Raw genomic sequence first — 55,549 nt, 5'->3', positions numbered from 1 at the left:
CGCCGCTAACATCAGGGAGCAAGCTCCCATCTGTCCGCTCGACTTGCATGTATTAGGCACGCCGCCAGCGTTCGTCCTGAGCCAGGATCAAACTCTCCGATAAAGTAGTTTGACTGACTACGCACATCACTGTGCGATTTATTAAAAATGAATTAACAGGTACGTTTTGTCTTGTTTAGTTTTCAAAGATCATTCAATAATGGAGCGGGTGATGAGAATCGAACTCACGACATCAGCTTGGAAGGCTGAGGTTTTACCACTAAACTACACCCGCGTGGTATCGCGTGGTATTTTTATTGGCGCGCCCGAGAGGAGTCGAACCCCTAACCTTTTGATCCGTAGTCAAACGCTCTATCCAATTGAGCTACGGGCGCTTATCAAGCGACTTAACTATCATACTATCATTTGATGTTGAAGTCAAGAAGTTTTTTTAAAATGTTTTTTGAAGTTCGAAACTTTTTAATTCGACCTTACTTATTATACACATTTTTAAAAACTTGTAAACACCTTAGAAAAACTTTTTTGTTTTTCGTGTTGTTGTGTGCTGTTCATCAGCGACGTTTAATAATATACCATGTGTAATTTCTGCGGTCAACACTTTTTCTATATTTTTTATTGAATTCTTTTACGGGCTTAGATATGCGTATATTTCACTTCCCTTTACAAAGAATATAAGAAATCAGTCACTAGAAAAGAAATGAGGCGTGTTATGTATTACTACAAAGAAGAACTGATAAATATCATTAAGCCGGACAAACCAGACCCTGCAGCCGCTAAGGTGCTGCAGGAAATATTAGGCGGACATTACGGTGAAATGCGTACGATGATGCAGTATTTTTTCCAAAGCTCTAATTTCAGAGGAAAACAGAAACAGTACCGCGATCTGCTCCGTGGCATTTTTTTAGAGGAGATTGCCCACGTTGAACTGGTGCAAAACACAATTAATGCTTTATTAGATGAATCAGGCGGTGCAGGTGTCGGCAGTCAAGGTGCAGATCAGGCACCACTTGATGAAGCGATTAAACATGCTAATCCTCATCATTATATTATTGGGGCGCAAAGTTCCCTTCCTGTTGATGCAGGGGGCAATCCGTGGAATGGGTCGTGGGTATATAACCACGGAAACTTAATCACCGACCTGTTGGATAACTTGCTTCTTGAGTCAACAGGAGTGCTGCAAAAAACAAGGATTTATGAAATGAGTTCTAATCAGACGTTTCGGGAGACACTTGCTTTTCTGATTGTACGCGACAATGCTCACCAGAATGCATTTGCCAAAGCGCTCGAGACATTGGGCGTTGAATGGGCTAAGCTCTTGCCTGTGCCGAATTACGACATTAATAAATATCCTGAGTGCAGAAAATATGTCGAATTAGGCTATCACAATGCACAATTTAATTTCAGATTGGATGAGACAAGAATCGGCGAAATCTATCAAGGAACATCTCCGAGCAGAAATGGCGGAGAGTTACAAGTAATAGAGCCTCCGGCAGGGTTCCCTGTACCAATGCTTCCGGAAATACCAAATGAACACAGTCCTGGGTTAGGCGATATGAATGCCTGATTAGGGTATGAAGGTGCTCAAGAAACTTCTTGGGCACCTTCTTAAAGTGTGACAATGCATCTTATTTATTCAACGATAGGCGTTAAATAATCACCGTTCCATATCTCTCCCTTATTGAGTGTCCAGCGATCATTATATAAAGCTGAAGCACCCTTGTTTGCAGCTGGGCTCCACCCATCATTCCAAGCCAGAAAGTAAATCGTTTTAGGATATTTTTGTTTTATTGCATTGATCAACAGGCTGTAATCGAAGCTGCCGTTTGCTGTTTGCGGGCCAACTTCTGTAAAGGCAAATGGTTTATTAAGCGCTGTTAGCTGATCGTAACCGTCAATAGAATATGCATCTTGAAAATAAGCATCTAATCCGACAATATCCACGTAAGATGCACCCGGGTAAAAATTGATTTTTAAATCTCGGTTGGCGTCGGGAGAGTAGACCCAAAGCAAATGATCAAGTCCTCTTGTATCGGTCATATAATGATAGATTTTCTTGTAGAGCTGTTTATATAGGGAGATTCTTTCATTGTCCTTTTGATTATATGATGTAAGTCCCCACCAAAACCATTCACCGTTCATTTCATGCAGCGGCCTGAACAGAACAGGCACACCTTGGTTCTCTAATTCTTGAAGTCCGTCAGCAATTTTGCTGAGCATGGCATTCAGCCGCTTCCCTTCTGCTGTTGAAGAATCTAGTATGTTTTTATACTGCTCATTAGTAATCGGAGTTTTAAAATTCCCTGACTGAAAAGCCGGATTTGCCAGATGCATACTGATTTGCGGGATTCCTCCGCTTTTCCAATACGAAAGTAAATCGCTGTTGCAGCTTACATCTATTGAATCTTCAATATTTGTCGTTTCAAGCCACCCTCTGGCATAATCACAGCCGTAAATAGCAGGTGATTGTCCGGCAGCGCCTCTGATTCTTTCAGCCTCAGTCATAGAGAATGTGTCATGACTGTACCCTCCAAACGCTCCAGAAAGGACTTTGTTTTCTGTTCGATTCGGCAGATGAGCCAGCCAATTCATCACTGATTTTGTTGTCTGCTGTGCATTAGGATTTACAGGCGACACAGTGTGCGCTTCAATTGGGTTTGCCAAAACAGCAGACGCTAGTAAAAAGAAAATGAGCAAAGAGATCGTATGTTTCTTAAACAAATGTCATTCCCCCGTTCATTAAGGATGAGATATCATCAACTCACATGTTCCTTCTATTGAAAACTCGCCAAAATGCGCAGGCAAAATAAAGTGTGAGCCTTCATTACACTCATACTGAATACCATTATTTACGATTCGTCCTGATCCGTTCAGAACACTCCCCAGCAAATAGGTTGGATGAGAAGGAAAATCAGCTCGGCCGCTAATCTTCCATTTATACACTGAGAAATAATCCGATTGTACATAAACAGTGATCACCGCGTTATCAACTTCTTTCACTTCCGGTGTATGCACTTTATCGTTATGCGGTATCGTTATGACTTCCATGGCTTTTTCTATATGAAGAGTTCTTTTTTGGCCCTGGTCATTACAGCGGTCGTAATCGTATACACGATACGTTGTATCAGAGTTTTGCTGGATTTCAAGGACAAGGGTTCCCTCACATAAAGCATGGAGCGTACCACTTGGCACATAAAAGAAATCTCCGGGCTTGATTTTGATGCGCCTCAGCAGACCGTTCCAATCGTCGCTTTCCATTTGCCGTTTAAAATCTTCCTTTGTGTTTGCGTGATGGCCCAAAATCAGTTCTGCGTCTTCTTTGCAATCAATAATATACCAGCACTCCGTTTTCCCAAGACCGTTTTCGTGCAGCATCGCATAATCATCATCAGGGTGTACTTGCACGGAGAGATCCATATTAGCGTCCAGCAGCTTCACCAGCAGCGGAAACACCTTTCCATCTGGAAAACCGAAAACCTCCGGATGATCCTGCCATACTTGGTCTAGTGTCTTTCCTGCCAGCGGGCCGTTTTGAACAGCCGACGAACCATTGGCATGTGCAGAAACAGCCCAGCACTCACCTGTTTTTTCTGAAGGTATCGCATAGCCGAAGGTATCACGAAGCGCTGTTCCACCCCATATCCTTTCTTTAAAGACAGGCTCCAAAAATAAAGGGTGCTTCATGACCGTACCTCCCCAGATGCTGTTTCTGCTTGTAAGGCCTGATCCGCTAAAACAAGCGTGCCGATGATTCCGGCATTCCTGCCTAAACGGGGAGGAACGATATACGAACTTATCGATTCTGATAATTCAGAAAAATTCAAGTAGCTGTTCATTATTTTCGGTACGTATTGATAAATATAAGGAAACATTTGTTTCTGATTCATGACGCCGCCGCCAAGAATGATTTTTTTAGGTGCAAGGATCAAAATATACTGAGCCAGCGCTTGGGCAATATAGTACCCTTCCAGTTCCCAAACTTGATTGATATGTGCTAAATCAGCAGCTTTTTTTCCCCAGCGCGCTTCTATGGCAGGACCGGAAGCCAAGCCTTCAAAGCAGTCCTTATGATATGGGCACTTCCCTTGGTATACGTCATCCGGGTGCCGGCGGATATAAATATGGCCCATCTCTGGATGTGACAGCCCCTGAAGAAGCCGGCCCTCTACAATTGCCCCTGCACCAATGCCAGTGCCAATCGTCATATACAGGCAGCTGTCGAGGTCCTTCGCTTCACCGAAAAGGAATTCCCCCAGCGCCGCAGCATTGACATCCGTATTAAATCCGACTGGGATTTTCATTTCATTTTTGACGGTTTGCAAAAAGGGATAATGTCTCCAGCCCGCTTTCGGCGTAGCCGTAATGGTTCCGTATGTTTTATTGGTTTTATCGGTATCCACAGGACCAAAGGAGCCGATGCCGATGGCCTGCAATGAGAATTGGCGAAAATATTGAATCACTTTTTCTATCGTTTCATCCGGGATCGTTGTAGGAATCTCTACTCGGTCAATGATCGTTCCATCTTCTTTACCGACGGCACAAACAAATTTTGTGCCGCCTGCTTCAATACCGCCAAGCATGCAGATGGCCTCCTTGTTATCTCCGCGATCAGCGCCGAATGTTTACAGAGGTGACGACAAATTTGTCATGCCGATGACGTGAAAAGGAATATTCAAATGGAATGCCGTTATCTAAAAATCCCACATGTTCGACTTCCAGAATTGGATCATCCTGTTTGCAGCCCAGATGCTGCTGGTCAATATGATCAGATTTGCAGGCCCTGATTTTCCGATGCGTTCCGGCGATTTTGAGCTGCAGCTCGTTTGTGATGTGGTTGTAGATCGAATCATGAAGGACATCATCATTAATGCCCGGTATTAAATGAGTCGGCATATAAGTTTTTTCCAATACATATGGTTCTCCCTCTACAATCCGCAGCCGAACGACATAATAAACGGGTGTTTTCTGATCAATAGACAAATGGGCAGCCACTTCCTCTGTGGGAAATTGCACTTCAAACTGAATGACCTTGCTTTTGATTTCCTTATCTTTCAGCAAGTTGGTCAATCCGAGGATTTCATTACTCACCACATGGACATGGTCATCCTGTATCGCTGACTGAATAATAAACGTGCCGTGGCCTCGTTTTCTGAACAGCAGCCCTTCGGCAACTAAATTATCCAAGGCTCTTTTCATCGTCATGCGGCTTGAGTTGAACTCTTTGGCAAGAGAAACTTCATCGGGAATCGGCTGATCGATCGGATAGACGTTATTTTTGATTCTATTTCTCATTTCATTTGCGATGATTTCGTATTTATTCATTGGTATCCTCCGGCAGCTGTTAAAGTTTGATATCACATAAGCTTCTTTACGGATATCATAAGTCCTTTTCCCTATTTCATCAATGTTGCGGCTGTTCGTGATCTCTATTCATCATGATGATTGCCGGAAGACCTGTACATCTAGAAACCGTGTTGCTCAGCAACCTTTTTGAACCAATTTCCGCTCTTTTTGACGGTCCTTTCTCCGTCTTTCTCGAGATTGACTGATACAAACCCATAGCGGTTTTTATAGGCATTTGTCCAAGACCAGTTGTCCATAAACGTCCATAAATGATAGCCTTTTACGTTCGAGCCTTCCTGTATGGCGCGGTGAATCCATTTGAGGTGCTCTTTTATAAATTCAATCCGGTAATCATCTTGAATAATGCCTTGTTCATCCCTGAAGCGTTCTTCGCCTTCGACTCCCATGCCGTTTTCGGAAATAAAGCACTCGATGTTCCCGTAGTTTTCTTTTAAATTGATCAAAATATCATAAACGCCTTTTTCATAGATCTCCCAGCCGCGATGCGGATTCATTTTGCGGCCCGGCATGACGTAAGGATCAAAATACCTGTCCGGCAAAAAAGGAGCGTCGGGATTTGGAAGATGTTCTTTTGCTTTTACACGTCTCGGCTGGTAATAATTCACACCCAACAGGTCAACTGTATTGTGTTTAATGACCTCAAGATCTTCTTTCTTATAGTCAGGCACAAAGCCTTCGTTCTTCAAAATGTCAACCAGCTCTTTTGGAAATTCACCTTTGACAGATGGGTCTAAAAAGGATCTGTTAAAAAACGCGTCAGCTATTTCCCCTGCTTTCACATCTGCCGGATGGCTGCTTCTCGGGTATGAAGGCGTCAAATTTAAGATGATGCCGACTTTTCCGTCCTGCTTCATCTCCCTGTAAGCCTGAATCGCACGGGCACTTGACAGCATCGTATGAAAACCGACCTGGACGGCCTCTTTAAAATCCACCTTGTTTGGATAATGAAAATCATATAAGTATCCGCCTTCTACAGGCACGATCGGTTCATTATGCGTGAACCATTTTTTCACCCGGTCACCAAACAAACGGAAGCACGTTCTTGCATAGTTTTCATATGCGTCAACCGTTTCTCTGTTTACCCAGCCGCCGATTTTTTGAAGCTCCATCGGCATATCAAAATGAAACAAATTGACAAAAGGCTCTATTCCGTTAACGATCAACTCATCAATGACGCTATGATAAAACTCCGCGGCTTTGGCATTGATTTCGCCTGTTCCGTCCGGTATTAAGCGCGACCAGGAAATCGACATCCGGAACGAATTGTGGCCAAGCTCCTTCATCAGCCTGATATCTTCTTTATAGTTGTCGTAAAATTGAGATGTGGCTGCGGGTCCGACATGATCAAAAAAACGATGCGGCTCTTTTTCAAACCAATAATCCCATATATTCTGCCCTTTCCCGTCTCTATCGGCGGCACCCTCCGTTTGTGTTGCTGAAGCGGATGATCCCCACCAAAAATCTTTCGGAAACCGATATTGTTCTGTTTGTGTCAAAGTCTCTCTCCCCTTATGTCACATTTTAATACTGTTATCATTTTGCTGAGCTGTTTCCTGAACAGCCTGTTCTTTTTCTTTTGCCAGATTTAATTTATCCATTGCTTTCAGGAACGGAAACCATATCACGAAGACAATCAGCAGATTGACAAGCTGCATCACGCCCCCCATGATCGAGTTCGTCGCCATGATGCCATTAATAAATAATGGAACTGTCCATGGCACCGTCACACCAGTCGGAGGCGGAACGAGCCCCGCTGACATGGCCAGATAGGTGACGAGCGTAACAACCATCGGCGCCAACACCCAAGGCACAATAATGATTGGATTCATGACAATTGGGAGTCCGAAGATAATCGGTTCGTTTACGTTAAAAATACCGGGAGCGAGGCCAAGCTTGGATACTTGCTTCATCTGCCTGCTTTTCATGAATATGAGAATTGTAAACACAATCGCTAGCGTCATCCCGGTTCCGCCCATCCCTACTGTATAAATCTCCATAAACGGTTTTGAAATAATATGAGGAACTTCTTTTCCCGCTGTGTAAGCAGCAAGGTTTTCTACCTGCAGTGTATTCCAAATCGGGTCCATCACGGAATTGATAATGATCTGTCCGTGCAGCCCAAAAAACCAAAGGATTTGAATGAAAAACACGGCAATCAGCGTCGGGATGATACCGCTTCCAAGTCCGACAAGCGGAGCCTGAATCGCATGATAAATGACATCGTGCATATTTGTTTTAAAAAGCAGAGTCACCAGAACGTTAATCAGCAAAAATACAGTCAATGTAATAAATGCCGGAATAAGTGCGGCGAATGATTTTGCTACAGCAGGCGGAACACCTGCAGGCATTTTGATCGTCAGGTTTTTTTGAACGATTCTTCTGTAGATTTCACCAGAAAGAAATGCCGTAATCATGCCAAGAAACATCCCTTTTGCACCGAGACGGTCGACCGGGATAACGCCTGTAATGGCATCTCCTGTTTCCGGCTGAACGACAAATGGCGTTAAGAGCAAAAAGGAAACCAAAGCGATTGCGCCGCCAAATACAGCTTCGACCTGATAGCTTTTTGACAGGTAATAGCCTATCCCGAAGACAACAAAGACAGACATAATGCCCATAGTCGCCGTGGACGCTATGCCAAAATGAGACTGAAACGACGTAAGCATTGAGGCATTCATGATTTTGTTTAAGAACGGAAGGTTCGTCAACACCACAAAAATAGATCCGAATATCGTAAGCGGGAAAGCCAGCATAAATGCATCACGCAGCACTTGCAAATAGCGGTTATTGTTTAACCTCCCTGCAATTGGAACAAGGAATTGGCTGATTTTCTCGAACACCCTATCCACCCCGATTTTTTTATAGATTCTTTGTTTTAAAGAGATCAAGCAGTTCTTTGACTAATTCTTTCATGGTCAATGTTGACATCAGGTGATCCTCCGCATGCATAAGTAGCAAGGAGAAAGTCGCCTCTTCCCCGCCGGATTCTTTCTGTATCATTTGAAAGTGAATATCATGGGCTGCGGATAAATCATGCTCAGCATTCGCAATGAGAGCATCTGCCTCCTCCTTGTTCCCTTCCTTGTAGGCGCGCAGTGATTGTATAATGCAGCTGCGGGCATTGCCGCTGTGCAGGATAAGCTGAAAACTGATTTGTTCGTCTGTTAAATCCGTGATTTTCATCTGTTCCATTATTGATTCTCCATTAATGACAATGCCTGCTCATACGCTTTTTTGCCATCTGCCATTCCATAGGCCATCATGTCAATGACTTCAACCCGAATGTTGTATTGATCCGCTTCTTTTTGCAGTTCGCTTTTCAGAAAGCTCATTTGCGGGCCGATCAAAACGGCTTCCGCTTTTTTCAAGTCTTCTTTCGCCTTATCCTGGCCGACAGCCCAAATCTCTGCTTCCTCTCCAATGGATTGTGCGTATTCCTTCATTTTTGTCACCAATAAACTGGTGGACATTCCCGAACTGCACGCAAGTAATATTTTTTTCAACTGCTATCCCCCCCCTTATGATTAAAACGCTTACAATTGTTATTATAGTCATTTATTTTTAAATGTCTATACTTTTAAAAAAATAAATATAATCATATCCTCGTCCGGTTCACCGCTTTGTAAAATTTTCTATGGAAGATTCATTCATAATGTGGTACACTCATCACGGAAACGAATCAATTAAATAGCTATTATCACTTGTATAACCTCAATAATATGGTTTGAGGGTGTCTACCAGGAACCGTAAAATCCTGATTACAAAAATTGTTTATGACATTTTTTGTAATCAGGATTTTTTTTATTTATCAAAACATTTATGTAAAGGAGTTTGTTATGAATTTTAAAGTTTTCCTGCTTGCAGCTTCTACGATTGCAGTCGGATTGGTTGAGTTAATTGTGGGAGGAATTCTTCCTCAGATCGCAAATGATTTAGACATTTCCATTGTCTCAGCCGGGCAGCTGATCAGTGTGTTTGCGCTGGGATATGCAGTGTCAGGGCCGCTGCTTTTGGCATTGACTGCGAAGATTGAGCGAAAGCGTTTATATTTAATTGCGTTATTTGTTTTCTTCCTAAGCAATCTTGTGGCCTATTTCAGCCCTAATTTTGCGACGCTGATGGTGTCAAGGGTATTGGCTGCGATGAGTACGGGGCTGATTGTTGTGCTTTCCTTAACGATCGCCCCGAAAATTGTAGCGCCTGAATACAGAGCGCGCGCAATCGGAATTATTTTTATGGGATTCAGTTCTGCTATCGCATTGGGCGTGCCGCTCGGAATCTTAATCAGCGATTCCTTCGGATGGCGCATTTTGTTCCTTGGCATCGGACTTTTGGCGCTAGTCTCCATGCTGATTATTTCAATCTTCTTTGAAAAGATACCGACGGAGAAAATGATTCCTTTCCGGGATCAGCTCAAGACGATTGGCAATCTGAAAATCGCGAGTTCACACCTCGTCACGATGTTTACATTAGCGGGGCACTACACGCTATACGCTTACTTTGCGCCGTTTTTAGAAGAAACTCTTCACCTGAGCTCTTTCTGGGTCAGCATTTGTTATTTCCTTTTCGGGATATCTGCTGTATGCGGAGGCCCTTTCGGAGGAGCGCTTTCTGACCGGCTTGGTTCCTTTAAGAGCATTTTGCTGGTGACCGGTTCCTTTGCCATCATTATGTTCTTACTGCCGCTGTCAACATCGTCTATGATTTTCTTTTTGCCTGTCATGGTGATTTGGGGACTTCTGAGCTGGAGCCTCGCCCCCGCTCAGCAAAGCTATTTAATTGAAATTGCACCAGATTCGTCTGACATTCAGCAAAGCTTTAACACGTCTGCCCTCCAAGTCGGGATTGCCCTTGGCTCAGCGATTGGCGGTGTTGTTTTGGATCAGACGGGTACTGTTGTCTCAACGGCATGGTGCGGCGGTTCAATTGTCATTATTGCTGTCCTGTTTGCCTTAATTTCTTTAACAAGACCTGTTCAGACAGCAAAAAAATCCTCCTTGTAAAAGGAGGATTTTTTTATGATGTAGCTGAAAGCTCGTCTTCTGTGACCCATTTGTGGTTTTTCACTTTTTCACCGCTAGTTGTCGATGTATAGTCAACCATGTATACGGTTGTTTTTTCGGCGGAGTCGATCTCGGCTGTTGCTCCCTTCATGCCTTTCATATGAGAAGCCTCTAAGATCACCTGATCTCCGGGGTTTAATGTTTTATCTCCCGCATCTTTGATCTCTTCCTGGATCACCCATTTGTGATGATCCACGCGCTGTCCTCCGTTTGTCGGAGTGTAAGAGACAACATACGCCGTTGTATCATAGGCGCCTGTCACTGTAGCTTCGGCACCTTTCATGCCTTTCATATGAGATGTATTGATGATCACTTGGCTGCCTACTTTATATTTCGGATTTTTAGATTCCTGTAATCCCTCTGGAACATCAGCTGATCCGGAATGCTCCATTTCTTCATGTGATGAGGAATTTGAATGATTTTCATGAGTGTTTTCTTTCGTGCTATTGTTATTGCCGCATGCTGATAAAACAAAAACAAGAGATAACATCAGAATTCCCAGTGCTTTTTTAGAGACTTTCATGTTCATTCTCCTTTGCTTCATTATTTACTGTAATTTTCCCGCAGACCATAAAACCGCATATCTGCAAGCAAACATGCCCTCTCGATAATACTATACCCCCGAACGGTATGTAAATACGCTGATATTCTCATAAAATGTTCCCGCAGTTTGTCCTATTCCCCTTGCTTTGCATGGCCAAACATGGAAAAAGCCGCTGTTACGCGGCAATTAGTGATGTAACACTTTTATATACACACCTTTTTTCGCTTTTTGATAAGCGGCCTCTCCCATTTTTCTGACGTTTTCCGATACAGCTGAGGCTTTGACCCATTCGTCATGATGAAAAATGGATGGATCGATGAGGCGCATTTTCTTCTTTTGATGGAAATCGTACTGGATGTCATCTTCTTTTACTTGAACGCGGGGATGAATAGGTTTAAGCAAGCTCAGTACTTCTTCATTTTTTGAGGCATGCAGGATGTTGAGTACCTCTTGATCCGTTTTCAGCAAGTCTTCTGCGGATATGACATTGTGCCGCAACGCAGCCTTCAATGTTCGTGCTAAATATTCATATCCAAATACATTCACGGGATGCAAAAAGAAATCAATCACTTCCTTGTAATACACCCCGACAAACCATTCGGCGGCTTCGATACCGTCCGGAAACATCCTACCGTTTCTCACAATAAGATGATCCAAAAAGGTTTGCGCTTCGTGCAGACTAATGTGGCCATATCGGTACATGTCGCGCAGCGTATAGTCTATCCGATCGGCACAGAGCTCCGGTGCGGGCTGTTCGAGCAATGTCCATCTCGTATCGTCTGATAGAAATTCTTCGGCATCATAACCATGTTTTTTAAAAATTCCCGGAATCTCAGAGTGAACAATGACTTGTTGAAAGATGTTTTCATGATAGTCCTCCGCTTCATTTTCAAACACAACATCAACCACATGGGAAAAAGCCGTGTGTGACACATCGTGGAGCAGGCCTGCTATCTGTTCCTCTATTGTTCCTCCCAGCTGTTTGATGAGGAGCATCACGCCGATGGAGTGCTCATACCGGGTCACATCCCACTTTCGATTGACTAAAAAACTTGCTCCGCCTTGATAGATTCCTTTTAATCTTTGCACAGGAGCGCTCTTGATAAGCTCTTCAAGCACTCCGTCTATATCGTGCTGTCCGTAAATGTCATCGTTGATTTTCATGCCTTCACCTCTAAATCTATTTTTTATTGTATCACATGCAATATTTCAATAGAGGAGTGTTACGATGATCATCATCCCAAACAATGAATGACCGAAACAGATGATGGCCGATTTTTTTGCCAAGCATTGGGGTACACCCGAGATGGTGATTTCCAGCGGCATTTTTCGATGTAATGAATTAGATGGTTATGCCGCTGTAGATGAGAGCGGCGAAATCATCGGTTGTATTACATACGTGATAGACGGGAAAGATTGTGAAATTATTTCATTAGATAGTATCATTGAAAAGAAAGGGTTTGGCACTGCTTTACTGCAGCAGGAAGTGGAAGCAAGGTGATCATTATTCCGCAAGTCAGTTTACGCTTAATGAAAAAACCTTGTTTGACTAAAAGCAGCAATATAATTAAAAGGCATAACATATTTCATATAACTAATAGGTTATGCCTTTCTTCTTTACAATGACATATCATTCGTTCCTAAAGCTATTTTATTTTTTCATTTCCGCCAAAAAGTGGAGCAGTTAGCCTTGTCACGAATATTAAATTCAATCATTTTTTCAAGTAGCGGGTAATCAACTGGGCCATTCCAAGGGATACGTATCAGCTGCTTGGTATAGTCATATCCGGCCTTTACAATATCATCCTGTACATGCCTTATCGTCACACTTTCAGGGGCGACAGCTAAATGCTTTTTAGATACACTAAAGCCAATAATAAATGTACCATGATCCGTAAACATTGGTTGATTCCATTTTATTTCTGTATGTAAATGTGGATATTTATTTTTTATCCAAGTCAACACTTCTTCCGTTCTTTCTCGGTGGAACGGGTCATCAATCCCCGCTACATATTCAGAAAAAACATCCATGTTGTTCCCTCCTCAAATAAAATGATACCGTTCAGAGAAGTTCATTAAAACTCCAAACGGAACCGACCAGACACGTACTTAAACAATCCTATTTCCAAATGTAATACTTAAAAGAATCCTGATTGTTCAAGAAGTAAGCGGGTTGTTTCTATGTGACTATAGCAGTTATCAGTCCGCCTCCCCACAGCCAGTATCTATTCCTTTAATTTATTTCTTTAGTACTATTGCTCTTTCCTTCTAAAACTTCTCATAAAAGAATAACCATTATTTAAGGGTGTCCGTTAATTATTCTTGTAAATCCAATCTTTAAAATCGATTAATACTAGCTTAACACTTGAAAAATATAATGAGGTTGTCTTTCAGATTTATATATTTCTAGGAGGTTATCCAGTTGAAAAAATTCCCGAAGAAATTACTGCCTATTGCGGTTTTATCATCTATTGCGTTCAGCAGCTTAGCCAGCGGCAGTGTGCCTGAAGCCAGCGCCCAGGAAAAGAAAAAGGGGAATCAAAACGAAATTAAAAATGTGATCGTTCTGATTGGTGATGGTATGGGTGTGTCCTATACGTCTGCTCATCGTTATTTAAAAGATAATAAAAAGACAAAGTTTGTAGAGCCTACCGCTTTTGATCAATACCTTGTCGGCCAGCAAACGACTTACCCTGAAGATCCAGAACAAAACGTAACAGATTCTGCATCTGCAGCAACGGCTATGTCTGCAGGGATCAAAACATATAACAATGCGATTGCGGTGGATAACGACGGTTCAGAGGCCAAAACGGTACTTGAAGCGGCAAAAGAAAAAGGAAAATCAACAGGACTTGTGGCCACTTCAGAAATTACACATGCCACTCCGGCTTCTTTCGGTTCACATGACCACAGCCGAAAAAATATGAACTCGATTGCCGATGATTATTTTGATGAAATGGTCAACGGCAAGCACAAAATTGATGTCCTTCTAGGCGGAGGAAAAAGCAATTTTGACCGCAAGGACCGCAATTTGATCAAGGAATTCAAAAAAGCGGGTTACAGCTATGTGGATAACCGCAAGGACATGCTGAAGAATAAAGACAGCCAAGTTCTCGGACTATTCGCGGACGGCGGCCTGCCTAAAAAAATTGACCGCACGAAGGATATTCCTTCATTAAAAGACATGACAAACACAGCAATTAAAAAATTAAGCAAGGATAAAGACGGTTTCTTCCTCATGGTGGAAGGCAGCCAGATTGACTGGGCGGGCCATGACAATGATATCGTCGGCGCCATGAGCGAGATGGAAGACTTCGAACAAGCTTATAAGGCGGCTCTTGATTTCGCCAAAAAAGACAAGCATACATTGGTTGTCGCAACGGCTGACCATTCAACCGGCGGATATTCCATTGGTGCTGACGGCATCTACAACTGGTTCAGTGAACCCATTAAAGCCGCAAAGCGCACACCTGACTTTATGGCAGAAAAAATCGCTGACGGCGCAAATGTTGAAAAAACATTAAAAACGTATATTGATCAAAAGAAATTAGCTTTAACTGAATCAGAAATTCAATCTGTTGAAAAAGCCGCAAAAACGAAAGAAGTGCTTGAAATCGATAATGCGATCGAGGAAATTTTCAATAAACGCTCCCACACCGGCTGGACGACAGGCGGACATACTGGTGAAGATGTTCCGGTCTATGCGTACGGACCGTCTAGCGAGGACTTTGCAGGCCAAATTGATAATACTGAAATTGCCAAAAATGTTTTCAACGCTTTACAATACAACATTAAGATTAAAGATAAGTAAAAGAATACAAGGTGTCCCGTTGCTTGTATGAAGTAACGGGCTCTCTTATTAATGGGGGAATCATCATGAGAGGAATTCTTTCGATCTTCGTTTTTATCATCGTGCTCGCGGGCTGCTCATCGAACGCCAATACAGAAAAACAAAGTGCGGGCGGAGAGCAAGCGGTAAAAGCCACACCGCAAAGCACATCATCTCAAAAAGACAGCATAGATGAATATCAGCCTAATTCCCAAGTAACCGATGACCGGTCATTGCTGAAGGCGGGCCAAACGTTTTCTGATGACAAGGGAAAAGCTGTTTTAAAGGATATCAAGCAAGTGAATCAAACATATAAGATTGGCGACGTGGAGTTAACGGTAAAAGAAATGAAACTGATCCATTTGCGCCCGGACTACAGCATGATTGATTATTTTCATGTGTTAACACACGATGAAGAGTTTGATTTCGTTAAGGTCTTTGTTGACATCAAGAACACATCTTCAAAGAAAGTAAATGTTGCGCCGATTGCCTTGATGAAAACAAATACAGGGGAAACTTTTGATTGGAACAAAGATATTTATCTTGAAGAGTTAAATGGCGAATTGGAAGGCGGAGCCGAAAAGTCCGGAAATCTCGGTTTTATTGTGAACGCATCAAGCGGCCATGCTCATGACGAAGATGCTGATGATAAGAAGAAAGCAAAAGAGATCAAGTGGATCGAAATCACAACAAGTGACGTCTTTGACCAAAATCATAAGAAAATCAGTGATGCTCAAAAGATCAAAATCAAGTTTTAAATGATGAACTCCCGTACCAGGTACGGGAGTTCTTTTTTTATCTGTTTTTTTGACAAATCAATTCATCGATCCGCTCCATCACTTCGTCCATGTCCATACACTCTTGGAAGCTTTGATTGATTTTTTTAATGCCTTCCGTATATTGATCATGATGTAAAACCGCGTCTACGCCCTGTTTTAATTTTTGTACATCGACTTCATCTTTAGAGATGACATAGCCTGCATGGAGTTCAGAAAGGCGCTGCGCCACCATCGGCTGATCCTTGTCATGAGGCATTACAACCAGAGGCACGTTGAAATGAATTCCTTCATTTACGCTGTTCATTCCGCCGTGTGTAATGAAGACATCAGCTTGCTCCAGCACTTCCAGCTGAGGGACATACGGGGCGATGATAAAGTTTTCCGGCGCCTGCTTGAATTTGGTCAGATCCGCTTTTTCTCCGGCAGCGATAACGACTTTTCCGTTAAAGCCAGAAAATGCATCAATACAGAGGTTGAAAAATTCCTCCGTATTGTCCAGAACAGTCCCCATTGAAATATAAATAACCTTTTCATCTTTTAACTGTTCAATCGGGAAATCTGTTTTTTCCGCTCTCTTTGGAAAGCTGGGGCCGATAAACAAACATTCATCCCCAAAACGATCGCTTTCAGGCTGAAAATAACGGCTTGTATACACTACATTTAATTCCCCTTTATTGTTCATAAATTGAACCAGATTTTTCGGGGCAACACCGTACGTTTCTTTCATTCTTTCTAAAAGATCTTCGCACTCTTGATCCAATTCAAGCGGCGCACCAGATTCGGGATGCAGCGGCAGGATTTTCAGATGTTCTTCGCCAAACAGGAAGGAAGCTGATGAAGAGACCCCTGGAATATCTAAGAAATCCCTAACCAATTCCCCCGCACCGAATTTATCATAATAGACAAAGTCAAATTGAATGTTTTTAGATAAGTCTTTGACAATATGTAAAATGTCCAGCGAGGTTTTGATATGGATTTTCAAGAAATCAAGAATGCCATTGGGCGAACCGATATGAATAGGTGTTGTTCGCAGCAGATCCTGGTGAAGATGGACAGTTGCTCCCGCCGCTTCTAATCGTTTTTTATATTTTTCAGTGGAAATATAATGGACATCATATCCCTTATCGGAAAACGCTTTTGTGATGCCTAAGGTAGGATTCACATGGCCTTCCGCAGGAAAATTTAAAATCAATACTGTCTTCATTTTGACAACTCCCTCTCATATCGTATTCTGAAACTTTGTTTGATCAGACTACACTACTAATCGTAAAATGGGGACGTATCGCCATGCAAGGGACAAATGATTGAACAATTCTGCTGCTCTGGACTTAAATCCAAAAAAGACACCGAGCTTTGGTGTCTTTTTTATACCTTTCTGATCGTAAAAAATTTCCGCAGAAGCCACGGTCCTGGCGTGAAGCCCAAGGTTAACTGCCAAGCGCCTATGGCTTGCAACCCGTATTCGCGGACGATCAGCATCTTCTGGCTCATGCTCCTGACATCTTCAAACCATACCTCATGCGTTCGCCCCTGCTGATCTCTGTACCGGAAAAAAGGTGATTGATATTCGGTTGAATATTGTATCGGGCTTTGGTACCTCATCGCTGTTTCGATTGCGTTTTGATTTGAAATGGCTGAAGCAACTGTGCCCGGCTGGTAGGGGATGATCCAGTCGTATCCGTAGAGCGGGACTCCGATAATGATTTTTCTGCTCGGCACCTGTGCAATCGCAAACTCAATGGTTCTCCTGATCTCAGTAATCGGTGCTACAGGGCCCGGCTCACTCCCGGCATGATGCCAATCATAAGCCATGATAAACATATAATTGACAACCGCTCCAATCCCTCCGTAATCGTAGCCTCTCAGCCATGGAATATTATCGCTTGTTTTTGCCGGAACAGCTATCGTCAGCACATAGCCTCCAGCCTGAAGGCGATCTCTCAGCTGACGTAAAAACCCAGTAAAAAGATCCCGATCTGCGGCGCTCACCTGTTCAAAATCGATTGTCACACCCCCATAACCCCTTGTGGAAACTAAGTAATAAATATTGTTGACCAGGTTGGTTCTCGCTGTCGGATTATTCAGGACTTGGTGAACGAGTTCTGTACTGAACCCTGCCGATGTAAGGTTGGTTATGGTGGCCAGCGGTGTCACTCGCCTTTGCCATGTTGTCTCAATAGCGGCCGCATCATCTAACTGGTTTGCAATGTCGCCGTTAGGTGCAATATGGTATTCGAAAATCGAAATCGAAGACGAGTATGGCGCATAATCATTGATTAACGCCCGGTCGAGCTCAGGACTTCGGAGAACATAAAAGCTTAACGTACCCGCAATGTAATTTGAGATAGATGGAATCGTTATTTTCATTCCTGCCTGTAAAGCATTTGGGCTGATGCCCGGGTTTGCGGTCCGCAGCCGCTCTAGTGGAACAAACGCTTTTGCCGCAATGGCGGTCAGCGTGTCTCCCGGCTGAACGGTATATACATAAAGAGGGATAAGGAGAGCCTGCCCCGGCACTATATTCGTTTCATCTAAACCATTCACACCCCGGATTTGATCAACAGAAGCACCGTATCTTCTGCCTATGGAAAACAGAGAATCACCAGGCCCGACGATATGGATAAACATGTTTAACCCCCATTATTCGTTAGTCAATCCATCATAAAATCTTATTAATCGGTTTCCTTATATATGTTGGTGAACACATAAAAAATACCAAGGGGTCAGCTCCCCCTTGGTTCCGGATCACGCATATCAATTCTCTTTTCCTTCTTCAAGCACACGCTTCAAATGCTCACAGTCATGATTGAAATGAGCCATCACATACTGTTTGGCTGCTTCTTTGTTTTTCTTTTTTACTTCTTCAAATATCTTGCGGTGTTCACTCAGGATCGTTTCTGCACGGTGGTCACCAGTATAATTAAGGATTCTGCAAAAGTGAATCAGATCATTTACATGCTCTAGCAAATTTTTCAAATGTCTGTTATGGCTAAAATCGACAAGCAGCTCATGAAATTTTTGGTTTAAACTGATAATTTCCGTATCTTCCGTTCCGTTGTGAATGGCTTTTTCTGTTTCTTCAAGCTGTTTTTCAAGTATGGCAAGCTCTTCCTCATTCGCTTCGTCTATGACTAACTCGACTGCCAGCTGCTCCAGCGGGATTCTGATTTTATAAATCTCATCTACATCTTTTGCCGTTAACGACGTGATAGAAAATCCATTTCGGTCATCTGCTTTTAACAACCCGTCTTTCTCAAGCAGCCGCATGGCTTCCCTTATCGGAGAGCGGCTGACGCCAAAGCTTTTCGCCAGCTGTGTTTCGTTTATCCGTTCCCCCGGCTTAAAAGTCCCGTTGAAAATCATTTTTTTCAGCTGGTTATAAAATTGCAGGTAGTAAGGAGTCGGCTTGTCTAATTTAAAATCGTCCATATATAATACCTCTTTTGAATATATTCAGGGGCTTTTCTTCATCAAAATCATATAACAGATGGTAAAGGGAAGCAACAAACTGCCTTGTCAGATCTCAGAATTTGAGGTACGATATGTTTGCTGAACGACGGTCGACGGACTACTGGCAACTGTTTTCATCGCCAATAGGACACCATACCTCCGCCAGAATAGCGCACTTATTTTATTAGATCTTTTCAATGGAGGAAAAAATATGCTCATCATTTTTGTTATGTTTCTTCTCGGTATTATTTTAGGCTTTATTGGTGCCGGGGGAGCAGGCTTTGTTATTGCACTTTTAACTCTTCTCTTCCACGTCCCGATTCATACGGCTTTAGGCACTTCCCTCGCCGGGATGGCTTTCACCAGTTTATCAGGGGCGTACAGCCACTATCGTGAAGGGAACATTCAAATGAAGATCGGCTTAACAGTCGGCTGCTTTGCTGCGGTCGGCTCATTTTTCGGCGCCAAGCTGACATCTTTCATTCCGGCTGATTTGCTTCATTACTTGACGGCTGGGATGTTATTTTTATCAGCGATTCTCATTTTAATCAGATTGTTTCTTTTAAAAGAGAAGGCACAAGTGAATCAAAGCACTCTTTCAACGTATACGAGAGCGGTCATCTTAGGAATTGTAGCCGGCGTTCTTTCCGGCACATTCGGCATCGGGTCAGCGCCTTTTATTCAAATCGGTTTAATGATTATGCTGAACCTGTCCATCCGCCATTCTGTCGGAACGACCATGCTTGTAATCATCCCTCTCGCGGTAGGAGGAGGCATCGGATATATCACAGAAGGATTTGTTGATTATGTATTGCTGATCAAGGTTCTGGTCGGCACAATGTGCGGTGCCTATGTAGGCGCGAAATTCACCAACCTTATGCCAAAGGTGGTCCTGAAATCGGCCATCTTTTTGACCCCGGCGATCGCGGGCCTGCTGTTGTTATTCTAATAAGACAAAAAAACCTGACATATTGTCAGGTTTTTTATTTATTGGTTCTGCTCTGCTCGTTCTTTCGTTAATCCAAAAAACGCCAGCGAGCCGATGACAGCTGTCACAAACATGATCGCTCCCATCGGGATGGCTGTTGTCTCATTAATGCCCACAAGCGGCGACACGATCGAACCGAGGAGCAGCGGAAGCATTCCTAGCAGCGCACTTGCACTTCCGGCACGATGCCCCTGCTTCTCCATGGCCAGCGTAAACGTGCTGGTCAGAACCATGCCGATTGTAATCATGTAAATGAAAATGGATATGACTAATGTGGCAAGAGGGCCGTGGATCATGGTCATGGTCAAAAGCACAGCAGTCGCAATCATAGCCGTAATGACCGCCATGCGAAGCAGGCTCTTTTCATGAATGATTCCGCCAAAGCGCCCGATAATAAAACTGCCCGATATAATTGCCAGGCCGTTAATGCCGAAAAGAATGCTAAACACCTGCGGAGACACCCCATAGATATCCTGGTATACAAATGGTGTACCAGATACATAAGCAAAGCTTCCCCCGTGAATAAATCCGACAGTTAACGCGTACCCCATAAAGGATCGATCCTTCAGCAGGCTGCCCATCGTTTTAACAGATGTGCCGATTGAGCTTGGAATCCGTTTTTCTGGCGGCAGCGTTTCTTTTAATCTCAATGCAATCAGAAGAACAAGTAAAAATCCGATAATCGTTAACACATGAAAAATCGTATGCCACGTAGCAAATGGCAAAAGCAAAATGGCACCGCCTGTCATAGGCGCAACCATTGGCGCAACAGCTGTAATGACCATTAACAGCGAGAAAAATTTAGAAAGCTCTCTGCCTGTAAATACATCGCGAACGATGGCCCGAGACAGCACAAGCCCTGCGGAAGCGGTAAACCCCTGTAAAAAACGCGCAGCCACTAATGTTGTAATGTTGGGCGATAGCGCACAAAACAGAGAAGATAATGCAAATAAAAATATACAGATTAATAGCGGTTTCCGTCTTCCCTGCGCATCACTGACCGGCCCGACAATCAGCTGGCCGATGGTAAGCCCGACCAGGCAGGCTGTTAAACTTAACTGTACAAGTGAAGCACTTGCTGATAAATCATCCGCGATTTCAGGAAAACTCGGCAAATACATATCTATATTAAGCGGGCCCAATATAGCAAGCATGCCGAGCAGAAACGCCAATGCCAAGCGTTCTTTTCCAGTTGGATTGTGCAGCATGTTATCAAACCTTCCCTTCAACCTAGTCCCTTATATAAAATGGATGTCAACTCCAACGATGGATTGAAGCTGTAAAACATTTGTATATTGTATCATAACTTTCAGTCTGTGAAAGCCGCTTAAAGCTTGAACGAAAGACACAAAAAGATCAGGATCTGCTGTCCTGATCTTTTGAGTTCCGATATAGCTCTGTTCTATACCCATAACCGCAAACCCGCCATAAGAAGAACACCGCTGATCACAGTAATGGATAAACTTTTCGTTTTCATCGCAATCAAGAGAGTCGGGATCAGGATGACGGCTACAGGCCAATTCAATTGAAGAGAATCATTTGACTGAATCATACAATCCTTTACGACAAGTGCTGTCAATATACACACCGGTACATAGGATAGCCACTTGAGCACGGGCTCCGGCAAAGTGATATTCCGAACAACTAAAAAGGGAATGACGCGGGGAATCATCGTGACCAGCGCACAGCCGATAATCACCATCAAGATGTATGTATTGACACTCATTTATCAGTCACCACCCCGATTGTTGCTACGATGACCGTTGATATGATGACAGCAAGATGAGACGGCATAAAGAAAGAAAAAACAACCATGGCAATCACCATATAGATAATGAGAGATACATAATGTGTAAGCTTCGCCGGCACAACATGTTCCAGTTGAAGAACCAGCAGCGCTAAAAACATAGCCGTCACCGCAAAATCAAGTCCGAACGATTCCGGATCGGTAATCCACTTGCCAAAAACAGCACCTGCCACACAGGAAAGCACCCAGCATGCATACGCAGTAAGATTTAAACCGAACATCCAGCGGTCGTTAATCGGCTCTTTTTTAACAATCTTATTTGAAGCAACACCGAACGATTCATCTGTTACCATCATGCCGATCCCTACATTTTTCGCCAGTGAATACTTTGAAAAATGAGGAGCAAGCGCGGCACTTAGTAGAAAATTCCGCAAATTCACAATAAACGTTGTCAGAATAATGGCTGACATTGGGCTGTTCGCCGCTAACAACGCACACATAATGAACTGGGCGCCGCCTGCAAAAACCAATCCTGACATTAACACAATTTCCATTACGCTTAAATGCGACGCAACCCCCACGATTCCGAGAGCCAAGCCTACACTGATGTAACCGACCAGCGTCGGAACACAATCTTGAAATCCCTGCAGGAATGTTGGCTCGTCAGTTTTTGCATGAGTCATTTCTTTTTCAGATATCATTCTGTTCTCCTCCTCGTTTAACATATTATACACACGTATGTTATAACTGACAACAGAATGTGATAACAGACTTCCATATGTTATAATAAAGCGAATATGGACGTAAGGAGATACATGTATGGATGATATCCAAGCCATTATCGCAATGAATCTAGTCAAACTTAGAAAAAACAGAAACCTGACCCTTGATCAAGTTTCTGAATTAACGGGTGTCAGCAAAGCGATGCTCGGACAAATCGAAAAAGGGAAATCAACCCCGACTGTCACCACGCTATGGAAGATCGCAAACGGGCTTCAAGTATCCTTTTCTGTATTTCTAAAAGAAGACAAACCAAAAGTTAGAAAAATCAACCTGCAGGATATCGAACCTGTTACAGATAATGAAGAAAACTACAGCGTCTACCCTTTTTTCCCCTACAATCCTGAAACAAAGTTTGAAATTTACGTTGTTGATCTGAAACCTGGATGTATACATGAAGCAAAAACACATTTAGGAGAAGAATATATTTTAATTAAAGAAGGCGAATTAACAGTCATTCTGCAGGGTCAGGAGCATATGCTCGCTTCCGGAGACGCCTTGCAGTTTACAGGGTCAACCCCGCACAGCTACATCAATTCATCTGAAGAAACGGCCAGTTTTTTTCTGCTGATGTTTTATCCTGAGCCGCAAGGGTGACATACAACCTCTCAGCTTAAATCGCTGGGAGGTTTTTCATATGTGCAAATGGCTTGCAAGATGAAATCATTCGTTGTATATTAATTGACGTGTCAATCATTGATATATCAATTAATAGTTTTGACAAGAAAGAAGGGATGGGTTTTGGCATCATTTTGTTCAGAGGAAGCCGAGATTTTATATCAGCTGCAAGGCGTGAACAAGGTGATTGGCATGAAGTTCGAGGCATGCACGGGCATCAGCCAATCTCGTTTGGAATTGCTGACATTGCTTTATCATGCAGATGAGATCAGTCAAAGCGACCTTCAAAAGAAAGTAAATATAGATAGCGCAGCCGTCACTAGACACCTAAAACAGCTGGAAGCCAAAGGCATGGTATCAAGACGGCGCAAGCCTGAGGACAATCGCATCACCCTTGTTCGGTTAACAGACCAAGGAAGAGAGCGAATCGAGTCTTCTAAGAAAGAAAAGGAGCGTTTCATGAAGGAAATGCTCGCAAATGTAAGTACAGAAGAGCGCCGCCTGCTCATTGATGTGCTGGCGCGCATGCGGAACAACATAGACAATATTGAAGCATAAGAGGAGTGTATCAACATGATCAAAACAAATGATTTTATGGAGATTATGAAAGGACGCCGTTCCATTCGCAACTATGATCCGACAGTAAAAATCACTAAAGAAGAGATGACAGAAATCTTAGAGGAAGCAACAACTGCGCCATCTTCTGTTAACGCGCAGCCATGGCGTTTTCTCGTCATTGACAGCCCGGAAGGAAAAGAAAAGCTCGCACCGCTTGCAAGCTTTAACCAAACACAAGTCACAACATCATCTGCTGTCATTGCTGTATTTGCAGACATGAACAATGCAGACTACTTAGAAGAAATCTATTCAAAAGCTGTGGAACTCGGTTACATGCCGCAGGAGGTCAAAGACAGACAAATCGCTGCGCTGACCGCTCATTTTGAAAAGCTTCCTGCACAGGTGAACCGCGAAACGATTCTGATTGATGGAGGCCTCGTTTCGATGCAGCTAATGCTGACTGCACGCGCACACGGCTACGATACAAACCCGATCGGCGGATACGATAAAGAAAACATCGCGGAAACCTTTGGATTAGATAAAGAACGTTATGTACCGGTTATGCTTCTTTCTATCGGAAAAGCAGCAGACGAAGGCTATGCTTCCTACCGTCTGCCGATTGATACAATTGCAGAATGGAAATAAAACAAAGAGCTCAGGAATATTTTCCGGGCTCTTTGTTTTAAATAAAGCCGCCGTTCACGCGGATCGTCTGGCCTGTGATCCATTGTGATTTTTCACTTACAAGGAACTCGATGACATTTGCAATATCTTCGGGTTCACCAATACGGCCGAGTGCGATGGTCTTTTTCAAACCTTCAATTTGCTGCTCGGTTTTGCCTACAGTGAACAGCTCAGTGTTCACCGGCCCCGGCGCAACTGCGTTAATGGTGATTTGCTTTACTGCTAATTCTTTTGCAAGCTGGCGGGTGAATTGCTCAACAGCACCTTTTGTTCCTGCATACACGCTGTACGTCGGAAACATTTGACCGACGACGGATGTCGAGAAGTTGATGATTCTCCCCTTCTCCTCCATGTATTTCATCGCTTGCTGGCAGGCGAAAAACGTTCCTTTTACATTGAGATTAAACTGCTTGTCGAAGTCTTCCTCTGTTACTTTTTCGATTGGCTGATAAATATTGACACCCGCATTGTTGATGAGAATATCTACTTTTCCAAAGGCCTCGATGGTTTTTGTAAATAACGACTCGACGCCGGCTACCCGGCTGAGATCGGCTTGGATGGCTACAGCTTCTCCGCCCTTTTTCTTGATGCCTTCCACAACCTCTTCCGCTTTTTCCGGGCTGCTTGAATAATTGACTGCTACTTTGATGCCGAGATCAGCCAGCTGTTCGGCAATTGCACGACCGATTCCCCTTGAAGCTCCAGTTACAATCGCTGTTTTTCCTTTTACCCGTTCCATGTATGTCACCCTCCGATTGATTACGATTTTTCAGTAAAAGCCAAAAAACCATTTTCAAGCAATGACCAAACACTTTCAAATTCCTCTTCAATCGTATCTTTTTTCCACTCGTACGCATGAGCGGGATGATGAAAACGTTCTGTAGCGTAAAAAATGCCTCGTGCCAGTTCCTCATGATCATTTGATTTCGTGTCACAGTCATTCAAAAGAACACTCAATTGCTTGACCATATGAACAATGCTTTTATTGACCATCTCAGAGCATTCACCCGTTACTTTCGCATACATGGCAAATAATTCTTCATCTTCTGAAGCATAATACCGCTTTAGATCAACCAATTTCTTGATATAAGCTTTTACATGCGCAGCACCTTTTAGAGAAGAATCCTCATATACAGCGGTAAGAGGCACGCTGATCTTTTCATTCAGCCACATTTCAGTCGCCGCTTCCAGAATCTCTTTTTTGCTTTTGAAATGGCGGTAGATCGTTCCATGGCTTACATGTAATGCTTTCGCTACATCTGTGATTGATGTTTTGACGACACCAAAACGCCTTAGTGTTTCTTCTGTCGCTATCAGTATTTGTTTTTTGGTTAACACGTCACCTTCTGAAGATCTGTTCATAGTGCTGCGGCTTTTCAGGGCCGCATAAGACACCTCCTTGAGGACATCTTAGCAAAACCGCAAACAAATGACAAATATTTATTTTTGTCATTTGTCATGAAAAAAAGAGTGATGAACTATTCATCACTCTTCTCTTGGTTATTCTTTTGTTTTCTTCCTGCCGAACGGCCACCAGTTGCCTTCGCCAAAGGTTGCGATGATTGCCGGAATGAAGAGCGGAAGGATGACAAGACCGTAAAGCAAGAGCCCGATAATGATGACACTTGCCACCTGCATCAGCGTATTGACGCCTGAAGGCATCATCGCCGCGAACGTTCCGGCCAAAATAATGGCCGCTGTAATAATGACGGATCCCATTTTGCTCATTGATCTGATAACACCTTGCTCAATGCCCATATGCACCTCTTCCTTAAATCGGTCCAGCAAGAAGATCGAATAATCTACCCCTAACGCGATCAAGATCACAAAGCTGAAGAACGGTACTGCCCAGCTGACGCCGGCGTTTCCTAAGCCGTTTACAAAAATCAATTCTGTTATGGATATCGACGTATAGTACGTGAGCAGCAGTGACGCGATCATATAGATCGGCATAATCATTGAGCGGAACAAAATGGTTAACACGATAAACAGGCCAATAATCATGATCACCATTGTTCTGGAGAAGTCCGTTGTAGACAGCTCTTTTAAGTCCGCATTCATACTCGTGACCCCGCCGTATACAATCTGTGCATCCTCGAGAGGAGTGCCGTCAACTTCGTTTGCTGCAGCTTTTTTGATTTGGTTGATTGTCGTAATGGCTTGTTCTGAATAAGGATTGGAATCCAAGACGACGCTTAATTGCACGCCTTTGCCGTCTGCAAAGGAATATTGGTCAATTGACTTCTTAAAGTCTTTATCTTTCATCACTTGATCAGGAATGAATATCCCTGTATCCCTTACGGTTGAGCTTTTACTCATATCCTCTAACATATCACTGGAAGCTGTTATGCCGTCAGTGATTTTCGTCAGGCCATCATTTGCGCTCTTGACGCCTTCGGCAAGCTTCTTCAGGCTTTCCGCCAGCGTTCCGGCTTGTGCCTGCTGGCCTGAGAGCTGCTGATTTGCTTGTTCAAGACCAGTTTGAATCTGACCAAGCTGTCCGCTGATTGCCGTAAGCTGCTGTACGGTCTGTGCGGTGTTGCCGGTTTGGGAAATCCGTTTGCTCACAAGCTGCAGCTGCTGATTGATTTTGCCTAAGCCGTCTGCCGCATCGCCCAGTGAACCGCCGGAGCTGATATTTGAGGCTGAGCCGGTTTGCCCCGCCATTTGATTGAGTCCGTTTTCTATATCCGTTAAACCTCTTTGGACATCGGCAATTCCTTTTACCGTCTTATCGAGCCCGTCTGAAACCGAGCCTAGCTGTTTATCAATATATAAATCTTTGATTTTTTCACCAGTCGGCTGCGTGATGGTCATGACAGAGTCAACATGATCGACTTTCTCAATCGCTTTGCTGATATTTCCGAGATAAGGGATTGTATCAGCTGTTGTGAGATCTTTGTCTCCTTTCACGACAACATTGATCGGGAACGCTTTCCCTTCACCGAATCCGTCCTTGATGGCCTCGAGAGCTTTGATTGATTGATAATCGCTGCTGATTTCCGCAGTCGAATCAAATGAAATCTGGTCATCATAGGTCAGAATGAACGGAAGCGTGATAATTACCGTGATGACAATGAACAGAAACGGACGCACAACGGAATGTCTCCCGAGAAACGCCCATAATTTATTGTCACTGTGAGACAGCACTTTCTTAGAAGGCCAGAATAATTTTTCACCCAGCGTCACCATAAATAATGGCAGCAGTGTGTAGAGGATGATCATTAAGATTCCAACTCCGACTGCGACTCCTACTGCAGATTGGAAAATCGCAAACTTCGCAAATCCTAAGGCGGAAAATCCGATCAATACCGCAAATCCGCTGATAAATAAGGTTTTTCCTCCTGTACGGTAAGCGATAAGCGCCGCTTCTTTTTTGTCATGCCCGTTTGCCAATTCTTCACGGAATCGGGTAAGAAGCAGAATGCAGTAATCTGTTCCGATACCGAACAGGATGGCGACTAAGAAGGTTTGCGTAAACGTTGAGATAGGAAAATCAACATTGTACACAAGGATCCCCAAAATGGATTGACTGATCAGATAAGAGAAACCGACAATCACAATCGGGATAAAAGGCGTCACAACAGATCGGAAAACGATCAGCAGTAAACCGATGATCAAGCAGACGGTGATTACTTCCGTTTTCTTGAGCCCTTCCTCTGAGCTATGAGCGAAATCCTGATTGATGAGAGAAGCTCCCGTAATATATGCGGTCAAATCATCAGGAACGATTTTATAAATGTCATCCGCGATTTTTTCCGCCTTTTTATCAGAACCTGTAATCGTGACAGGAATGAGGACGGTTTTCTTATCTTTTGAAATTAATTGGTCTTTAACTTCTTTTTCAGCTGTCAAAGGAGACGTTACCTCTTCTACACCGTTGATCTTTTTGATTTTATCGACCATTGTGCGAAGCTGATCCTCTGTTTCTTTCTTCAAAGCGTGGTCTAATGTAAAGACAACACTGATCGAATTATTGTCTTCTCCCGCTTGCTTTAAAATGGTGTTTGCTCTTTCTGAAACGGCATCATCGGGAAGCTGAGCCTGCCCCTTTTGATTGGCCAGCTCCGTTAAGTTCGGAGAAAACAAACTCAATACGACGGTAAGTGCTAATATAACGGCTGCAATTGCCCACTTGAATTTGATGATTGCTCTCATTCGGCAGGATCTCCTCCTTTAAATTTGCTTTTTAGAATGGTGAATATCTCTATGATGGAATTTAAGTGTTCCTCATCTATATCATCGATCAGCCCTTTGAGAGCGTTAAAGATGGCTGAATCTAATTCTTCTAGTATGGTTTCACCGCTGGTTGTAATGTTAATTAGCTTAGAGCGCTTATCACTCTTGGCCGGACAGTCATCCCATTCAACCAATCCCTTATCGAGCAGCTTTTTCAGTCTGTTCGAAATCGCGCTCTTATGTACATTTTGATACATGGCTAGGCTGCCGGGAGAGGTTGGGCCCTTAACTTTTAAAATTTTTAACAGGTCCGCCTGTTCTCTGGAGATATGCTTGAAGACATCCTGATTGATTTCACGATGCACAAACTCTGTCCCTTCAAGCAGGACTTCCACAAACAGGTTTATCGCCTGACATAGCTTTTGTTCATTCAACATCTTCCCCTCCTCATTATAGTTTACCCCTCTAAACTTTATGATCAATGTTAATTAGTTTATTCCCCTAAACTATGTCTGTCAACATATTTTATTCACGAACCTCCACAAAGAACACCCGTTCGTGTACAATAGAAGTTATAAACGCGAAAGGGGTAAATTAACATGTCAGATTTTTCATTAAAATTGTATGAATATAACGTCTGGGCCAATCAGCAAATATTCAGCCGATTAAAAGAGCTTCCAAAAGAGGTATATCGCCAAGACATGCAAAGTGTGTTTCCGTCGATCTCCCATGTGCTGTCTCATGTTTATCTTTCTGATTTAGGCTGGATTGAAGTGTTTTCCGGCAAAAGCTTGAGTGATGCTATGGCGTTAGCTGAACAGCTTAAAGAACAGACAGAGGCAAAAGAAATGGGGGAAATGGAAGCCCTGTTTCTAACGTTATCTGAGCGCTATACATTATTTTTACAGCAAAAAGAACAGCTCAATAAGCCCCTCCAGATTCAAAACCCCTCTGGCGGAATCATGAAAACGACTGTTTCTGAACTGGTTCCCCACGTTGTCAATCACGGGACATACCACCGCGGCAATATCACGGCAATGCTGCGGCAGGCAGGATATGCATCAGCTCCGACAGATTACGGGCTCTACCTGTATATGAAAAAAACAGAAATGGCATAAGAAAAAGCGGCTCCCTAAATGGAGCCGCTTTTTTATGAGAAATAGTCCAAATCACATTAAAATTTCTTTTCATATATCCTTTATAGTAAAAAAGATAGAAATTTTAGTGTTATAATAATCATTAAAAACATATTGCTGACTCAATAAACATTTTTTAATGGAGGAACACACAAAGTGACAGACGACATGAGGAAAGACAATATAAATCAGCAAAAATTGGAGAGAGGCTTGAAAAACAGGCATATCCAGCTCATCGCCATCGGCGGGGCCATTGGGACAGGCTTATTTCTCGGCTCTGGAAAATCGATTCATTTTGCTGGACCGTCGATTTTATTTGCTTACATGATCACGGGGATCATTTGCTTTTTAATTATGAGATCTCTGGGTGAACTGTTGTTATCGAATTTGAACTATCACTCTTTTGTTGATTTTGTGCAAGACTATTTAGGCGATATGGCAGCGTTTATCACCGGCTGGACATATTGGTTCTGCTGGATTTCCATTGCGATGGCTGATCTGACAGCCGTCGGGCTTTACACCCAATATTGGCTCCCGGGTGTGCCGCAATGGGTGCCCGGCTTAATCGCTCTGATTATTTTACTGATTATGAACCTGGCAACCGTCAAGCTTTTTGGAGAATTAGAATTTTGGTTTGCTTTAATTAAAGTCATTGCCATTTTGGCCCTGATCGTCATTGGCCTTGTGATGATCTTCAAAGGTTTTTCCACAAGCTCAGGGGTCTCCAGTTTCACAAATCTCTGGAGCCACGGAGGCATGTTCCCGAATGGCATGCACGGGTTTATCCTCTCGTTCCAGATGGTTGTGTTTGCCTTTGTCGGTATTGAGCTGGTCGGACTTACAGCCGGTGAAACAGAAAACCCTGAAAAAGTAATTCCTAAAGCGATCAACAATATCCCTGTCCGGGTGCTGCTTTTCTATATTGGTGCTCTTCTTGTGATTATGAGCATCTATCCTTGGGATGTCATCAATCCTAGCGAGAGCCCATTCGTACAAGTATTTGTCGCGGTGGGCATCGTCGGGGCAGCAAGCATTATCAACTTTGTTGTATTGACATCCGCTGCTTCAGCATGCAACAGCGCTGTATTCAGTACAAGCCGTATGGTCTATTCCCTGGCGAAAGATAACAATGCGCCTGAATCAATGGCGAAACTGACTCCGCGTAAAGTACCTAGAAATGCATTGTTCTTTTCGGCTATTGTGATTTTAATCGGTGTCACGTTAAACTACATCATGCCAGAAGGCGTATTCACCCTGATCACAAGCATTTCAACCTTATGCTTTATCTATATTTGGGGTATTACGATCATCTGCCATATGAAATACCGGAAAACAAGACCTGAACTAGCAAAAACAAATAAGTTTAAGCTTCCGCTTTATCCGTTTACAAATTACCTGATTCTTGCGTTTCTGGCGTTTATCCTTGTTGTGCTGGCATTGGCTGAGGATACCAGAGTTTCGCTATTCGTTACACCGGTTTGGTTTATTTTGCTGATTGTGATTTATAAAGTAAGAAAAGCGAAGCATCAATAAGATTCGCAGCTCCTGCCTCAGAAATGAGAGCAGGAGTTTTTTTGATGAAAATGACCTTTGCTTTCGAATTTGAAGGTATGCTATAGTATTTGTAATCAAAACAAGAAGGGATGATGGGTGGACAATGATTAACTAATCTTATTTTTACCGTTTGAAATCAATATTTCAAATCAGAAAAAATAGGATTAGTCTGCCCATTTTCTATATATACGACACTGCTATTTGTGAAAAATAGCTTATTTGATCATGCACAGGCGCGGCTAATCCTTCCAACACATTTTGGGAGGATTTTTTTATTCTCCCTTTAAAGCGAGGGATATGGATGAAAGAGATCGTAACATTAACAAACGTCAGCTATGAAGTGAAGGATCTGACTGTTTTTAAAAACGCAAATGCAAGTGTTCAGCAAGGAGATATCATTGGGATTATCGGCAAAAACGGTGCTGGGAAATCTACGCTGCTGCACCTCATTCACAATGACTTAGCCCCTGCACACGGACAAATCCTTCGGCAGGATATAAAGATGACGATGGTTGAACAGGAAACCGCGTCATATTCCTTCGCGGATCAGACGCCTGCCGAAAAGAAATTATTGGAGAAATGGCGTGTGCCCGTCCGTGATTTCCAACAGTTAAGCGGCGGTGAAAAACTGAAAGCGCGGCTGGCAAAAGGACTGTCGGAGGATGCAGATCTTTTACTGTTAGATGAACCGACAAACCACCTTGATGAAAGTAGCTTGCAGTTTCTCATTCAACAGCTGAAAAGTTATAGAGGCACTGTGATTCTCGTTTCTCACGATCGCTACTTTTTAGACGAAGCTGCCACAAAAATATGGTCGCTCGAAGATCAAACGCTGATTGAATTCAAAGGGAATTACTCTGAGTATATGAAGTTCCGGGAAAAGAAAAGACTCGCTCAGCAGCGTGAATATGAAAAACAGCAAAAAATGGTTGAACGGATTGAAGCACAAATGAATGAGCTTGCTTCATGGTCGAAAAAAGCCCATGCCCAATCGACGAAAAAGGAAGGGTTTAAAGAATATCACCGTGTAAAAGCGAAGCGTACGGATGCCCAGATTAAATCCAAGCAGAAGCGGCTTGAAAAAGAATTGGAAAAAGCAAAGGCGGAACCCGTTAAGCCGGAATACACTGTACACTTTTCAATTGACACAAGCAAAAAAACAGGAAAACGTTTTTTAGAAGTTCAAAATATAACGAAGGCTTTTGGCGAAAGAACCCTCTTTACAAACGCAAACTTTACGATTCAGCATGGCGAAAAGGTTGCGATCATAGGCCCCAATGGCAGCGGAAAAACGACATTACTGAAAATCATTCTGGGACAGGAAACAGCTGAGGGAAGAGTATGGGTGTCGCCGTCCGCAAATATCGGCTATTTAACGCAGGAGGTGTTTGATTTACCTTTAGAACAATCACCGGAAGAGTTATTTGATAATGAAACATACAAAACAAGAGGGCACGTTCAAAGTCTGATGAGGCACTTAGGTTTTACTGCTTCCCAATGGACGGAGCCGATCAAGCATATGAGTATGGGTGAGCGTGTAAAGTGCAAGCTGATGGCATATATTCTGGAGGAAAAAGACGTGCTGATTTTAGATGAGCCGACAAACCATCTCGACCTGCCGTCACGCGAACAGCTGGAAGAAACACTGTCACAATACAGCGGCACATTGCTGGCGGTTTCACATGACCGATACTTTCTTGAAAAAACAACAAACTGTAAACTCGTCATCTCGGGCAACGGCATCGAAAAGCAGTTAAATGACGCTCCTTTAGAAAGAAATGAGCGGGAGGAGCTTCGTTTAAAGCTTGAGACAGAGAGACAAGAAGTACTGGGAAAGCTCAGTTTTATGACGCCAAATGATAAAGGGTACAAGGAGCTGGATCAGGCTTTCAATGAGCTTACGAAACGGATTAAAGAGCTGGATTGAAGCCGTGAGGACCTCTAAAACAAATTGATATGGATATAGGACGCAAAAAAGCAAAAAATACTGAAAACGAAATAGACACACAGGAGGTTCTTTCTAGACAGCATAAAAGTGGATGTACACCAAACTGAAAATGAAGTGGTGGCTACATTCCGATATTCCCGGGATCGAAAAGAACGTTACGCGGGCAGCTTCCACAGAACCGTGACACTACCGGCAGCTGTTTCTCACGAAGGTGTAAAAGCAACCTACACGAATGGAGTACTGGTCGTCAGAATGCCTAAGTTAACGCAAGGCAATATGTTGATTTTTATTAAAAAGGACAACAGCCGTTGTCCTTTTTTCTTTATATTTTCAAGCCTTCCCATGACCTTAATGTCTCTAATGATGACTTATAATACCCTGCCACTACTTCCAAATAGGCATTTCCTTTAATCGGAGTAAACGGATCCGGTCCAGCCGCCACCATCTCCATAATAATCGGGCCTTTATAACCGATAAAATTGAGCGCTTCGATTTGCTCTTTGAGATTCGCATGGCCGTTTCCGATCGCCTGGCGATTTGAATCGGCCACGTGATAGACTCCGAGTTTCTGCCCTGCCAATTTAATGGCCTTCACAGGATCAGCTTCTTCTATGTTCATATGATACGCATCGAGAAGAACTTCGAGATTGAGGCTATTGACATCACGTATGAATTGTAACGCTTCTTTACAAGTGACCACTTGATGATTTTCGTACCGGTTTAATACTTCGAATACGACCTGAATCTGTAATTCCTCCGCTTTGGCCATGATTTTTTTAGCGCCTTCGACCAATAAACTCCAATCCCGCGCATCATCACCGCTCCCTCTCACTTTACCGACATCTCCGTGAAGACAGATACGGGGGGCGCCTGCATCCGCAGCCCAATCCAGTAAATCCAAGAAATACTGTACAGCCTTTGACCGAACTTCTTCATTCGCACTTGAAATATCCACATTCCTTGGCGTTACCGATAAAACCTTTACTTGATGAGCAGCCAATGTTTCGGCAATGTCTTTCGGATTCAGCGAAATATCTCCTTCGACCTCAACCCCATCTACTCCGATTTCTGCAGCCAGCCGGCATTTTTGTTCAAATGGAATGCTGCCGAAAGTCCATAAGCATAACCCATATTCTCTTCCCATATTGAAATCCCCCTTTTAGAAAGATGAAGCTGTATTCTTTGACATGATTTCTCCTTCAATCTGTTCCAATGATTTGCCTTTAGTCTCCGGCACATATTGATAAACAAAGAGAAAGGCAAGAACGCCAATGGCACCGTACATGAGAAATAATGAACCTGTACCGATCAGATCTAAAAGCAGCGGGAAGGACAGCGACACTGCAATATTCGCCAGCCACAGACAGGTACTTGCGATTCCCAGCGCCGTCCCCCTGATCTGTAACGGGAAAATTTCAGCCAGCACAACCCAAACGACCATTCCCCAGCTCGCTGAATACGCTACCATAAACAAGCATAAGCAGGATAACAGCAGCCAACCGGGTGCATGAAAGAATAGCGTACTGACACCCAAAATACCAAGTGCCAAAGACATTCCGACATTGCCGATCAGCATGAGCTTTCTTCGGCCTATCCTATCAATCAGCAGCAAGCCAATGATCGTAAATAAGACATTGATAATGCCGATGCCTATGGTTCCTGCAATGGCACTGGCAGCGCCGAATCCCGCATTTTCTAAGATGGTCGGTGTATAATAAATAATCGTATTCGTGCCTATCACTTGCTGAAAGATGGCGATCCCAATACCGATAAATAAGATCGGCCTGATTGCCGGAGATAATAATGTTGATATTGAAACACGCTCTTCCGTCTTGATCTCCTTCATACTGCGGATCTCAGCATCGATTGTTTTCGGATCTCTCGTCAGAAGCAAAATATGGCGTGCTTCATCCTCACTTCTTTTCTGCAGCACCCACCGCGGGCTTTCAGGCATAAAAAACATGCCGGCCATGAGAATGAAGGAGGGAATCACTGCTAATAGGAGCATCAGATCCCACCTGCCCGAAGATGAAAAAACAAAGTTTACAATATACGCCATGAGAATCCCGAAAGAATTCATCAATGTATTCAATGAAGCGATTCTGCCTCTGATCGCGGCAGGCGCCATCTCTGACAGATACAAAGGAACAATTGCCGATGCTCCTCCAACTGCTACACCTAATTCTATTCTGAATAGTAATAATATTCCGATATTATGAGCTAAGCCTGTTCCAATGGCTCCAATTGTAAAAAGTACACCGAGCCAGATGATTGTTTTTTTCCTGCCATAGCGGTCGGAAAATCTTCCGCAAAAGGCTGCCCCGGCTAAAGCGCCAATCAGTACTCCGCTGACAACCAATCCTTCTAAAAATGGAGTCAGCTCCATGTCTTCTCTAATAAACAGCAGCGCGCCGGATATTACACCCGTATCGTACCCGAACAGCAAACCTCCTAATGCCCCGAAAAAATAAATAAAACTGATATAGGCCTTTTTGGATGTCATCAAGACACCTCCGACTGATTGTATTTAACGTTTAAGTAAGGGAGATCCCTTCGTTTAAGAGAAAGATCCCCCAAAATACCAAAAGGGTCATAACAGTGACGCCGTTGAATCCCGCACTATTAATGAAGGAGACAGCATCACGCGCTGTATCACTTTCTTTTGTTTTGAATTGGCCATGCCGTCCATCAGCAGTTCAATTGCCTTTTCTCCCATTTCTTCAGTCGGCTGTGCGATAGTCGTCAATTGGGGATCACTGATCTTTGCAAGGATGCTGTTGTCAAACCCAATTAGAGAAAGGGATGAAGGAATAGAAATATGAAGCTGCCTTGCAGCCTGCAAAACGCCTAAAGCAAGCAGCTCAGTCGTCACAAAGACAGCCGTCGGCCTATGTTTTTGATTAAGCAGCTTTAAACTGATGTCTTTACTGGCTGACAAGTCATATGGACAGTCCAGAATAGTTGATTCATCGATTTGGATTCCTGAAACCTGCAGTCCTTCTTTAAAGCCGATGACACGATTTTTGATTGATGTATTGTTAATCTTTTCTGCTATGACAGCTATATTTGTATGCCCTAATTGGGCTAAATGGACAGCTGCCTCGTATCCCCCTTTAAAATCATCCGCCACTACAGTGTCTACAGGCAGATGCGGTATATCTCTCGACAGCATGACAACCGGCATGTCGCTTTCAATCAGTTCGCGTATCGCCTGACTGTTTTTGAGACCCGTCGCCACAATAATGCCGTCTACATGCTTTTGCTTCAGCATGGTAATATATTCTTCTTCTCTCAGCGAATTATTGTCCGTACTGCATATGATGACACTGAAGTCCTTTTTACGGCCGCTGTCCTCCACAGCTCTGGCCAGTTCGGCCATAAACGGATTGGCGATGTCAGGAATGAGCAGCCCGATGGTCTTCATCATTTTTCTCGCTGAAGTCACAACACTTGGCTGATATTGAAGCTCCTCAATCACTTTCCAAATTCTATTTTTCGTTTTTTCGCTTATATTGCCGGTATTATTAAGAACCTTTGAAACGGTAGAGATTGAAACGTTTGCTTCCTTAGCAACATCATAAATGGTTGTTTTCATTAAGAAGGCCACCTTTATAAAATAGATCCTCTCTAGTATAAACGAATGCTTACCAGAATTTCTTTTTAAAAAGGTGCTTCTTCTATCAAAAACTCAAACCGTTTGCGGCACTCCGTCTTTTAATGTGACAGGCTGCTTCGTTTTGCAAGATTCTATACAAGCTGCGGCAATAGCAAGTGCTGCACGCGCATCTTCGCCTGTAACTAAGGTTGGCTTATGATTTCGAACGGCATCCACAAATGATTGTAACTCATCAACATAAGCATCAAATAATAAGTCCTGATCGTAGCGAATCGTGTTGTAGCTGACTCCGTCTTTGTTATACCTTGTCATGTTTGTATGGCGGATATCTCCGATGGTCAGCATGCCTTCAGATCCGAACACTTCTCCGCGGACATCATATCCATAAACGGCTTGGAAGTTCGCTTCCGCCGTTGCAATCGCTCCGTTATCAAATTTGATCGTGACAACTGTAGTATCCAAAAATCCTTTGTCTTTAAAATCAGGTCTGACAAGCGCATCAGCCGCGGCATAGACTTCAATCGGCTTCGCATTTGGATTGAGGTAGAGTAACGTATCAAAGTCATGAATCAGCGTCTCTAAGAAGATCGTCCATTGTGGAATTGGTGTCGGATCGCCGAGTGCCGGGTCTCTTGTGATGGAACGCATTAACTGAGGCGTGCCAATTTTTCCTGCACGGATTTCCTCATACGCACTGCGAAAGCCTTTAGCAAAACGTCTGTTAAAACCGATTTGAAGCGGAATAGACTCTTCATTTACTATCCTTATGACTTCATCCGCTTCTTCCAGCGTGACAGCCATCGGTTTCTCACAAAATACAGCTTTCCCCTTCTTTGCCGCTGCAATAATGTTTGCGGCATGCGTCCTTGCCGGCGAAGCAATGATGACCGCATCAATATCAGGATGTTCCAGCATATCTAACGGATCTGTAAACGCTTTAATATTTGAGCCGATTGCTTTTGCAAATGCTTCTGCATTCCCCGGAACCGGATCTGCAACTGCATACAAATCTGCTCCTTTCACACGGAACGCAATACTTTCTCCGTGAAAAGCTCCCATCCGTCCCGCACCTAATAGCCCAACCTGTACATTTCCCATCAGTACCACTCCCATTCTGCGAAATTAAGGAAAGTCTTTCTCTATAATATCATTATATAATAAAAATAACCCCTAGAAATATTTCTAAAATACATTTAAGAAAGGGAAAGTCTTTCCTAATTGGTTTCAATTGTAACCCCTTACATTTTTGAGGTCAATCTTTTTTTGCTGTGTTTAAAGCAGACCTCTCCCTTAGCCGTCGATCAAGCCTGCAAAGACTAAGGGTTCAGGGGCAAATAAATACCAAGGGTGTGCGGCCCCTGATCGTTCAAATGGAAACTTCTCATATATAGAAGGGAGGTAATGAAGAAAAGCAGAAGAGTAAATGAAACAAAGTGAGGGTGGATCATATGACTGAAGGCTTTTACTGTGATGAAGTATTTAGCGGCAAAACGAAGCAAATAAGGTATTAGAGGCAGATAACGTATTGGCCTACTATCATACAAACCCTTTTTATCCAGTCCATATTGTCCCGAAGAAACATATCTCCTCATGATCACCCTGGAAGAGCACGATCATGACTTGCTTCTTGAATTAATGGGTGCCAATCAAAAGTCGCTTCCATGGTGATGGAAGAAAAGGGCGCATGCCGTGTGATCACCAACTTAGGGGCTTACCACATTTACATTGGCATATTGTGTTTGGGAAACCGCTTAAGTAAGCAGCTATTATCAACACAGCTGTTTCCGCATACGTATATTGGTCATGGCATAACCCATCTTCTGATAAAGATGGACCGCTATCTCGTTGTGCGCAAATACATGAAGGGCAAGTCTTTCCGCACCAAGCTCTCTTGCTCTTTCATCCAGCGTTTGAAGCGCCAATTGAGCCAGCCCTTTTCCGCGAAAGGCTTCATACAATCCAAAGGAATAGATAAACGCTTCCTTTTGCGGATGAAGCGGATCAGCATACAGCCAGAGCCAGCCCATCCTTTCCCCTTGTTCATTTGTGATGTTCCAAAAGAAATGATTGCTGCTGTTTCGTCCATTCGGAATCATGTTCTCATATGCCTGCTCCGATTTCTCAAGCGCCTCTTTTTCCGTCCAAGTTCCCGATTGTATGTTTTGTTTCGCATAATTTTGCACGGACATCCCGCGAAATGCTTCGAACTCCTCCACAGTCATGTCTTCCAAAGTTAACGCCATCCTGTATTCCTCCTTTATGAAAAAAAGTCCAGCCGGTGCCGGACGAATAACGTACAAATGAATATCTATTTCTATTATTCGGTTTATACCTGTAACTTTCTATTATTCGATAAGAGAAGGAGATCTCCTGCAAATTGGTTTGTTATAAAAACATAAGTGAATAGCTTACGTGAACTCCCAAATGATTATAATGATAGAAACAATCAAACAGATCATCGCAGGGATCGTCATGAGTACCGATTGGCGTGCTCGAAAAATGTGTGCATGAACTGCTCCCGCCATGAGAACGACAAACAACACACCTGCCCCAAACGCTGCATACCGATTCCAAATTCCCGCTGTCATAGCAAGTGCACCGGCTATTTCAAGAATGCCAGTAACAGTCAAAAACCATAATGGATATTGATAATGTCGCCAATGCTCAACTTGAAAGGGAGCGCGGAACACCTTTATGATGCCTCCCGCGAGCATAAAAGCTGCCAAACTGGCCTTCATAATAATAGATATCATCTTACGTCACTCCCTTTCGGAAGCATCCCGTATATTAAAAGATTCACAACCTGTGCTGCAAGGCTTGCCGGATCTTTGATTCCGGTTAACAAAAATGAATCGGTTAAATGTTCGATCATGCCGATCAAACACTCAGCGACCGTTTCCATATCCAGGTCAGAACGAAAATAACCAAGCCGCTGTTCTGCTTCTAAGTTCTCTTTCAAACCCATCGCCAAGTCTTTTTTCATTTGTTTCGCTTCTGGGTTAAGAAAAAAGCCGATCTTGGTTAAATCCTTGTCCTCAGCCAGAAATTGAAAAACAGTTTCCACAGCAGACAGCACCCGCTTTGATACATCATTCGTATGTAATCCGTTTTCCAGAAGAAGTGACGCTGTCAGCTTTCTTACACGAGAGTGAAAATCAGTGATTATCTCCTCAAAAATGGCTTCTTTGCTTTGAAAGTACAGATAAAAAGAAGGCTGCGTCAGTCCGGCTCTTTTCACAATTTCACTTACCTTCGTCTCATGAAATCCCCGAATCGAAAATTCATTAGCAGCAGCTTTGAGTAATCGTTTCCGGCTTTCTTCCCCTTTACGTCCTTTTTTACTTCTCAATTAGGATCATCCTCTACAAAAAGATACTCACAAGTAACATTACTTGTGAGTATTATTTCATGCCGTTGGCTTCTATGTCAATGAATTTCAAACTGATCGTGTTTGCCAACTTCCTTTATTCAGGGGTTTTGCACTGCATTATGATGAAGTGAGGAATACTGATATGCTAGTGGGTCAATCATTGATATCCCATGATTGATCCTCATGCTATGATACAGAAAATATTGATCCATTCGCTCCAGCCCAATTTCAGATAGCTCCTTTTTATTGAAAAGTTCATGAACGATATAATCTTTTAAATTGTCTTAACAGGCTATTTGCCTGAGACGCCTTCTCTCTCTTTTTTATTGATATTTTCCTTCATCAAACCGGAGATTTTCTGTTCATCGGTATGCGGGATCTGATTAAGCTGATTCATCACTAACGTTTGCCGTAACAGTGAATGATTTTGGCTCAGCTTCGCTTTCCCCTCTATTTTGCTGATTTTGATTTTGAACCCTTTCACTCCTTTGTTCATGCCCGACAAAAATGCAGGATCGACATCTTCTAGTTTGTATGAGCTATCCGGGCTTTCATACTTCAATACCAAGTCTTTCATAGAGTCTGCTAATTCCTTTTCATCCTCTAAAAGCTCCACTTCTCCATAAACGTGGACCGTAACGTAATTCCATGTCGGGACGGCTTTATTCGTCTCATACCACGATGGCGAGATATAGCAATGGGGACCATGAAAAACAGCCAAAACGGATTGGCCGACAATGTCCTTCCATTGAGGATTCTGCAAAGCAAAATGACCGTATAAACAGGCTTTATCATCACTCAACAGCAGCGGCAAATGGGTTGCAAACGGCATGCCTCCATGCATCGAGAACAACGTTGAAAAACCATTTTCCCGGATGACATCATAAGCGTCTGATTCGTTAAGTTTAAATGGGGCAGGAATAAACATAAACCAATCTCCTTTCTGATTAAGCCGATCACTGTCGAACAGGAAACTGTCTCCATGATCAGTTATTTATAAGGTATAATATGATACTAACTGACATTTTCAAAGGTACAGTTTTACACAAATATGCATGTCAGAGGTGAAAGCAGTGAAAAATATGATTTTTGCTTTTCATCATGAGGGCCCTAAATACAAACAAGTTTACGAGCAGTTTAAATCATTAATTGAACAGGGGCATATACGGGCGAACGAACAATTACCCTCTATTCGGGAGCTCGCCCATTCCTTGCAGGTGAGCCGCAATACAACTTTGATGGCTTATGATCAGCTGATAGCAGAAGGCTACATTCGGGGAGAAAGAAGAAAAGGCTATTTTGCGAATGAAATCGAGCCTCTTTTATTTCAGGGGAAAGAGACATCTTCTCAAAACAAACAAACAGATACAGCGCCGCAAATTCTCATTGATTTTCGCCCCGGGGCTGTAGACCAAACACATTTCCCGCTTAAAATATGGAGAAGGCTGTCGAATCAAATGCTGGCATCAGAGAAGAGCTACCTATACGGTGAAGCATTCGGAGAAAAATGCCTGCGTGAACAAATTGCGGCTTATCTATTAGAATCGCGAGGCGTAAAAGCAGATGCAAATTCGATTATGATTGGCAGCAGCACACAGCAAATGCTTATTTATCTTGGACAGATTTTAAAAAAAGATTTTTCCGGCATCATCGTAGAGGATCCTGGATATGTTGGGGCACGAGAAGCTTTTCAGCTGCAAGGTTTTACTCTCGAAACGCTGCCTGTTTATGAGACAGGCGCCGATTTTTCAGCATTACATCAAATGAATGAACGATTAATCTATGTAACACCTTCTCACCACAGCCCTTATGGGGCAAGCATGTCTATTCAGAAGCGGCAAGCACTGATTCATTGGGCGACTAAAAAAGACGGGTATATTCTTGAAGATGATTATGACAGTGAATTTCGTTACACACAGCAGCCCTTCCCTGCACTGGCCTCTATTCATTCAGAAAGAGTCATTTATCTGGGGAATTTTTCAAAATCTTTTCTCCCAGGCATTCGCCTCAGCTATATGGTGCTGCCGGAGCCCATTTTACAGCGCTATCAGCATCGATTTCATCAATTCGAAAGCACCGCTTCTTTGCTGAGCCAGCTCACCATGGCAGAGTTTATGAAAGAAGGAGAATGGACCCGTCATATCAAACGAATGCGCGTTGTCTACAAACGCAAAATGCAGCACTTGGCTGCAAGTGTGAAGCATCAGTTCGGACATCATGTATCCGTAATAGGTGAACAGTCCGGGTTATACATATTAGTGAAGGTTCATGAGAATTGTACAGAGGAATCGCTGATTCAACGCGCTTTGGAATGCGGAGTAAAAGTCTATCCTACCGCGCTCTATTTTGTAAACAACGCTTCTGATCATCCGCTGATTAAATTGGGTTTCGGACATCTTGGCTTTGATGACATAACACATGGCGTCCGGCTTTTAAAACAAGCATGGGGGACGGCATGACATTGTCCCTTTCTATGACAAAAAGCCCCTTAAAGGGGGCTTTTCATTCGAAAAGTATAAAAACACTTTATTCATCTTGATATAACTGATAAACCCTTTTCAGCCTTTCTTCGAGCTGTTCAAAATGAATAAAACGGGCTTCTCTCAGAAACTCAGTCCCATCAATGAATAAAAGAAGCACAGGGACAGTGAAGACTGAAAATCTGCCGGCAACCTCCTCTACATCGTCAGCATTGATATGCCCCAATTTGATGTTTGGAAACTGCTCCAATAATATTCTGAGCTGCGGCAGAACAGCATGACATACTGTACAGCCGGGCCTTGAAATGTATAGAAAACTGAATTGGTGCTGTTTGATAAAATTCTCTATAGAATCCAATGAATGTAATTTTGTCATCTCTTTCATCAAATTCCCCCTTCAAATTGGTCTGCCTTTCATGACCAAGCTCATCGATACGCGTATCATTCACTATACACATTTATATTTATAATATCCGCTTTTTTGCTTTGCAGAGTACCCACAAGTTATGCTCAAAAATGTCAAAACAAAAGAACAGTTACTGGCGAGCAGTAACTGTTCTTAGATACTTGAATATTAAAAATGCAAAGCGTAAGCCCCTGAACCGATAAGTGCAACCCCGATGGAGACTGCAATCAGCACTGCGTTATATTCAAAACCGCCGGCGCCATTTGCAAATCCTTTCGCTCCATGGACTTTTACGATGGCACCTAACATAATAATCGTTATGATAGCAGCTCCAAGCGGGAGAAATACACCTAAAATAAATAGAATTCCGCTTACTAATTCCCCAAGACCTGATAAAGCGGCCGCGACGTTACCTGGTTTAACCCCAATTGACTCGAACCATTGTCCGGTTCCTTTAACCCCGTATCCGCCAAACCAGCCGAATAATTTTTGTGATCCATAAAACAGAAACACCACACCAATCATAATACGAATAAGCAACAGTCCTGCATCTTCCATTTTTATCTCTCCTTATTTTTGATGTAACATGATATGCTGAAAGGCACCAGTCTGATTTTTTGCCGCCAGTACCGTCTTAGCAATCATCTGTTGACTATATGCCTCTTTATTTTCTTCATGCGTCAGCATTATTTAAAATCAATCTAACTCTCTCACTTCAAACGGCAGCAGCCCTTGTTCAATTTGTGTTCGATGCGGTTCATACTGCACAGGCAGCATCAATTTTCCACCCATTGTTTCTTGTGATTCATCATGGGCAAATCCCGGTGGATCCGTTGCAATTTCAAACAGGATTTCCCCATGCTCTCTGAAGTAAATCGCATTAAAGTAGTTTCTATCCCGAACAGGAGTCACACCATATCCGTGAGAAGCAATATATCTTTGCCATTCTAATTGATCTTGGTCATCGCTAGCTCGCCAAGCAATGTGATGCACCGTGCCGACTCCCATTTGCCCGCGGCCAATAGGCGTTAATTTTAGGTCAATCACATTTCCGATATCACCGGCAGAGCGATAACGAACGAAGTCTCCTTCCTTGCCGACTCGTTCCAGCCCCATAATGTTTTCTAGCAGTTCACCTGTTTTTTCAGGCTGTGCTGATAACAAAGTTGCACCCCCAAAACCTTTAATGGCAACCTCAGGTGTTACATCTCCGAAAGTCCAAGTATTGGCTTCTCCTTCTTCTCTTTCCACGATTTCTAAATGCAGGCCATGCGGATCATCAAATTCTATATACTGTTCTCCAAAACGCTCGATTTTTGTGTATGGAACGCTGAACTTTTCAAGTCTCTTTTCCCAAAATGCCATGGCCCCCTTCGGCACGACATAAGAGGTCACGCCTACTTGACCGTCTCCAATGATGCCTTTGCGAGCTCCTGCCCACGGAAAGAAGGTGATAATTGTTCCAGGCTTTCCGCCTTCATTCCCAAAATAAAGATGGTACGTACCTGGATCATCAAAATTGACCGTTTGCTTGACCAATCGAAGCCCCAGCACTCCTGCGTAGAAATCTGTGTTTTCTTGAGGGTGACCGACAATTGCTGTAATATGATGTATTCCCATCGTTTTTTTAGCCATTTTTACCCACTCCTTTAAACGTTCAATTTACATATATTCAACAAACTCATTTACAGGCTTCCGGTAGCCGCGCGGCCTTCTGCTCTCTGTTTTTTCTTTCCCAATTGTAATCATCATGACAATCTCAAATTGGTCATCTATATTCAAAATCTGTTTCACGGCTTCAGCATCAAAGCCGATCATAGGGCAGGTGTCCCAGCCTTTTTCCTTAGCGCTCAGCATAAACATCATCGCAGAAAGTGAAGCATTCCTTATCGCCTCGTCTCTCTTAAATGGCTCTCCTCTGTTTTCATAAAACGAAACAGTGTCTTGAACCATGTGATCATACTCTTGTTTATTTAATATCCCCAACATCTTTAATCCTTCATAAATGTCAGCCGCTTGCTGATATGCCTGCTTATCCCCTAATACCAAAAGAACTGCCGATGAGCTCAATACCTTATATTGTCCATTTGCGGCCTGCTTCAGCTTTTCTTTTACATCCTGGTCAAGTATCGTCACATATTTTGTATGCTGTAAATTAAAAGCCGATGGAGCCAATGTAACCAATTCAAACATCTCATTGAGTTCATCTTTTGTGATTGGATGATCTGGAAGGAAGTTGCTTGCAGATCTTCTTTCATTAACTAACTGTGAAAATTCAGCCATTTACGAACACCCCTTTTATCTCGAATTCGAGATATTATTTTATAAAAAATCGATTGCATATGATGCAAAAGAATGACAATGATTGAGATTGCTCTACATTATTCAGCAACACGCTTTTTAAATAGACCTGCATGTTTTCATTCTGAAATCCAAACTAAATATCTTGAATTAAAACATCTTGAATATGAGATAATAATAAAATACGAATGTTCTCATGTCAACAGTTTTTTAAAAATAGGTGGAAATTTTTCACTAAAGCTGAATTTAGTTTGTGGATAATCACTGCTTGTTTCCTAAGACCCCCTTTGTTTGCTGTGTGATCTTTAGCCTGGCACCAACTTTTTTTCTGTCACCTTATTTATTAGTAAACAGGAAACAACGTTGCTATAGACCCACTCGAAATTCAATTGGTATGATAAGCAAAGTGATTACACAAGAAAGGATACGGAGAGCATACAAAAAGCACTCCTATTTTTTTGTGCAGTTTTATAGGAGGAAAAAATGGCAAGTGAAAGAGAACAAATAAGCAAAAAGGTAGCTTTGATTGCATTGATAGCCAATCTGATCTTAATGGCAGGAAAGGTCTTTTTTGGGCTGATAGGCGATAGTGAAGCTGTTTTTGCAGACGGAATCCATTCCGCAGCGGATGTCGTTGCTTCGATTGCTGTCCTGGCAGTCATCGGCATTTCCAATAAACCGCCTGATCAAGACCATCCTTTCGGGCATGGCAAAGCTGAGGTCATTAGTGAGGCGATTGTCGGAATTATCTTAGTGATCGTATCCGTTTATATCCTAATAGAAGCGATTCTGTCCTTTGTTGAAGGGCCAAGCGTTCCACAATACAGCGCATTGTTTGCAGCTCTGATTTCGTACGTGGCTAAGCAGATCTTATATCGTTATTCCATAAAGCAGGGGGAAAAATGGAACAGCAAAGCGATTATCGCGATTGCATACGATCATAAAGGCGATATCGTTGCCTCTCTCGCCGCTTTTATCGGCGTCCTATTGGCGATTATCGGAAACACCCGCGGATGGTCCTTTCTGTTGTACGCCGATGCAATTGCCAGCGCCATGGTGGCTTACCTCATTTTTAAAATTTCAATGGAATTAATCAGGCCGTCTGTTGATGTTCTCATGGAGAAAAGTGTTGATCCCGAGCTGATAGAGGAATATAAAGCTGTTATTTTGCATTGTCCTCAGGTAAAACGGCTCGACAAAATTCGCGCGAGAGAACATGGCCACTATAAATTGCTTGATGTCCGTTTATCTTTGGATCATGATTTGACGATTAAGCAGGGACACGATATTGCCCGCGAAATCCGAAATGAAATCAAAAGACAGTTTTCAGATGTTGAAGAAGTGCTTATCCATGTGAATCCTTATTTTGAAGAATAAAAAAGCTCCTTTTCATAAAGGAGCTTTTTTATTGTATGCCGCATTCTATCCTCAGCCTATCGCAAACTTTACCTTTAGGCGGCCTCCGCCATCATATATAATGTGGATGTATATAAAGGGTAACCCATCATATGAACAGAAAGGTTGTTAGAATGAAGGAATTTTTTTCGATTGGAGAAGTTTCAAAGTTATTCAATGTGAAAATCTCTGCGCTTAGGTATTATGATGAAATCGGTCTTTTGAAACCGGAATATAAAGACGAGCAAACAAACTATAGATATTATTCAACCCAACAGTTTGAGCGGCTGGACACCATCAAGTATTTGAGAGCTTTAGGCCTGCCCATCAATAAACTTCTTGATTTTTACAATTCCCAAAATACAAACACTCTGATTCATTTACTGAAAAGCCAGCAAACTGAAATTGATCGCAAAAAGAGAGAATTGGAACGCATTGAAAAAAAGATCTCCCGCCGGATCACCCAAATAGAAGATGCCGTCAACACGCCGTTACATCTCATTTCAAAAATCAAACTTCCCGCATTACGTGTGGCTTATTTACAGCATGAGTATATTCTCGGCCATGATATCGAACATTCATTAGCAGCATTGAGAACTCATCTGAATGTGAACGAGGATATATTTATAGGCAAGATAGGTTTATCCATTTCAGCAGCAAATGTAAAAGCAAATCAGTTCGACAAATATTCCAGCATATTCATGATTCTTGAAGATGAAAATGAAAACACTTCATCAGAAATCATTTTTCCTTCAAGAGAATATCTGCAAATTAGGTTTAAAGGGTCACATCCAGAAGCCGAACCCTATTACAAAAAGTTACTGGCATATATGAAAGAACATCATTATGAGGTAGCGGGGGACTCAATCGAAATCACACTCATTGATTATGGGATTACGAATAATCTAGACAATTATGTGACTGAAATCCTGCTGCCCATCAAGTAAACCCCAAGAATATGCTGTCAATATCCCTTGACTCTCTACTAACTAGAGGGTTTATTTTTTATGCAGGAATCATTATTGGAGGAGAAAGCTTATGTTTGGAACTATTTTCAACACAGTTATGATCATTGCAGGAAGTATCATCGGAGGGATATTCAAAAAAGGCATTAAAGATGAATACCAGGAGATTCTGATGCAGGCAATGGGATTCGCTGCAGTGGCGTTAGGGATCAATGCCATTACACAGCATTTGCCTGATAGTAAATACCCCATTCTTTTTATCGTGAGTTTAGCCCTTGGAGGATTGATTGGCCAGAGCATCGATCTGGAGTTGCGATTCAACAAGCTGGTGAACAAATTCTCTAAAAGCAATTTAGCGGAAGGTTTATCAACTGCGATCTTATTATTTTGTATAGGTTCGCTGTCAATATTGGGTCCTGTTGAAGCCGCGCTGAATGAAAATTATACGTACCTCCTGACAAACGGTATGTTAGATGGGATTACCTCCATTGTGCTCGCTTCGACTTTTGGATTTGGAATAGCAGCGGCTGCCATTGTGTTATTTGCCTGGCAGGGCTCCATCTATTTATTTGCTAAAGTAATGGAGAGCGCAATCAATACAGACCTTATAAACGAAATCACAATTGTAGGAGGCATACTTATCCTCAGCTCAGGGTTAAGCATTCTGGGAATCAAGAAATGTAAAACGCTGAATCTGCTGCCTTCCCTGTTGATACCGCCTGTTGTCATTTTCCTGATTCAGGCATTTGGATTGCCGTTTTAATGGGATGGCTTCCACAAAGGAGTTTAATATTCTGTTATATTGATTTTCGAGAATCTGTTTCAATCGATTTTTTCTCTTTTTCTCTTGGATTTGACGACTAATAACCACTGTATTATATTGTAAACAAAGTCTGTTATATCAAAATCAGACTCCCCATCACGAAAAGGCACATTCATTTAAACAAAATTGGGAGGGACATTTGTATGTCAAACCATCCATCTAGTATTCCCGAATTAAGTGACAGCAGTATTCGCTATTTTCAAGCTTATAATGAAAGCCTTGGTCTTTGGCCGGTCCGCTGCAAATCATTCTATGTATCTACTCGTTTTGGTCAAACACATGTGATTGCTAGCGGACCAGAGGATGCCCCACCGCTTGTATTGCTCCACGGGGCATTATTCAGCTCGACTATGTGGTATCCCAATATCGCCGATTGGAGCAGCAAATACAGAACATATGCAGTTGATATCATAGGTGATAAAAACAAGAGTATTCCTGAGGATTTAAGCGGTACGAGAACGGGTTACGCCAATTGGCTTCTTGATGTTTTTGACAATCTAGGGATCGAAAAGTCTCACATAATCGGACTTTCGCTTGGAGGTCTCCATACGATGAATTTTATAATGCGTGTGCCAGAGAGAGTAAAAAGCGCAGCTATACTTAGTCCGGCAGAAACGTTTTTACCCTTTCGTGACGATTTCTACAAGTACGCTCTTAGTCTTACAGAGCCTAATGGAGTTGAGAAATTCTTAAGTTGGATGATGGGAGATCGCAATGTGCTGAACCCGAATTTTGTGAAGCAGTTTCAGGCAGGAGTGATGTGGCAGGATGGATCAAGAAATCCAAGCCCTAAAGCAGACGGATTTCCGTATGTTTTCACCGACGAGGAATTACAGTCAGTAAAAGTCCCTATTCTATTATTACTTGGTGAACATGAAGTCATCTATGATCCCCACTCAGCCTTACACCGCGCTTCTTCATTAGTTCCTGGTATTAAAGCGGAAATCATTAATGCCGGCCATATCTTATCAATGGAACAGCCGGCATACGTAAATAAACGTGTAATGCGTTTTTTTAGTACATGAACAGACATTTAACCATAGTATTCATCTGCAATTAAATTGCATCCGTAAATCCTTTGCAGTTTTCTTCTAACCGGTATATTTTAACAGAGTCCCTCTAATGGACTCTGTTATTCTATAGAATTTCAATGACTCAAGATTCTTGGCATCATGATGAAAACGTTCTAAAGCAATCACTTTATGTGCTTTAAAACTTTTCCTGGATTCCCTGCCACGACAGAATTAGGGGGAACATCCTTAGTAACAACCGACCCGGCCGCGATAACAGAGTTATCTCCTATTGTAACGCCTGCTAGTATGACACAGCTTCCGCCAATCCATACATTGTCTCCAATGATAATTGGAATGCCGTACCCGCTTTTGTGTCTGTCTTTAGGTTCGATTGAATGTCCCGCTGTATAAAGGCCTACATCAGGACCTATCATGCAGTTATCACCTATCCGCACTTCAGCAACATCCAAAATCGTACAATTATAACCGGCGTAAAAATGATCACCTACATGAATATTGTATCCAAAATCACAGTGAAAATTATGTTCAACGTTGGGATTTGCTCCTGTAGTTCCAAACAAATGTCTAATGATTTCTTCCTTTTTTTCAAATTCTTCAGGTGCAGCATAATTAAATTCTCGAACAAGTTTATGTGCACGAATGTTTTGTTTTCTTAATTCTTCAGTGCCGCGTTCATAGTAAATCTTGTTTTTAGAATTCATATCTTTATCCTCCGTTCAATATTAAGCATATCCTATTTAAATCCATTACTGAAACACTGATAAGGTCCAAAATAAGACAAAGGCCTTCTATCAAATTTCGGTATGATTGGTTTTTCCAAAATCCGCATAGCTTTAGAATTCGTTACTTAATTTCAGCTCAGGCAACAATGTTTTCAGCTCAATTAAGTCATGTATGACAAAGTCAGCTTGAACAAGTTCCTCTTCCTGTGCAAAATCAAAATGGCATCCGATTGCCATCAAACCATTATCTTTAGCCGCATTTAGTCAGATAGACGGTCTCCGACAACTGCTGCATGTTGAATGCCGTATTTTTGCAGGATTGTGTTGACTAAATCGCCTTTATTGAGTGTATGGATTTGTTGAATACTAAACGTTTCAGTCACCCACCTGTCCAATTGATAAAAACTCACAATTGCTTTGAGGTACTCTATTAAGCCATTGCTTGCTATAAAAATTGAATAATTGTTCTCTTTCAAATAACTGAAAACCTCTTCAACATGAGCGTATAAAGCACCTTTTCCATGATTGATATTAGCGATTAACCTTTCTGAAAAATAGGCATCCATTTTTTCTCTTATCTCATTTGAATGGTTTGGCAATAAAATCTTCCATACCTCAGGTAAAGGAACACCCATGATCTCCCTGTATTTCTCAATAGGGGTGAACGTATCCCATTTGCCAAGTGACCTTAAAAAATCAAAAGCATCATCTAATGATAATTCTAATATTTTATCAGTTTGAAACAAAGTTCCATCCATATCGAAAATGAGTGATTGCACCATAATCTTCTCCCCTTTTAACTCTAAATACTACCACAATGAAAAAGCTATAGAATTCAGGATATGATTATTAAACAAAAAAGCAGACCATTAAAGGTCTGCTTTTTCTATTACACACTAATTGATTTCTTTTGTTCATGATCTATTTCCGGCTGTATTTCCTTTGTGAGTTGATGCCCTTCTATATCCACATTGGGAATGATCTTGTCTAGCCATTTTGGCAAATACCAGGCTGCATTCCCCATCAGCTTCATCACACTTGGAATCAGTGTCATTCTTACAATAAATGCATCAAAGAGCACACCAAAGGAAAGAGCCAATCCGTTGGCTTTAATAGAAGCTTCACCAGCAAAGATAAATCCTGCAAACACGAATATCATGATAAGACCGGCCGCAGTGACAACAGGCCCGCTGTGTTTTAATCCAGCTTGAATCGCTTGTACTGGATTTTTTGTTTTCACATATTCTTCACGCATTCTGCTTACAAGGAACACTTGATAATCCATCGCTAATCCAAACAGAATCCCAATAGATAAAATCGGCAGGAACGCGAGTATCGGCCCTTTTTCAGGGATTTTGAAAAAGTCGATGAGGTTCCCGTCTTGTAAGACAAATACACAGATTCCGAGAGTGGCTGTCATCGTCAATATGAAACCTGCAACCGCAACAAGCGGCACCAGCAGCGAACGGAATACGATTGTCAGCAATATAAACGCAAAACCAACAATGAGTACAGCAAATACCGGTATCGCATCATTCAGGCGATCAGAAATATCAATATTCACTGCAGTTGATCCAGTAACGAGCAAATCTACCCCGTTTTTATCTGATAAGCTGCGTACATCCTTTACCAAATCCTTCGTTGCCACATCATTTGGACCGGTTGTAGGAACCACCGTAATGATGGCAAAGTTCCCTTCTTTATTAGGCATTGCAGGAGTGACACTCGATACATGGTCTAGTTCCTTTATTTCTTTCACTGCATCTGTGAAGGCTTCCGCCTTATTTCCTGTCACACTTGTGGCATTCGCTACAAGTGTTAATTGGCCATTAAATCCTTCTCCAAAACCATTGGCAAGCAAGTCATAAGCCCGGCGATCAGGATTATCCTTCGCTTTCATCCCTGCATCAGGCAAGCCCAGCTCCAAATGCATAGATGGGATACTAATGACGAGCAAAATGAGAATGCTGCATACACTTAGCAGGATAGGATGTTTTGTGACAAAGCGTCCCCAGACATTTGTTTCAGAGCTTTGTTTTTCTTTTTTCTTGTTTGGTTTCGGAATCATCCGTTTTCCTGCTATCGACAAAACGGCAGGCACAAGCGTGATTGATGCGAGAACAGCCAACAATACACTAAGCCCTGCTGTCAGCCCCATAGCAGACATAAACGGAATGTTAACGACAGTCAATCCGCAAAGCGCGACGATAACAGTAAGTCCGGCAAAAACGACTGCACTTCCTGCTGTTCCCGTGGCTCTCGCAATTGATTCATTCTTTTGTATGCCTTCGCCTAAAAACTGGCGGTGTTTCGTAAAAATAAATAAAGCATAATCAATACCAACCGCAAGGCCAATCATTCCGGCTAATGAAAGGCTGACGGACGCAATATCGAATACTTGTGTCCCAATCAACACCAGTCCAATACTTACACCTAAACCAATTAGTGCTGTTAAAATCGGCAAACCTGCTATTAATAAAGAGCCGAAAGTAATGGCTAACACGACAAAAGCCAAGATAATGCCGACAATTTCAGACACTCCGCCTATCTCCATCTCGGCTCCTGGCACATCTCCGCTAAGTTCCGTCTGTAATCCCTCATCACCAGCTATTTTCAAACTGTCTTTTAAGTGTTTGATAGAGTCATCTTTGATCTCATCTGCTGAAGATTTATACTTGATATCAGCATAGGCAACTGTGCCGTCTTTCGCGATTGTTCCTGTAACAAAAGGACTCGCAATCGAGTCAACGGAATCATCTTTATTGATTTCCTTGAACGTATTTTCGATTGCTGTTTTCGCTGATTTTGCAGTAAGCTTCTCTCCATTTTCAGCACCGAAAATAACCCGTATGCTTCCTTTATCAGGACCGTGAGGAAATTCTTTATGAATGACATCCATCGCTTTTTCCGAAGGTGTGTCAGGTATGGACATATCCTCAGAAAAACTTGGTTTTAACGTAATTGCAAGCCCTATCGAAGCAACTAACACAACGATCCACGCACATATTACTTTTATGCGATGGCGAGCAACCCATCCTCCTAATTTATATAACATTCTAGACATGATAATCTCCTTTCAGCACATTGCTTGATCACATTCTTTGCTTTCTCATTGTAGTTGACAATGAAATAAAAAAAACGTACATTCGGGCATGTACGTTTGGGCAAATTTCAAATATATGATGTTATTGATCTAATGTTAGAATGCCTCTTTGCATAGCAATCGTCACTGCCTCAGTTCTCGAATTCGCGCCTAATTTATTGTAAATGGACGTTAATCTAGACTTTACGGTTCGCTCAGAGACGCCCAAATCAAAGGCGATCGCTTTGCTTTTAAGACCTTTCGCAATTGCTTTTAGAACAATGACTTCCTTTTCTGTCAGCTGCGTATCACTGCTCTGCTTCTTCATCCGCTCCAATTGGATTTCTTGCAGACGTTTTAAAATATCAGGCTGCAGCAGCACATTTCCTCCTAGCGCTGCATCCATTGTATGAAATAGGGTTTCTGAACTCGTATCCTTCAGCAGATATCCTTTCGCTCCTAATTCAATTCCTTCGATCATTAAGTGATCTTCATTATACGTAGTCAAAATAATGATGGGGATGTCGTGTTTTTCTTTTATTTGTTTTATGGCTTCTAATCCGCTCATCTCAGGCATATACAAATCCATGAGAATGATATCCGGTTTTAATTCATCTGCAAGGCGGACTGCTGCTTTGCCATTTTCCGCCTCTCCTATGATGGTGTAGTGATCATTCGTTTCAATTAAAAGCTTCAGACCTTCCCTCACGACAAGATGGTCATCAACGACTAAAACCTTATTCATCTTGCATCTCTCCCTGAATTGGTACAGTGATCTCAATTTGTGTTCCTTTAGATTTTGTGCTCTTTATATTGAATTGGCCATTCATTGCCCTGACGCGTTCTTGTATGCCAAGAAGCCCGTAATGTCCTCTCTTTTTCTTGCTCTTCTCAACATCAAATCCTTTGCCATTGTCCTTGACAGTTAAATGGAGCCTCCCCTTATCATTATCCCAAATGGATACCGAGATCGATTCTGCTTCAGCATGCTTTGCTGCATTCGTTATACATTCTCCAATAATGTAATAACAGTTTTCAGCTGTACGAACGTCTAACACCTGATGTAATCTGTAATCTAAAAAACCACCCATGCCTGTCGACTCTTGAAAATGATCCATCAGGGAGGTAATTCTTTCTTTTAAAAAACCGATTTCTTCTGATTTGCTGCGCAGATCATCAATCGCTGAACGAGCATCAGCTAATGTGCCTTTCACTCTTTTCATCGACTGTTGAATGATTTCTTTTGCTCTCTCTGTGTTGCCTTTCGTAAGATGAACATGAATAGCATCCAGCTGCATATTTAAACTGACCAGTCCTTGAGCAAGCGTATCGTGTAAGTCCCGGGCCATACGCTGTCTTTCGTTTTGCAGCGTCAGCTGTTCGACCTGCTGATGAGCCAGCTCCAGCCTTTCAAGAGTCAGCTGCGCTTTTATCTTTTCATCGACTTGGGAAAATAATGTAGCGGCATAAGTAATAATCACGATCATAATAGGTACGGCAATGACAAGAAAATGCAAATATTCACCTTTGTGAATCTGATGCGGTACATTGATTGACAGCAGAAGCAATAAATAAAGTATGAGGAAAGCCCTTCTTCTGTCTGCCATTCCTGCAATCTGCCCAATCAAAAATGCATAAAGACCAATGATGATCAGCACTAAGAAGCCGGTCATGACATTAGCCAGTGTAAAAGTGATCAAACCTTGCAGCACAAAATATAGAATGACCCTTTTCTTAACCCAGCGATATGAATGCCAATGCAGCAAAGCAAAAATGGCGGTCAATACTGTAAACACGTTAAGCAATAAAATGGACCAGCTCCCAATAATAAATTGCAGCACGATAGAGGCTACATAGATCATGAGAATAAAAGCCAGTCCCGGAACTCTGAGTGCAAGCATATTTAATGCCCGTCTATCATGTGAATAGTATTTTTCTTCGAAAGGATTCCTTATACGCAAACCTCATCCACTTCCTTTCCATTGACAGAAGCGATACACACTCAAACCAGACATACATTTATCCCATCATTTTATAGGATGAGAGGGAACTCAACAATACAAAGATGCAGTAAAGCATTAGCGTTCCCAACATATGATCATTGCCCAAACGTACATAAGCGTTCTGCCTTTATGTA

At 42.5% G+C, this 55,549-nt stretch carries 53 protein-coding genes, 2 tRNA genes, 1 rRNA gene, 5 pseudogenes and 1 riboswitch; of the genes and pseudogenes, 20 read left to right on the top strand and 41 right to left on the bottom strand.

Annotation, left to right across the window (positions count from 1 at the left end; genetic code table 11):
* The 3 genes from CVV77_RS16570 to CVV77_RS16560 form a co-directional block, all read right to left on the bottom strand.
* Positions 1–103 (bottom strand): 16S ribosomal RNA (locus tag CVV77_RS16570); the annotation flags it as partial.
* Between the two features lie 97 nt (positions 104–200).
* Positions 201–274 (bottom strand) — tRNA-Gly (locus CVV77_RS16565).
* A gap of 23 nt (positions 275–297) precedes the next feature.
* Positions 298–374 (bottom strand) — tRNA-Arg (locus tag CVV77_RS16560).
* Positions 375–709: 335 nt separating this feature from the next.
* Between CVV77_RS16560 and CVV77_RS16555 the strand changes: the two genes are divergently transcribed.
* On the top strand, positions 710–1,564 hold the full coding sequence (locus CVV77_RS16555; protein ID WP_003240648.1) for a manganese catalase family protein: 855 nt from the start codon (positions 710–712) through the stop codon (positions 1,562–1,564).
* Positions 1,565–1,629: 65 nt separating this feature from the next.
* Here the strand turns inward: CVV77_RS16555 and CVV77_RS16550 are convergent, their stop codons facing one another.
* From CVV77_RS16550 to CVV77_RS16515, 8 genes are all read right to left on the bottom strand, one after another.
* Positions 1,630–2,718: a glycoside hydrolase family 26 protein gene (locus CVV77_RS16550; protein WP_100275939.1), complete on the bottom strand. Its 1,089-nt coding sequence runs from the start codon at positions 2,716–2,718 to the stop codon at positions 1,630–1,632.
* Between the two features lie 18 nt (positions 2,719–2,736).
* Positions 2,737–3,681 carry a mannose-6-phosphate isomerase, class I gene (gene manA / locus CVV77_RS16545; protein WP_100275938.1) on the bottom strand — a complete coding sequence of 315 codons (945 nt, stop codon included), beginning with the start codon at positions 3,679–3,681 and terminating at the stop codon, positions 2,737–2,739.
* A complete protein-coding gene (locus tag CVV77_RS16540; RefSeq protein WP_100275937.1) occupies positions 3,678–4,577 on the bottom strand; it encodes an ROK family protein in 900 nt (299 codons plus the stop codon). The genes manA and CVV77_RS16540 overlap by 4 nt, the downstream gene beginning before the upstream one ends.
* 28 nt (positions 4,578–4,605) lie before the next feature.
* A complete protein-coding gene (gmuR, locus tag CVV77_RS16535; protein ID WP_019257632.1) occupies positions 4,606–5,319 on the bottom strand; it encodes a transcriptional regulator GmuR in 714 nt (237 codons plus the stop codon).
* Positions 5,320–5,459: 140 nt separating this feature from the next.
* Complete coding sequence (gene gmuD / locus CVV77_RS16530; RefSeq protein WP_100275936.1) at positions 5,460–6,857, bottom strand: 6-phospho-beta-glucosidase GmuD; 1,398 nt, start codon at positions 6,855–6,857, stop codon at positions 5,460–5,462.
* An 18-nt stretch (positions 6,858–6,875) separates the two neighbouring features.
* Positions 6,876–8,201 carry a PTS cellobiose transporter subunit IIC gene (gene celB / locus CVV77_RS16525; protein WP_100275935.1) on the bottom strand — a complete coding sequence of 442 codons (1,326 nt, stop codon included), beginning with the start codon at positions 8,199–8,201 and terminating at the stop codon, positions 6,876–6,878.
* 19 nt (positions 8,202–8,220) lie between these two features.
* Positions 8,221–8,553 (bottom strand): PTS sugar transporter subunit IIA, encoded by a 333-nt coding sequence (locus CVV77_RS16520; RefSeq protein ID WP_100275934.1) that lies wholly within the window; start codon positions 8,551–8,553, stop codon positions 8,221–8,223.
* The gene (locus CVV77_RS16515; RefSeq protein WP_100275933.1) at positions 8,553–8,864 is read right to left on the bottom strand and encodes a PTS sugar transporter subunit IIB; all 312 of its coding nucleotides are present in this window, start codon (positions 8,862–8,864) and stop codon (positions 8,553–8,555) included. Before CVV77_RS16515 ends, CVV77_RS16520 begins: the two co-directional genes overlap by 1 nt.
* 178 nt (positions 8,865–9,042) lie before the next feature.
* Positions 9,043–9,142, top strand: a riboswitch (purine riboswitch).
* Between the two features lie 55 nt (positions 9,143–9,197).
* On the opposite strand from CVV77_RS16515, the gene pbuE reads away from it, so the two are divergent.
* Entirely contained in the window at positions 9,198–10,364 is a 1,167-nt protein-coding gene (gene pbuE, locus CVV77_RS16510) for a purine transporter PbuE (protein ID WP_003240630.1), read from the top strand.
* A gap of 13 nt (positions 10,365–10,377) precedes the next feature.
* Here the strand turns inward: pbuE and CVV77_RS16505 are convergent, their stop codons facing one another.
* Both CVV77_RS16505 and CVV77_RS16500 read right to left on the bottom strand, forming a co-directional pair.
* Positions 10,378–10,968 (bottom strand): YdhK family protein, encoded by a 591-nt coding sequence (locus tag CVV77_RS16505; protein WP_100275932.1) that lies wholly within the window; start codon positions 10,966–10,968, stop codon positions 10,378–10,380.
* Between the two features lie 186 nt (positions 10,969–11,154).
* A complete protein-coding gene (locus tag CVV77_RS16500; RefSeq protein WP_100275931.1) occupies positions 11,155–12,132 on the bottom strand; it encodes an HD domain-containing protein in 978 nt (325 codons plus the stop codon).
* A gap of 100 nt (positions 12,133–12,232) precedes the next feature.
* On the opposite strand from CVV77_RS16500, the pseudogene CVV77_RS16495 reads away from it, so the two are divergent.
* A pseudogene (locus CVV77_RS16495) lies at positions 12,233–12,460 on the top strand (GNAT family protein); the annotation flags it as partial.
* Positions 12,453–12,521 (top strand): annotated as a pseudogene (locus tag CVV77_RS16490) (DUF4944 domain-containing protein); the annotation flags it as partial. The pseudogenes CVV77_RS16495 and CVV77_RS16490, both read left to right, overlap by 8 nt.
* A gap of 106 nt (positions 12,522–12,627) precedes the next feature.
* On the opposite strand, the gene CVV77_RS16485 reads toward CVV77_RS16490, so the two are convergent.
* A complete protein-coding gene (locus tag CVV77_RS16485) occupies positions 12,628–12,999 on the bottom strand; it encodes an iron chaperone (RefSeq protein ID WP_088111455.1) in 372 nt (123 codons plus the stop codon).
* Positions 13,000–13,390: 391 nt separating this feature from the next.
* On the opposite strand from CVV77_RS16485, the gene phoB reads away from it, so the two are divergent.
* A complete protein-coding gene (gene phoB / locus CVV77_RS16480) occupies positions 13,391–14,779 on the top strand; it encodes an alkaline phosphatase family protein (RefSeq protein ID WP_100275930.1) in 1,389 nt (462 codons plus the stop codon).
* A 65-nt stretch (positions 14,780–14,844) separates the two neighbouring features.
* Positions 14,845–15,555 (top strand): DUF4352 domain-containing protein, encoded by a 711-nt coding sequence (locus tag CVV77_RS16475; RefSeq protein ID WP_084992195.1) that lies wholly within the window; start codon positions 14,845–14,847, stop codon positions 15,553–15,555.
* A gap of 37 nt (positions 15,556–15,592) precedes the next feature.
* Here the strand turns inward: CVV77_RS16475 and CVV77_RS16470 are convergent, their stop codons facing one another.
* From CVV77_RS16470 to CVV77_RS16460, 3 genes are all read right to left on the bottom strand, one after another.
* A complete protein-coding gene (locus tag CVV77_RS16470) occupies positions 15,593–16,780 on the bottom strand; it encodes a macrolide family glycosyltransferase (protein WP_100275929.1) in 1,188 nt (395 codons plus the stop codon).
* Between the two features lie 161 nt (positions 16,781–16,941).
* Positions 16,942–18,204, bottom strand: a complete 1,263-nt coding sequence (locus CVV77_RS16465) for a glycoside hydrolase family 18 protein (protein ID WP_100275928.1) — start codon at positions 18,202–18,204, stop codon at positions 16,942–16,944.
* Between the two features lie 126 nt (positions 18,205–18,330).
* Positions 18,331–19,005 (bottom strand): GntR family transcriptional regulator, encoded by a 675-nt coding sequence (locus tag CVV77_RS16460; protein WP_019257619.1) that lies wholly within the window; start codon positions 19,003–19,005, stop codon positions 18,331–18,333.
* Positions 19,006–19,237: 232 nt separating this feature from the next.
* Between CVV77_RS16460 and CVV77_RS16455 the strand changes: the two genes are divergently transcribed.
* Positions 19,238–19,975, top strand: coding sequence for a sulfite exporter TauE/SafE family protein (locus tag CVV77_RS16455; RefSeq protein ID WP_019257618.1), 738 nt, complete (start codon positions 19,238–19,240; stop codon positions 19,973–19,975).
* A gap of 38 nt (positions 19,976–20,013) precedes the next feature.
* On the opposite strand, the gene CVV77_RS16450 is transcribed toward CVV77_RS16455, so the two are convergent.
* The 3 genes from CVV77_RS16450 to CVV77_RS16440 form a co-directional block, all read right to left on the bottom strand.
* Positions 20,014–21,222 carry an MFS transporter gene (locus CVV77_RS16450; protein WP_100275927.1) on the bottom strand — a complete coding sequence of 403 codons (1,209 nt, stop codon included), beginning with the start codon at positions 21,220–21,222 and terminating at the stop codon, positions 20,014–20,016.
* A 194-nt stretch (positions 21,223–21,416) separates the two neighbouring features.
* Positions 21,417–21,740: an AzlD domain-containing protein gene (locus tag CVV77_RS16445; protein ID WP_100275926.1), complete on the bottom strand. Its 324-nt coding sequence runs from the start codon at positions 21,738–21,740 to the stop codon at positions 21,417–21,419.
* Positions 21,737–22,462 carry an AzlC family ABC transporter permease gene (locus CVV77_RS16440; protein ID WP_072173547.1) on the bottom strand — a complete coding sequence of 242 codons (726 nt, stop codon included), beginning with the start codon at positions 22,460–22,462 and terminating at the stop codon, positions 21,737–21,739. The genes CVV77_RS16445 and CVV77_RS16440 overlap by 4 nt, the downstream gene beginning before the upstream one ends.
* Positions 22,463–22,580: 118 nt before the next feature.
* On the opposite strand from CVV77_RS16440, the gene CVV77_RS16435 reads away from it, so the two are divergent.
* From CVV77_RS16435 to CVV77_RS16425, 3 genes are all read left to right on the top strand, one after another.
* A complete protein-coding gene (locus CVV77_RS16435) occupies positions 22,581–23,138 on the top strand; it encodes a helix-turn-helix domain-containing protein (RefSeq protein WP_003225384.1) in 558 nt (185 codons plus the stop codon).
* Between the two features lie 84 nt (positions 23,139–23,222).
* On the top strand, positions 23,223–23,717 hold the full coding sequence (locus CVV77_RS16430) for a MarR family transcriptional regulator (RefSeq protein ID WP_080010747.1): 495 nt from the start codon (positions 23,223–23,225) through the stop codon (positions 23,715–23,717).
* Between the two features lie 15 nt (positions 23,718–23,732).
* Positions 23,733–24,362 carry a nitroreductase family protein gene (locus tag CVV77_RS16425; RefSeq protein WP_003240607.1) on the top strand — a complete coding sequence of 210 codons (630 nt, stop codon included), beginning with the start codon at positions 23,733–23,735 and terminating at the stop codon, positions 24,360–24,362.
* Positions 24,363–24,399: 37 nt separating this feature from the next.
* On the opposite strand, the gene CVV77_RS16420 is transcribed toward CVV77_RS16425, so the two are convergent.
* The 4 genes from CVV77_RS16420 to CVV77_RS16405 form a co-directional block, all read right to left on the bottom strand.
* Positions 24,400–25,140, bottom strand: a complete 741-nt coding sequence (locus CVV77_RS16420) for an SDR family oxidoreductase (protein ID WP_100275925.1) — start codon at positions 25,138–25,140, stop codon at positions 24,400–24,402.
* A 20-nt stretch (positions 25,141–25,160) separates the two neighbouring features.
* Positions 25,161–25,763, bottom strand: a complete 603-nt coding sequence (locus CVV77_RS16415) for a TetR/AcrR family transcriptional regulator (protein ID WP_100275924.1) — start codon at positions 25,761–25,763, stop codon at positions 25,161–25,163.
* Between the two features lie 138 nt (positions 25,764–25,901).
* Positions 25,902–28,559, bottom strand: a complete 2,658-nt coding sequence (locus CVV77_RS16410; protein WP_100275923.1) for an MMPL family transporter — start codon at positions 28,557–28,559, stop codon at positions 25,902–25,904.
* Positions 28,556–29,014: a MarR family transcriptional regulator gene (locus tag CVV77_RS16405; protein WP_029316777.1), complete on the bottom strand. Its 459-nt coding sequence runs from the start codon at positions 29,012–29,014 to the stop codon at positions 28,556–28,558. Before CVV77_RS16405 ends, CVV77_RS16410 begins: the two co-directional genes overlap by 4 nt.
* A gap of 165 nt (positions 29,015–29,179) precedes the next feature.
* On the opposite strand from CVV77_RS16405, the gene dinB reads away from it, so the two are divergent.
* The 4 genes and pseudogenes from dinB to CVV77_RS22520 all read left to right on the top strand — a co-directional run.
* Positions 29,180–29,698 (top strand): damage-inducible protein DinB, encoded by a 519-nt coding sequence (gene dinB / locus CVV77_RS16400; RefSeq protein WP_100275922.1) that lies wholly within the window; start codon positions 29,180–29,182, stop codon positions 29,696–29,698.
* Positions 29,699–29,872: 174 nt separating this feature from the next.
* Positions 29,873–31,249: an amino acid permease gene (locus CVV77_RS16395; protein WP_100275921.1), complete on the top strand. Its 1,377-nt coding sequence runs from the start codon at positions 29,873–29,875 to the stop codon at positions 31,247–31,249.
* Positions 31,250–31,571: 322 nt separating this feature from the next.
* Positions 31,572–33,197, top strand: coding sequence for an ABC-F type ribosomal protection protein VmlR (gene vmlR, locus CVV77_RS16390; protein WP_100275920.1), 1,626 nt, complete (start codon positions 31,572–31,574; stop codon positions 33,195–33,197).
* A gap of 105 nt (positions 33,198–33,302) precedes the next feature.
* A pseudogene (locus CVV77_RS22520) lies at positions 33,303–33,494 on the top strand (Hsp20/alpha crystallin family protein); the annotation flags it as partial.
* 46 nt (positions 33,495–33,540) lie between these two features.
* Here CVV77_RS22520 and CVV77_RS16380 read toward each other — a convergent pair.
* The 4 genes from CVV77_RS16380 to CVV77_RS16365 all read right to left on the bottom strand — a co-directional run bounded on the left by CVV77_RS16380 (position 33,541) and on the right by CVV77_RS16365 (position 37,932).
* Positions 33,541–34,362 (bottom strand): sugar phosphate isomerase/epimerase family protein, encoded by an 822-nt coding sequence (locus CVV77_RS16380; protein WP_100275918.1) that lies wholly within the window; start codon positions 34,360–34,362, stop codon positions 33,541–33,543.
* 15 nt (positions 34,363–34,377) lie between these two features.
* Positions 34,378–35,721 carry a sugar porter family MFS transporter gene (locus tag CVV77_RS16375; RefSeq protein ID WP_100275917.1) on the bottom strand — a complete coding sequence of 448 codons (1,344 nt, stop codon included), beginning with the start codon at positions 35,719–35,721 and terminating at the stop codon, positions 34,378–34,380.
* An 87-nt stretch (positions 35,722–35,808) separates the two neighbouring features.
* Complete coding sequence (locus CVV77_RS16370; protein WP_100275916.1) at positions 35,809–36,813, bottom strand: LacI family DNA-binding transcriptional regulator; 1,005 nt, start codon at positions 36,811–36,813, stop codon at positions 35,809–35,811.
* A gap of 93 nt (positions 36,814–36,906) precedes the next feature.
* The gene (locus CVV77_RS16365; protein ID WP_100275915.1) at positions 36,907–37,932 is read right to left on the bottom strand and encodes a Gfo/Idh/MocA family oxidoreductase; all 1,026 of its coding nucleotides are present in this window, start codon (positions 37,930–37,932) and stop codon (positions 36,907–36,909) included.
* Between the two features lie 350 nt (positions 37,933–38,282).
* Here CVV77_RS16365 and CVV77_RS22515 point away from each other — a divergent pair.
* A pseudogene (locus tag CVV77_RS22515) lies at positions 38,283–38,593 on the top strand (HIT domain-containing protein).
* Positions 38,594–38,603: 10 nt separating this feature from the next.
* Here the strand turns inward: CVV77_RS22515 and CVV77_RS16355 are convergent.
* From CVV77_RS16355 to CVV77_RS16340, 4 genes are all read right to left on the bottom strand, one after another.
* Complete coding sequence (locus CVV77_RS16355; RefSeq protein WP_100275914.1) at positions 38,604–39,077, bottom strand: GNAT family N-acetyltransferase; 474 nt, start codon at positions 39,075–39,077, stop codon at positions 38,604–38,606.
* Between the two features lie 165 nt (positions 39,078–39,242).
* Complete coding sequence (locus CVV77_RS16350; RefSeq protein WP_100275913.1) at positions 39,243–39,587, bottom strand: DoxX family protein; 345 nt, start codon at positions 39,585–39,587, stop codon at positions 39,243–39,245.
* Positions 39,584–40,183: a TetR/AcrR family transcriptional regulator gene (locus CVV77_RS16345; RefSeq protein WP_100275912.1), complete on the bottom strand. Its 600-nt coding sequence runs from the start codon at positions 40,181–40,183 to the stop codon at positions 39,584–39,586. The genes CVV77_RS16350 and CVV77_RS16345 overlap by 4 nt, the downstream gene beginning before the upstream one ends.
* A gap of 313 nt (positions 40,184–40,496) precedes the next feature.
* Positions 40,497–41,132 carry an FMN-binding negative transcriptional regulator gene (locus CVV77_RS16340; protein WP_084992172.1) on the bottom strand — a complete coding sequence of 212 codons (636 nt, stop codon included), beginning with the start codon at positions 41,130–41,132 and terminating at the stop codon, positions 40,497–40,499.
* Between the two features lie 145 nt (positions 41,133–41,277).
* On the opposite strand from CVV77_RS16340, the gene pdxR reads away from it, so the two are divergent.
* Entirely contained in the window at positions 41,278–42,663 is a 1,386-nt protein-coding gene (gene pdxR / locus CVV77_RS16335; RefSeq protein WP_100275911.1) for a MocR-like pyridoxine biosynthesis transcription factor PdxR, read from the top strand.
* 67 nt (positions 42,664–42,730) lie between these two features.
* On the opposite strand, the gene CVV77_RS16330 is transcribed toward pdxR, so the two are convergent.
* The 4 genes from CVV77_RS16330 to CVV77_RS16315 all read right to left on the bottom strand — a co-directional run bounded on the left by CVV77_RS16330 (position 42,731) and on the right by CVV77_RS16315 (position 45,373).
* Positions 42,731–43,069, bottom strand: coding sequence for a thioredoxin family protein (locus tag CVV77_RS16330; RefSeq protein WP_100275910.1), 339 nt, complete (start codon positions 43,067–43,069; stop codon positions 42,731–42,733).
* Between the two features lie 189 nt (positions 43,070–43,258).
* A complete protein-coding gene (locus CVV77_RS16325) occupies positions 43,259–43,648 on the bottom strand; it encodes a DoxX family protein (protein ID WP_100275909.1) in 390 nt (129 codons plus the stop codon).
* 138 nt (positions 43,649–43,786) lie between these two features.
* Complete coding sequence (locus CVV77_RS16320; protein WP_100275908.1) at positions 43,787–44,725, bottom strand: ring-cleaving dioxygenase; 939 nt, start codon at positions 44,723–44,725, stop codon at positions 43,787–43,789.
* Positions 44,726–44,752: 27 nt separating this feature from the next.
* Positions 44,753–45,373, bottom strand: a complete 621-nt coding sequence (locus CVV77_RS16315; RefSeq protein ID WP_100275907.1) for a nitroreductase family protein — start codon at positions 45,371–45,373, stop codon at positions 44,753–44,755.
* A 501-nt stretch (positions 45,374–45,874) separates the two neighbouring features.
* Between CVV77_RS16315 and mneP the strand changes: the two genes are divergently transcribed.
* The 4 genes from mneP to CVV77_RS16295 all read left to right on the top strand — a co-directional run bounded on the left by mneP (position 45,875) and on the right by CVV77_RS16295 (position 49,599).
* Complete coding sequence (mneP, locus tag CVV77_RS16310) at positions 45,875–46,768, top strand: manganese transporter MneP (RefSeq protein WP_019257598.1); 894 nt, start codon at positions 45,875–45,877, stop codon at positions 46,766–46,768.
* A 152-nt stretch (positions 46,769–46,920) separates the two neighbouring features.
* The gene (locus CVV77_RS16305) at positions 46,921–47,733 is read left to right on the top strand and encodes a MerR family transcriptional regulator (RefSeq protein ID WP_019257597.1); all 813 of its coding nucleotides are present in this window, start codon (positions 46,921–46,923) and stop codon (positions 47,731–47,733) included.
* 91 nt (positions 47,734–47,824) lie between these two features.
* On the top strand, positions 47,825–48,514 hold the full coding sequence (locus CVV77_RS16300; RefSeq protein WP_100275906.1) for a DUF554 domain-containing protein: 690 nt from the start codon (positions 47,825–47,827) through the stop codon (positions 48,512–48,514).
* A 203-nt stretch (positions 48,515–48,717) separates the two neighbouring features.
* Entirely contained in the window at positions 48,718–49,599 is an 882-nt protein-coding gene (locus CVV77_RS16295; protein ID WP_100275905.1) for a carboxylesterase, read from the top strand.
* Positions 49,600–49,769: 170 nt separating this feature from the next.
* Here CVV77_RS16295 and CVV77_RS16290 read toward each other — a convergent pair whose 3' ends face one another.
* The 5 genes and pseudogenes from CVV77_RS16290 to ydfH form a co-directional block, all read right to left on the bottom strand.
* Positions 49,770–50,309: a sugar O-acetyltransferase gene (locus tag CVV77_RS16290; RefSeq protein WP_088111475.1), complete on the bottom strand. Its 540-nt coding sequence runs from the start codon at positions 50,307–50,309 to the stop codon at positions 49,770–49,772.
* A gap of 132 nt (positions 50,310–50,441) precedes the next feature.
* A pseudogene (locus CVV77_RS16285) lies at positions 50,442–51,112 on the bottom strand (HAD hydrolase-like protein).
* Positions 51,113–51,219: 107 nt separating this feature from the next.
* Positions 51,220–53,394 carry an MMPL family transporter gene (locus CVV77_RS16280; protein ID WP_100275904.1) on the bottom strand — a complete coding sequence of 725 codons (2,175 nt, stop codon included), beginning with the start codon at positions 53,392–53,394 and terminating at the stop codon, positions 51,220–51,222.
* Positions 53,395–53,515: 121 nt separating this feature from the next.
* Positions 53,516–54,157 (bottom strand): two-component system response regulator YdfI, encoded by a 642-nt coding sequence (gene ydfI / locus CVV77_RS16275; protein ID WP_019257591.1) that lies wholly within the window; start codon positions 54,155–54,157, stop codon positions 53,516–53,518.
* Positions 54,150–55,373 (bottom strand): two-component system sensor histidine kinase YdfH, encoded by a 1,224-nt coding sequence (gene ydfH, locus CVV77_RS16270; RefSeq protein WP_100275903.1) that lies wholly within the window; start codon positions 55,371–55,373, stop codon positions 54,150–54,152. Before ydfH ends, ydfI begins: the two co-directional genes overlap by 8 nt.
* Positions 55,374–55,549: the final 176 nt, after the last annotated feature.

Source organism: Bacillus sp. SN1, from assembly GCF_002796895.1.
GTDB classification, from domain to species: domain Bacteria; phylum Bacillota; class Bacilli; order Bacillales; family Bacillaceae; genus Bacillus; species Bacillus inaquosorum.
The sequence above is the reverse complement of the archived record's forward strand: the minus strand, read 5'-3'. Positions and strand labels throughout refer to the sequence as shown.

Excerpts from the sequence above, each read along its gene's own strand:
- CVV77_RS16555 (WP_003240648.1), top strand. The coding sequence starts at position 710 with ATGTATTACTACAAAGAAGAACTGATAAATATCATTAAGCCGGACAAA.
- manA (WP_100275938.1), bottom strand. The coding sequence starts at position 3,681 with ATGAAGCACCCTTTATTTTTGGAGCCTGTCTTTAAAGAAAGGATATGG.
- CVV77_RS16540 (WP_100275937.1), bottom strand. The coding sequence starts at position 4,577 with ATGCTTGGCGGTATTGAAGCAGGCGGCACAAAATTTGTTTGTGCCGTC.
- gmuR (WP_019257632.1), bottom strand. The coding sequence starts at position 5,319 with ATGAATAAATACGAAATCATCGCAAATGAAATGAGAAATAGAATCAAA.
- CVV77_RS16520 (WP_100275934.1), bottom strand. The coding sequence starts at position 8,553 with ATGGAACAGATGAAAATCACGGATTTAACAGACGAACAAATCAGTTTT.
- pbuE (WP_003240630.1), top strand. The coding sequence starts at position 9,198 with ATGAATTTTAAAGTTTTCCTGCTTGCAGCTTCTACGATTGCAGTCGGA.
- CVV77_RS16505 (WP_100275932.1), bottom strand. The coding sequence starts at position 10,968 with ATGAAGCAAAGGAGAATGAACATGAAAGTCTCTAAAAAAGCACTGGGA.
- CVV77_RS16500 (WP_100275931.1), bottom strand. The coding sequence starts at position 12,132 with ATGAAAATCAACGATGACATTTACGGACAGCACGATATAGACGGAGTG.
- CVV77_RS16485 (WP_088111455.1), bottom strand. The coding sequence starts at position 12,999 with ATGGATGTTTTTTCTGAATATGTAGCGGGGATTGATGACCCGTTCCAC.
- CVV77_RS16475 (WP_084992195.1), top strand. The coding sequence starts at position 14,845 with ATGAGAGGAATTCTTTCGATCTTCGTTTTTATCATCGTGCTCGCGGGC.
- CVV77_RS16470 (WP_100275929.1), bottom strand. The coding sequence starts at position 16,780 with ATGAAGACAGTATTGATTTTAAATTTTCCTGCGGAAGGCCATGTGAAT.
- CVV77_RS16465 (WP_100275928.1), bottom strand. The coding sequence starts at position 18,204 with ATGTTTATCCATATCGTCGGGCCTGGTGATTCTCTGTTTTCCATAGGC.
- CVV77_RS16460 (WP_019257619.1), bottom strand. The coding sequence starts at position 19,005 with ATGGACGATTTTAAATTAGACAAGCCGACTCCTTACTACCTGCAATTT.
- CVV77_RS16455 (WP_019257618.1), top strand. The coding sequence starts at position 19,238 with ATGCTCATCATTTTTGTTATGTTTCTTCTCGGTATTATTTTAGGCTTT.
- CVV77_RS16450 (WP_100275927.1), bottom strand. The coding sequence starts at position 21,222 with ATGCTGCACAATCCAACTGGAAAAGAACGCTTGGCATTGGCGTTTCTG.
- CVV77_RS16445 (WP_100275926.1), bottom strand. The coding sequence starts at position 21,740 with ATGAGTGTCAATACATACATCTTGATGGTGATTATCGGCTGTGCGCTG.
- CVV77_RS16440 (WP_072173547.1), bottom strand. The coding sequence starts at position 22,462 with ATGATATCTGAAAAAGAAATGACTCATGCAAAAACTGACGAGCCAACA.
- CVV77_RS16435 (WP_003225384.1), top strand. The coding sequence starts at position 22,581 with ATGGATGATATCCAAGCCATTATCGCAATGAATCTAGTCAAACTTAGA.
- CVV77_RS16425 (WP_003240607.1), top strand. The coding sequence starts at position 23,733 with ATGATCAAAACAAATGATTTTATGGAGATTATGAAAGGACGCCGTTCC.
- CVV77_RS16420 (WP_100275925.1), bottom strand. The coding sequence starts at position 25,140 with ATGGAACGGGTAAAAGGAAAAACAGCGATTGTAACTGGAGCTTCAAGG.
- CVV77_RS16415 (WP_100275924.1), bottom strand. The coding sequence starts at position 25,763 with ATGAACAGATCTTCAGAAGGTGACGTGTTAACCAAAAAACAAATACTG.
- CVV77_RS16410 (WP_100275923.1), bottom strand. The coding sequence starts at position 28,559 with ATGAGAGCAATCATCAAATTCAAGTGGGCAATTGCAGCCGTTATATTA.
- dinB (WP_100275922.1), top strand. The coding sequence starts at position 29,180 with ATGTCAGATTTTTCATTAAAATTGTATGAATATAACGTCTGGGCCAAT.
- vmlR (WP_100275920.1), top strand. The coding sequence starts at position 31,572 with ATGAAAGAGATCGTAACATTAACAAACGTCAGCTATGAAGTGAAGGAT.
- CVV77_RS16380 (WP_100275918.1), bottom strand. The coding sequence starts at position 34,362 with ATGGGAAGAGAATATGGGTTATGCTTATGGACTTTCGGCAGCATTCCA.
- CVV77_RS16375 (WP_100275917.1), bottom strand. The coding sequence starts at position 35,721 with ATGACATCCAAAAAGGCCTATATCAGTTTTATTTATTTTTTCGGGGCA.
- CVV77_RS16370 (WP_100275916.1), bottom strand. The coding sequence starts at position 36,813 with ATGAAAACAACCATTTATGATGTTGCTAAGGAAGCAAACGTTTCAATC.
- CVV77_RS16365 (WP_100275915.1), bottom strand. The coding sequence starts at position 37,932 with ATGGGAAATGTACAGGTTGGGCTATTAGGTGCGGGACGGATGGGAGCT.
- CVV77_RS16355 (WP_100275914.1), bottom strand. The coding sequence starts at position 39,077 with ATGGCGTTAACTTTGGAAGACATGACTGTGGAGGAGTTCGAAGCATTT.
- CVV77_RS16350 (WP_100275913.1), bottom strand. The coding sequence starts at position 39,587 with ATGATATCTATTATTATGAAGGCCAGTTTGGCAGCTTTTATGCTCGCG.
- CVV77_RS16340 (WP_084992172.1), bottom strand. The coding sequence starts at position 41,132 with ATGTTTATTCCTGCCCCATTTAAACTTAACGAATCAGACGCTTATGAT.
- CVV77_RS16330 (WP_100275910.1), bottom strand. The coding sequence starts at position 43,069 with ATGAAAGAGATGACAAAATTACATTCATTGGATTCTATAGAGAATTTT.
- CVV77_RS16325 (WP_100275909.1), bottom strand. The coding sequence starts at position 43,648 with ATGGAAGATGCAGGACTGTTGCTTATTCGTATTATGATTGGTGTGGTG.
- CVV77_RS16320 (WP_100275908.1), bottom strand. The coding sequence starts at position 44,725 with ATGGCTAAAAAAACGATGGGAATACATCATATTACAGCAATTGTCGGT.
- CVV77_RS16315 (WP_100275907.1), bottom strand. The coding sequence starts at position 45,373 with ATGGCTGAATTTTCACAGTTAGTTAATGAAAGAAGATCTGCAAGCAAC.
- mneP (WP_019257598.1), top strand. The coding sequence starts at position 45,875 with ATGGCAAGTGAAAGAGAACAAATAAGCAAAAAGGTAGCTTTGATTGCA.
- CVV77_RS16305 (WP_019257597.1), top strand. The coding sequence starts at position 46,921 with ATGAAGGAATTTTTTTCGATTGGAGAAGTTTCAAAGTTATTCAATGTG.
- CVV77_RS16300 (WP_100275906.1), top strand. The coding sequence starts at position 47,825 with ATGTTTGGAACTATTTTCAACACAGTTATGATCATTGCAGGAAGTATC.
- CVV77_RS16295 (WP_100275905.1), top strand. The coding sequence starts at position 48,718 with ATGTCAAACCATCCATCTAGTATTCCCGAATTAAGTGACAGCAGTATT.
- CVV77_RS16290 (WP_088111475.1), bottom strand. The coding sequence starts at position 50,309 with ATGAATTCTAAAAACAAGATTTACTATGAACGCGGCACTGAAGAATTA.
- CVV77_RS16280 (WP_100275904.1), bottom strand. The coding sequence starts at position 53,394 with ATGTCTAGAATGTTATATAAATTAGGAGGATGGGTTGCTCGCCATCGC.
- ydfI (WP_019257591.1), bottom strand. The coding sequence starts at position 54,157 with ATGAATAAGGTTTTAGTCGTTGATGACCATCTTGTCGTGAGGGAAGGT.